The sequence below is a fragment of the Pseudomonas sp. NPDC090592 genome (assembly GCF_044769185.1).
Taxonomy (GTDB): domain Bacteria; phylum Pseudomonadota; class Gammaproteobacteria; order Pseudomonadales; family Pseudomonadaceae; genus Aquipseudomonas.
The window spans coordinates 113967-170969 of sequence record NZ_JBIVXJ010000013.1; the positions used below are offsets into that span (position 1 = coordinate 113967).

Genomic DNA, 57003 nt, shown 5'->3' on the forward strand with positions numbered 1-57003 from the left:
ACCAGGCGGTCCAGGCCGAAGGCCAGGCCACCGTGTGGCGGTGCACCGAACTTCAGGGCGTCGAGCAGGAAGCCGAACTTCTCTTCCTGTTCTTCTGCCTCGATACCCAGCAGGCGGAATACGGCTTGCTGCATCTCTTTACGGTGGATACGGATCGAACCGCCACCCAGCTCGGTACCGTTCAGGACCATGTCGTAGGCACGCGACAGCGCAGTGGCCGGGTTGGCCTCGAGCTCTTGCGGGGTGCACTTAGGCGCGGTGAACGGGTGGTGCAGCGCAGTGAAGCTGCCGTCTTCGTTCTCTTCGAACATCGGGAAGTCGACAACCCACATCGGCGCCCACTCGCAGGTGTGCAGGTTGAAGTCGTTGCCGACCTTGATGCGCAGTGCGCCCAGGGCCTCGCTGACGATCTTGAACTTGTCGGCACCGAAGAAGACGATGTCGCCATCAACCGCGCCAACGCGATCGAGGATCACGTTGAGGTTGGCCTCAGGGATGTTCTTGACGATCGGCGACTGCAGGCCTTCGACGCCCTTGGCGCGCTCATTGACCTTGATGTACGCCAGGCCCTTGGCACCGTAGATGCCAACGAACTTGGTGTACTCGTCGATCTTGCTGCGCGGCATGCTGGCAGCGCCTGGCACGCGCAGGGCAGTAACGCGGCACTTCGGATCGTTGGCCGGGCCTGCGAATACCTTGAAGTCGACATCCTTCAGCTGATCGGCAACGTCGACCAGTTCCAGCGGGTTACGCAGGTCCGGCTTGTCGGAACCGTAGCGGCGCATGGCTTCTTCGAAGGTCATGTGCGGGAATTCGCCGAATTCCAGGTCCAGCACTTCCTTGAACAGCTTGCGGATCATGCTTTCGGTCAAGCCCATGATCTCGCTTTCATCGAGGAAGCTGGTCTCGATGTCGATCTGGGTGAATTCCGGCTGGCGATCGGCACGCAGGTCTTCGTCACGGAAGCACTTGGCGATCTGGTAGTAGCGGTCGAAACCGGCAACCATCAGCAGCTGCTTGAACAGCTGTGGCGACTGCGGCAGGGCGAAGAAGCTGCCAGCGTGGGTACGGCTTGGCACCAGATAGTCACGCGCGCCTTCCGGAGTGGCACGGGTGAGGATCGGGGTTTCGACGTCGAGGAAGCCGTTGTCGTCCATGAAGCGACGAATGCTGCTGGTGATGCGCGAACGCAGGCGCAGCTTTTCGGCCATCTCTGGGCGACGCAGGTCGATGAAGCGGTAGCGCAGGCGGGTTTCCTCGCCAACGTCGGAGTACTCGTTCAGCGGGAACGGCGGGGTTTCTGCTTCATTGAGCACGGTCAGCTGGTAGCCGAGGATCTCGATGGCGCCGGAGGCCATGTTGGCATTCACCGCACCGTCCGGGCGCTTGCGCACCTTGCCGGTGACCTGCACGACGTATTCGCTACGCACGCGGTCGGCGGCGGCGAAGGTTTCGGCGCGATCCGGGTCGAACACGACCTGGGCCATGCCTTCGCGGTCACGGATGTCGAGGAAGATCACCCCGCCGTGGTCGCGGCGACGATGGACCCAGCCGCAAAGGGTGACTTCCTGGCCGTCCAGGCTCTCGTTCAGTTGGCCGCAATAATGGCTGCGCATCATGATGGTGGTTTCGCTTCTCGTGATTCGTGTATTCGGTGGAGGCCTTGGCCGCCCGGAGGGCTAATACTGCAAGACCCGGTCACAGCATTCAACTCAGTCGGCCTTGTCGCCGCCTGCCAGATTCTTTTTCGCCCCGGTCTTGAAGTCGGTTTCGTACCAGCCATTACCGCTCAGGCGAAAGCCCGGCACCGACAACAGCTTCTTGAGCGCGGGCGCCTGGCAGGCCGGGCAATCGGTCAGCGGCGCGGCGCTGATCTTCTGCAGCGCTTCCATGCGGTGCTCGCAGGACGCGCATTGATAGTCATAAAGGGGCATGGGTGTCTCTCGTCAACCATAACGCTGGCTGCCGGGGCAGCAAAAAGCGGGATTATATATGGTTAGCAAGCACTGCGCAGCCCGCCCGGCGATCAGCGCGCACTTGGCGGGTTTTGCAGCCAGGCCACGCAAATGACCCGGATCAGCCCACTGAAGTTGCGCACCCCACCCTGGCGCAGGTGCACCTCGCGGTCCACGTAGGACAATACTGCACTGACCGAACAGCGGTTGGCTGCGGCAATTCGCTCCAGGATACCCCAGTAGACGGCCTCCAGGCGCAGGCAGGTGGAAAACCCGTTGAGCCGCACTGAACGCGACACCGGCTGGATCTGCAGCATGTCGAAATCCGCCTTGAACGGATCAATACACTGTTTTCCTGGCCAACTGCCCTGGCCAGCCACACGCTTGCTCGCTTGCATGATGCGCCCTACTCCCTAGTCACAGGTACCTGGCGACCTATGAAGCGCTGACGGGCGAGCTAAAAGCAGCGGCAAAATCTTCCTGCACAAAAACCAATTCTGGAGGGTAGCGCGAACCCTGTGGGAGCGGGCATGCCCGCGAAGCCGGCGACGCGGTGCATGGCACCGGCCTTGCCGGTGTTCGCGGGCGCGCCCGCTCCCACAGGGTTATGTGACAGCTTTGAGTGCTTACTTGCCGTCGAGCAGCACCCGCAGCATCCACGCGGTTTTTTCGTGAACCTGCATGCGCTGGGTCAGCAGGTCGGCGGTCGGTTCGTCACTGACCTTGTCCACTACCGGGAAGATGCTGCGCGCGGTACGCACCACGGCCTCCTGGCCCTGCACCAGTTGGCGGATCATCTCCTCCGCCGGGGGCACGCCCTCCTCCTCCTTGATCGAGGAATGCCGCGCATAGAATGCATACGACCCCGGCGCCGGGAAGCCCAGGGCACGGATGCGCTCGGCAATCGAATCGACCGCCAGCGCCAACTCGTTGTACTGCTCTTCGAACATCAGGTGCAGGGTGCGGAACGACGGACCGGTGACGTTCCAGTGAAAGTTATGGGTTTTCAGATACAGCACGTAGGTATCCGATAACAGCCGGGACAACCCATCGACGATGGACTTGCGATCTTCTTCACTGATACCGATATCGATTGCCATGAAGTTCCCCTTTCCATAAGGCTTGAGACTCAAGCGGACGCCGACCACTGTAGCAACACTTGACCTACATCGCCTGTGACATGGCGCAACACATCGCCCGGCGGGCAGCCTGCAGTTTGAGAAGCCTGCGGCTTTACTGTTAAATAGGCACCGTGCCACCCGTGCGGACTGTCATTGCCGGGTGCATAGGCTGGCCTGCCACGTGTTCGCGCCCTACACCTCATGCGCACCGTGCTGCCAGCTCTTCCTGTGATCGGCCTTATCAACTGTGAGCCAACCCCATGTTCAAGATCGTCCATCTGGTGACGGGCGTGGCAGCCTTGCTGCTATCGCTCATACCCAGCCTGAAAACCGATGCGACACCCTTCCTGCAACAACCTGATGCGGTTTACCTGGCCCTGCTCGGCCTGCTCAACCTGGTCCTGGCCCCCGTTGTGCCGCTTTACTACCGCGGCGCACGGCAGCAATTGCAGCACCTTGCCTGTGCCTTGCTGGTAGTGGCAGTGGTACTGCAAACCCTGACGCTGCTGGCCCGCCCGGAAATGGGCAACCTTGCTGCGCTGGTTTGCGCAGCACTGGCCGTGGCCCTGCACCTGGCCGTGGGCTTTGCCCGCACCCCGCGCAAGGCACGCAACAGCCAGCACACGACGCAAGATGGCGTCAACCGTGATACCGGCACCGTCAAGTGGTTCAACACCTCGAAAGGCTTTGGTTTCATCTCCCGCGACTCGGGCGATGACATCTTCGTGCACTTTCGCGCCATCCGCGGCGAAGGCCATCGCATTCTGGTCGAAGGCCAGCGCGTAGAGTTTTCGGTGATGCACCGCGACAAGGGCCTGCAAGCTGAGGATGTAGTTGCGGTAGCCCGCCGCTGATTCCCGCACTATCCTGAGCCCTATTCACCGGCATGCCGGTGAACAGGGCTTTGCAACCATCAATAATGAGGCGGTGGCGCCTCTTCCCCTTCGCTGCCGTACTGGCCGACCATCTCTTCATAACGCTTGATCAGCTCGGCCATCTGCGATTGCAGCCGCTCGATCACCCGCGCCTGCTCGAAAACTACGTCATTCAACGCCTGAAGGGTGTCATCCTGGAACGCCTGGCGGGTTTCCAGTTCGACAATACGCAATTCCAACGACATGTCAGGCCTCCTGATAGCCAGCAAGTTGCAGCCCACGCAAGCGCTGGCGAATGGCGTGCAGCTGATCGTCGCTATAGGCCACGGCCGGACACTTGCCCCACACCGGTGCCGGCCAGGCAGCGTCGTCACGCTGACGTACGATCACATGCATGTGCAACTGGCTGACCACATTGCCCAAGGTGGCCACGTTCATCTTGTCGGCGCTATAGCTGGCTTTCAGCGCTTCAGCCAACAGGGTGGTTTCCTGCCACAACTGCTGCTGCTCTGGCGCATCCAGCTCGAACAGTTCGCTGATACCGGCGCGCTTGGGCACCAGGATGAACCATGGGTAGTTGGCATCCTTGCTCAGCAGCAACTGGCACAGCGCAAACTCCCCCAGCACCAGGGAATCCTGTTGCAAACGCGAATCGAGGACGAACACGGTATATCTCCTTCAGGCAAATCCAACCCGCTTCGAGCGGAAAACAGGCTTGCAAGGATACCTTGCACATTCCCGGTAACACAGCGCTACTTTTCGCACCAAAATGAGGCTACCTACTCACCCGCTCCACACCTATCACCCCACAAATGACTCTGGATGAACATGCTGCGGTAACACATTGACTTTGTTGGCAGCTTTTTAAATTTTAATGATTCTCGACTCCAACATGAACCAACGCGGCCCTCGCCCCGTGTTTACGGCGCTTTCCGACCCTCGGTAGGCGCTTTTGTGAAAATTTCATGAAGTGTTGCGAATTTTGAGCACGCTTGTTGCATTCCCTTCACGTCAAGTCGGCACGACATCTGCAATGGCAGGTGAACGCGACAAATAACAACAGCGGCATTGGTTACCAGGGAGTTTCCTTAACCGGAATCGGTAGTTACAGATTCGTTACGGTGAGAGGAACAGCGCTGGCGTTGTACGACCCATAAACCGGGGCGTGATTTGCGACATGGAAATACCCAAAAGCGACATGGAAAAAAAGTTCCGTAAAGAGTGCTTATAGCCATATCGCCAACAACAGTCAGCGTGCTATACATTTTCGCCGACATAACAAGAAAGAGCTGCACCCTATAACTAAAAGACTTGGACGCAGCGGTACTCTTCCTAAAAACCAAAGGAGCAAATCACGATGCGCGTGATGAAGTGGAGCATGATCGCCCTGGCCGTTACGGCGGGGACCTCGCAGTTGGCAATGGCCTCGGCACAAGACGAGTCCAAAGGTTTCCTCGAAGACAGCAAGCTGAACGTAAAAACCCGCATGCTGTACTTCAGCCGTGACTTCCGTAACAACGACAGCGGCAAGAGCCGCGTGGAAGAAACCGGCCTGGGCTTCCTGGGTACCTTCGAGTCGGGCTTCACTCAAGGCACCGTGGGCTTCGGCGTTGACGCCATCGGCATGCTGGGCCTGAAACTGGATAGCGGCAAAGGCCGCGCCGGCACCGGCCTGTTCCCGACCGCCTCCGACGGCCGCTCGCAAGATGATTACTCCGAAGGCGGTGGTGCAGTAAAACTGCGCATTTCCAACACCGTGCTGAAGTTCGGCGACCAGTTCACCGCCCTGCCAGTACTGGCCACCGACGACAGCCGCCTGCTGCCAGAAGTTGCTGAAGGTGGCCTGATCACCAGTAACGAAATCGATGGCCTGACCCTGCACGCCGGTCACTTCACCGCCCTGAACGCCCAGGCCCAGACTTACCACGACAGCCTGCGCCTGACCGAGGCCAACGTATTCGGTGGCACCTACGCCATCAACGAAAACCTCAGCACCAGTGTCTACTACTCGCGCATCGAAGATCACTTCCGCAAGTGGTACGGCAACATCAACTGGGCACTGCCGATCAGCGACAAGCAAGGCCTGGTGTTCGACTTCAACATCTATGACACCAAGTCCATCGGCGATAACCTGACCGGCGCATTCGTCAGCAAAGCCGACGGCAGCAACGAACTGGACAACATCGCAGCCAGCCTCTCGGCCGCCTACAACATTGGCGCCCACACCTTCACCCTGGCTTACCAGAAAGTCAGCGGCGACGGCGACTACGCCTACGGCGTCGACGGTGGCGGCACCATCTTCCTGGCCAACTCCGTGGCCCGTTCCGACTTCAACGCCGAAGACGAGAAGTCCTGGCAGGCTCGCTACGACCTGAACTTCGCCGAATACGGCGTACCTGGCCTGACCTTCATGACCCGCTACGTCCGCGGTTCGGGTGCCACCACCCAGTCCACCGACAGCGGCAAGGAATGGGAACGCGACGTAGACGTCAAATACGTGCTGCAGAGCGGCCCGGCCAAAGACCTGAGCCTGCGCGTACGCCAGGCCACCTACCGTTCCAGCGACGGCGTTTACTACGGTTCGAGCTCGATCGACGAACTGCGCCTGATCGTGGAGTACCCGCTGAGCATCCTGTAAGCCTGGCTTGCAGTGCCCCGCACCTGAAAAAGCCCGGCGATCACGCCGGGCTTTTTCTTGGCTGACAAGCGTCACGCCCTGGGGCATCCTGTACGCCTTCGTTTCACCCCCGTACAATGCGGGGCTATTTCAACGTCTTAGGCAATCGACACGGCTAACCATGCGCACCAGTCAATATTTGCTCGCCACCCAGAAAGAAACCCCTGCCGACGCAGTGGTCATCAGCCATCAGCTCATGCTGCGTGCCGGCATGATCCGCAAACTGGCCTCTGGCCTGTACACCTGGCTGCCGATGGGCTTGCGGGTAATGCGCAAGGTCGAGGCCGTGGTGCGTGAGGAAATGAACGCCGCCGGCGCCCTGGAAGTGCTGATGCCAAGCATCCAGCCTGCCGAGCTGTGGCAGGAGTCCGGCCGCTGGGAGCAGTACGGCCCTGAGCTGCTGCGCCTGAAAGACCGCCACCAGCGCGATTTCTGTGTCGGCCCGACCCACGAAGAAGTCATCACCGACCTGGCCCGTAACGAGCTGTCCAGCTATAAACAGCTGCCACTCAACATGTACCAGATCCAGACCAAGTTCCGTGACGAGATCCGCCCGCGCTTCGGCTTGATGCGTGGCCGCGAGTTCATCATGAAAGACGCCTACTCGTTCCATGCCGACCAGGCTTCCCTGCAGGAAACCTACGACCGCATGCACCAGGCGTACAGCAACGTGTTCACCCGCCTGGGCCTGGACTTCCGCCCTGTGCAGGCCGACACCGGCTCCATCGGTGGCAGCTACTCGCATGAATTCCACGTACTGGCCGAGTCCGGCGAAGACGACGTGATCTTCAGCGACAGCTCCGACTACGCCGCCAACATCGAGAAGGCCGAGGCCATCCCGCGCGAAACCGTGCGCCCAGCCCCTACCGAGGAGCTGCGCCTGGTTGACACGCCAAACGCCAAGACCATCGCCCAGCTGGTGGAAAACTTCGGCCTGGCGATCGAGAAAACCGTCAAGACCCTGATCGTACGCGGCGCAGAAGAGGGCAAACTGATTGCCCTGATCGTCCGTGGCGACCACGAGCTGAACGAAATCAAGGCCACCAAGCTGGAACAGGTTGCCGACCCGCTGGTCATGGCCACCGAAGCCGAACTGCGCGACGCCATCGGCGCTGGCGCCGGCTCGCTCGGCCCGCTGAACCTGCCGCTGGAAATCATCATCGACCGTTCGGTTGCCCTGATGAGTGACTTCGGCATCGGCGCCAACATCGACGACAAGCACTACTTCGGCGTCAACTGGGAGCGCGACCTGCCGGTTCCACAGGTTGCCGACCTGCGCAACGTGGTCGAAGGCGACCCAAGCCCGGACGGCCAGGGCACGCTGGTGATCAAGCGCGGCATCGAAGTGGGCCATATCTTCCAGCTGGGCACCAAGTACAGCGAGGCACTGAAGTGCCAGGTACTGGGCGAGAACGGCAAGCCGGTAACCCTGGCCATGGGCTGCTACGGCATCGGCGTGTCCCGCGTGGTCGCTGCCGCCATCGAGCAGAGCTATGACGACAAGGGCATCATCTGGAACGACGCCCTGGCCCCGTTCCAGATCGCCCTGGTGCCGCTGCGCTACGAAACCGACGTGGTCCGCGAGGCAACCGACAAGCTGTACGCCGAACTGACCGCTGCCGGCTTCGAAGTGCTGCTGGACGACCGCGACAAGAAAACCAGCCCAGGCATCAAGTTTGCCGATATGGAGTTGATCGGCATCCCGCACCGCATCGTCGTCAGCGATCGCGGCCTGGCCGACGGCAACCTGGAATACAAGCACCGCACCGAGCAGGACGCTCAGCCATTGCCCGTCAATGAAGTGCTGACCTTCCTGCAGGCCCGCGTTCGCCGCTGATAACCAATGCACGAGTGATCATGTACAAGCGAAGTACCTTTACCCTGGGGGGCGCCGCACTGTGCGGCGCCCTGCTCGTCAGCGGCTGCGCCAACCAGATGTCCCAGCGCAGCGACCATGAGGAGCGCGTCGAGCGCAAACTGCTCGAGCACACCCTGCAGATCGATGTCGGCGAGCCGAAGGTGATGGAGCTTCCGCAGCGACGTGTGCGTGTGCATGAGCAGAAGCGCTTCGAAGTCACCGAGTTCGAAGTCACCCGGCGCTATGACCGCTACACGCCCTACCAGCCCTGGCGGGAGATCTACGAGATCCCGCTGGGCGCAGTGGCCGTGGTGGCGGGTGTTGGTGCCAACGTGGTCAACGTCTTCGCCTTGGGCAACCTGCCGCAAAGCATTACCCATGATTGGCTCAGCTATGGCGTGGACGGGCTCAACCCGTTCATGAACGTGCCGTCCAACGGCCGCGCCCAGCAGAACCTGGCGGGTATCAGCGAAGTACAGAAAGGCAAGCGCGAAGAATCCAACAGCGTGCCCTGGAGCGAACGCCTGGTCGAGGTCAAGGCTGGCAAGATGACCCACGAACTGACTACCGACAGGAATGGCGTGCTGCGCCTTAACCTGCTCGACAGCCCGTTCTCCGAGCAGAACCTCAACCACGTCGGCACCCTGCACTTGCAGGTACTCGACGAGGACAATGCGGTACGCGGCGATGCCAGCCTGCTGGTCAGCGCCACCTTGCGCAACAAGCTGCTTGAAGCCCACGAACTGATCTTCGATGACCTCGAAGATGACGATGTCGGCCAGTGGGTACACCGGGTCAAGCGCCTGTCGGAGCTGGGCCTGGAAGAAGAAGCCAGTGAAATGGAACAAAGCCTGATCGAGCTGACCCGCAACGATCCGGAACTGCAGCAGGAGTTTCTACAGTCGCTGACCAAGGCCACTGGCCGGTTGGTGGCTGATCCCGGCGTGCAGTGACACATTGGGGCTGCTTTGCAGCCCAATCGCCGGCAAGCCAGCTCCCACAGGTATTGCGTCAGGCTCAAGGGCAGTGCAACCCCTGTGGGAGCTGGCTTGCCGGCGATTGGGCCGCAAAGCGGCCCCTGTTCATTTAGGCGGGAACAGCTCCAACTGCTCATGCGCCCCGCGCAAATCGCGCAACCTCACCCCTACCCCCAGCAAGCGCACCGGCTTGCTACCACGGGCGAATGCCTGCCCCAGCAGCTGTTTATAACTCTCCAGATCCCTGCCGGCCCCGGCTTGCTCCATGGTGGTCTGGCTAAAGTCGTGGAACTTCACCTTTACAAAGGGCTTGTCGGGCCGGTAACTGCTGTCCATGCGGGCGATGCGTTCGTTAAGGCTCTCCAGCAGCTCAGGCAACCGCGCCAGGCAACTGGCCAGATCAGGCAGGTCGGTGTCGTAGGTGTTTTCCACGCTGACTGACTGGCGGCGGCTGTCATTGTGTACTGCACGCTCATCTATCCCGCGCGACAGCCCCCATAACCGCTCGCCAAAGCTGCCGAACTCGCGCACCAGCGCCAGCCGCGACCAATCGCGCAGTTCCAGGCAGGTTTCGATGCCCAGCCGCGCCAGCTTGTCTGCCGTTACCTTGCCCACCCCATGCAACCTGGCCACCGGCAAGGCGGCGACGAATGCCTCTACCTCGCCCGGGGTAATCACGAACAGCCCGTTGGGCTTGCGCCAGTCACTGGCGATCTTTGCCAGAAACTTGTTCGGCGCCACGCCCGCCGACACGGTGATATGCAAGGTGCGGGAAACCCGTCGGCGGATATCCTCGGCGATGCGCGTGGCACTGCCTGAATACCACTGGCTATCGCTTACATCCAGGTAGGCTTCATCCAGCGACAAAGGCTCGATCAGTTCGGTGTAGTCACGGAAGATGGCATGTATTTCTCGCGAGGCCTCCCGGTAAGCCTCGAAGCGCGGCTTGACGATCAACAAGTCGGGGCACAGCTTAAGCGCATGCCGGGAAGACATGGCAGAACGAACGCCATAGGCGCGAGCTTCATAGTTGCAGGTGGCGATCACCCCACGCTGGTCTGGCGAGCCCCCAACCGCCATGGGTCGGCCAGCCAGGCGCGGGTCGTCACGCATCTCGATTGCGGCATAGAAGCAATCGCAGTCAACGTGGATGATCTTGCGCAAGGACATGGATGACCGTCAGCACTGTAAATTCATACAGATAGTATCGCATGCACCCTGTTGTGAAACAGCTCACCCGTGTTGCCATACGATAATCGGCCGCAAAGCCCCGCCGCACCTGAGCTGCGACCTGTTGTCAGGCGCTAAGGGTTTGAACAAAAAAGGTTTTTCCAAAACAAGTGCTTGACAATGGTCGGCAAATCCGTAGAATTCGGTCTCACAGGCGCGGGATGGAGCAGCCTGGTAGCTCGTCGGGCTCATAACCCGAAGGTCGTCGGTTCAAATCCGGCTCCCGCAACCAGATTCGAGAAAAGGCCACTGTTATCACAGTGGCCTTTTTCTTTGCCTGCGATAAAGCAGTTTCGAAAAAACCTCGAAAAATCAAAGCCTAGCGCTTGACATACACATTACAAGCTGTAGAATCCGCCCCACTGACGCGGGATGGAGCAGCCTGGTAGCTCGTCGGGCTCATAACCCGAAGGTCGTCGGTTCAAATCCGGCTCCCGCAACCAGATTCAAAAAAAGGCCACTGTTAACACAGTGGCCTTTTTCTTTGCCCGCTGAAAAGCATTGCTGAAAAAGCCTTGATAAATCAAAGCCTGGCGCTTGACATACACTCGGCACGCTGTAGAATGCGCACCTCTGACGCGGGATGGAGCAGCCTGGTAGCTCGTCGGGCTCATAACCCGAAGGTCGTCGGTTCAAATCCGGCTCCCGCAACCATATTCGTCAGAACAAACCCCGCCTGTGTAACAGCAGCGCGGGGTTTGTTGTTTCTACCCTCCCTGCTTTTCGTCGCCCCAATTTTCCCTCGCCCGCAAGCCAACCCGCAGGCTTGAGACGTTGTGCCCTGCATGAACTATCTTTAACCCTGCCGGGTCGCTGAAAGCGCCTGAGGCCGGAGTAACATTGGATACGTTTTCCTAAGGGACTTTCACTTGGCCGCACCTTCCCTCCACCTCGCGCAGCATGCCCGGGGCAATTCATGACCTCACACAATCCCGAACCTCCGGTGCCGCTCGCCTCGGCGCTGCCCGGTGCCGTGCAGCGCCTGCCCTTGCTTGAACGCCTGAGCCGCTACCGCCAGCCGATCGGCCTGGGGGTGACCCTGGTGCTGTTCACCATGGCCTTGATTGCCTGCCGCCACCTGCTGAGCGAGCTGGACATCTATGCCTTGCACGATGCCATGCTCAGCGTGCCGGCCCAATCCTTGTTGGGCGCCTTTGTGGCGACGGTCGTCGGCTTCGTGATCCTGCTGGGTTACGAATGGTCGGCCAGCCGCTATGCCGGTGTGAAACTGCCAGCACGCAGCCTGGTACTGGGCGGTTTCAGCGCCTTTGCCATTGGCAATGCCATCGGCCTGTCGATGCTCTCGGGCGGCTCTGTGCGCTACCGGCTGTATGCGCGCCAAGGGCTTGCCGCAGGTGATGTTGCACGGATGACGGTTTTCGCCAGTTTGTCACTGGGTTGCGCACTGCCGCCACTGGCCGCGTTGGCGACCCTGAGCGACCTGCCTGCGGCCTCGACCGCACTGGGCTTGGCGCCTGGCTTGCTGGGGGGTATCGCCACTGCCGTGCTGGTGGCGTGCGCCCTGCTGCTGTTCGGTTTGTACCGCCGGCGCCTGGCAGAACAACCGCTGGCCAATAACCTGCTGGTGCAACTTGGCCGCCGTACACTGCGCCTGCCAGGCGCGCGCCTGGCCGCCCTGCAACTGCTGATCACTGCGCTGGATGTGGCGGCAGCCGCCACCGTGCTGTACCTGCTGCTGCCCGAGGCGCCACCGTTCGGCGCGTTTGTGCTGGTATACCTGCTGGCCTTGGCCGCAGGCGTGCTCAGCCACGTTCCCGGCGGTGTCGGGGTGTTCGAAGCGATCCTGCTGGCGGCCTTTGCCGACCAGCTCGGCGCTGCGCCACTGGCGGCCGCCCTGCTGCTGTACCGGCTGATCTATGTGGTCATGCCATTGCTACTGGCCTGCGTGCTGTTGCTGGCCAACGAGGCCCGGCGCCTGCTGTTCGCCCAGCAGGCCATCAAGGCCGCTTCCGGGCTGGCCGCACCGATCCTGTCGATACTGGTGTTCCTTTCTGGCGTGGTGCTGCTGTTCTCGGGCGCCACACCCGAGATCGACACGCGGTTGGAGCACATGGGCTTCCTCGTACCGCACCGGCTGATCGACGCCTCGCACTTTGGCGCCAGCCTGATCGGCGTGCTGTGCCTGCTGCTGGCCCAAGGCCTGCGCCGGCGGCTGTCCGCCGCCTGGCTACTGACCACCGTGCTGTTGCTGGTCGGAGCCCTGCTGTCGCTGCTCAAAGGGTTCGACTGGGAAGAGGCTTGCCTGCTGACCTTCACCGCCACCCTGCTGGCCCTGTTCCGCCGCTCGTTCTATCGCCCCAGCCGCCTGCTGGAACTGCCATTCTCGCCGGTGTTCCTGGTCGCCAGTGCCTGCGCAGTCGGTGCCTCGGTATGGCTGCTGCTGTTCGCTTATCAGGACGTGCCCTACAGCCATCAGTTGTGGTGGCAATTTACCCTTGATGCCGATGCCCCGCGGGGCCTGCGTGCCGCCATGGGCAGTGCCCTGCTGTTGGCAGCCGTGGCACTGACCTGGCTGCTGCGCACCGCGCCGCCGGTGATCCACTTGCCCGATGATGAAGAGCTGCAGCGCGCCAACCGTATCCTGCTGGCCTCCGACCAGCCCGACGGCGGCCTGGCCCTGACCGGCGACAAGGCGTTGCTGTTCCACCCGCGTGACAATGCCTTCCTCATGTACGCCCGACGCGGGCGTAGCCTGGTGGCCCTGTACGACCCGATCGGCCCGGCCCAGGAGCGCGCCGAAATGATCTGGCAGTTCCGCGACCTGTGTGACCTGCACCACGCCCGCCCGGTGTTCTACCAGGTACGCGCCGAGAACCTGCCCTTCTATATGGACATCGGCCTGACAGCGCTGAAGCTGGGCGAAGAAGCCCGGGTCGACCTGCGCCGCTTCGACCTGGAAGCCAAGGGCAAGGAGATGAAAGACCTGCGCTACACCTGGAACCGCGGCGGCCGCGACGGCCTGAGCCTGGAAATTCACGAACCTGGCCACGCTCCCCTGGCAGAGCTGAAGGAAATTTCCGATGCCTGGCTAGGCGGCAAGAACGTGCGCGAGAAAGGCTTCTCGCTGGGACGCTTCAGCCCGGACTACCTGCAACACTTCCGCATTGCCCTGATTCGCTTCCAGGGCCGCCCGGTGGCCTTCGCCAACCTGCTGGAAACCCATGGCAACGAACTGGCCAGCCTCGACCTGATGCGCGCGCACCCCGAGGCCCCGAAGCTGACCATGGAGTTCATGATGATCGGCCTGATCCTGCATTACAAAAACCATGAATACGCCCGCTTCAGCCTGGGCATGGTGCCGCTGTCCGGCCTGCAGCCACGGCGCGGCGCGCCCTTGACGCAACGCCTGGGCTCGATGGTGTTTCGCCGGGGCGAGCAGCTGTACAACTTCCAGGGGCTTCGCCGCTTCAAGGACAAATTCCAACCGGATTGGGAACCCCGCTACATGGCCGTGCCGGCCGGGCTCGACCCGCTAGTGGCACTGGCCGACACCGCCGCCCTGATTGCAGGCGGCCTGACTGGATTGGTGAAACGTTGATGACCCGACGCTATTGGCTGTACCTGCTGGTTCCCCTGCTGCTGGCCGCCCTGGGGGGTGCGCTGGCCTTCTGGCTATGGACGCGCCCGGCCCCCGAGGCGCGCCTGGAGCAACTGAGCGTCAATGACACCAGCATCACCCGGGTTACCCCTGGCGTACACCCCAAGGCCCGGGTAGCCATTGGGGTGCCACAAGACCAGGCACTGACTGACAAGCAACTGATCGACCTGAGCCAGGCCGGCGAAGCCCAGTTGGTGCAGGTGATCCTGCCGCCGAACGACTGCAGCAAGCAGCAGCAGGCGATGGACCAGGCCCTGGCCGAGCTGCCGGAAAAGCCGACGCTGGTCGCCGGTATCGGCCCTGGTGCCGCCCAAGCCTGGCGTTGGCTGGCTGGCCAGAACGATGACAAGGCGCGGGCGATTTCCGTGGACTTCAGCCTGGAGCAACCCGGCTGCCAGGCCCCACTGCCGAAGGCAGCTGCCCATGGCCACTGGAACGTCGCCTGGAACGACAACCCGGATGACGCCAGCGCCGCCTTCGTACGTGACCAGGCCAACGCCGAAACCAGCATCAGCGACTACGACATCCACCTGCCACAAGTGCTGAAGGCGCAGCTGACCCAGGCTCTGGTTGGCCACGACGGCAACGCCCTGGCCATCCCGGTGGTCGAAGTACCCGCCGGGCAGACGACTGATACGGTCACCCTGTTCCTATCCGGCGATGGCGGCTGGCGCGACCTGGACCGTGATGTGGCCGGTGAAATGGCCAAACTGGGCTACCCGGTGGTCGGCATCGACACGCTGCGCTACTACTGGCAACACAAGACCCCGGAGCAAAGCGCCGCCGACCTGTCCGAGCTGATGCAGCACTACCGGCAGAAGTGGGGTACCAAGCGCTTCGTGCTGACGGGCTATTCGTTCGGTGCCGATGTGCTGCCGGCCATCTACAACCGCTTGCCGGCAGAAGACCAACAGCGCATCGATGCCGTGATGTTGCTGGCCTTTGCCCGCAGTGGCAGCTTCGAGATCGAGGTCGAGGGCTGGTTGGGCAAGGAAGGCCAGGAAGCGCCTACCGGGCCAGAGATGGCCAGGCTGCCGGCGTCCAAGGTGGTGTGCGTGTATGGCGTGGAAGAGACCGATGAAAGCGGTTGCACCGAAAAGACTGCGGTGGGTGAACGGCTGAAGCTGCCTGGGGGGCACCACTTCGACGAGAACTACCCGGCGCTGGCCAAGCGCTTGATTGGTGAGATCGAGACACGCCAAGGCAAATCCAGCGTAGCCGAACAGAACTGATAAGACCCTACGGCCCATTCGCGGGTAAACCCGCTCCCACAGGTACAGCGCAAGCCTTGAAAGCCATGCGGATCATGTGGGAGCGGGCGTGCCCGCGAACACCGGCGAAGCCGGTGCCCTACACCGAGTTGCCTGCTTCGCGGGCACGCCCGCTCCCACATAGGGCGAGTCTTGCCTTGAAATCTAGGGTGCCAATCAGATCTCGACCTGGGTCCCCAGCTCGATCACCCGGTTCAGCGGCAGGTTGAAAAAGCGCAGGTTACCGTTGGCATTCTTCAGCAGGAACGCGAACAGGTTGCCCCGCCAGCGCGACATCCCCTCCAACCGTGAAGCAATCACCGTCTCGCGGCTGAGGAAGTAGGTAGTGCGCATCGGGGTGAAGTCCAGCTCATCCAGATGGCACAGTTTCAACGCAGCCGGCACATCCGGTTCGTCCATGAAGCCAAAGTGCAGCAACACGCGGAAGAACCCGTCACCGTAGGCCTCCACTTCGAAACGCTCCTGCTCCGGCACTCGCGGCCGGTCTTCGCTGACCACCGTCAGCAACACCACCTGGCTGTGCAGCACCTGGTTATGCAGCATGTTATGCAGCAGCGCATGGGGTACGGCGTCGGCCCGCGCGGTGAGGAACACCGCCGTACCTTCGACCCGGTGGGGCGGCTGGATGCGGATACTGCTGATGAACAGCTGCAGCGGCAGCGCGCCTTCGTCGATACGCTCGACCAGAATCTGCTTGCCACGCTTCCAGGTACTCATCAGCAGGAACAGCACACCACCGGCCAGCACCGGGAAAGCGCCGCCCTGGACGATTTTCGGCACGTTGGCAGCAAAGAACAGCCCATCCACGAACAAGAAGCCCACCAGGATCGGTACCGCCAGCACAGGCGGCCACTTCCACAGCAGCAACATCACCGCCGACACCAGAATGGTGGTCATCAGCATGGTGCCCGTCACCGCCACACCGTAGGCCGCAGCCAGTGCACCGGACGACTCGAAACCGATCACCAGCAGCACTACGCCCACCATCAGCGTCCAGTTCACCGCGCCAATGTAGATCTGCCCCTGCTCGTCGCTGGAGGTGTGCTGGATCTGCATGCGCGGAATGTAGCCCAGCTGGATAGCCTGGCGGGTCAGGGAGAACGCTCCCGAAATCACCGCCTGCGAGGCAATCACCGTGGCCATGGTCGCCAGCCCGACCAACGGCAGCAGCGCCCAGCCCGGCGCCAGCAGGTAGAACGGGTTACGTGCCGCGTCCGGGTTTTGCAGCAGCAGCGCACCCTGGCCAAAATAGTTGAGCACCAACGCGGGCAACACCAGGATGAACCAGGCGCGGGCAATCGGCTTGCGGCCAAAGTGGCCCATGTCGGCGTACAGCGCCTCGGCACCGGTCAGCGCCAGCACCACCGCGCCTAGAATGGCCACGCCCATGCCGGGGTGCACCACGAAGAAGTTGACCGCCCAGCCCGGGTTGAAGGCCTTGAGTACTTCCGGGCTCTGCGAGATACCATGCACGCCCAGCGCACCCAGCACCACGAACCAGGTAACCATGATCGGGCCGAACAGCTTGCCGATCTTCTCGGTGCCGTGCTTCTGCACCAGGAACAGCGCCACCAGCACCACCAGCGAGATCGGCACCACCCAGTGGTCGATACCGTCAAACGCCAGGCCCATGCCCTCCACCGCCGACAGCACCGACACCGCCGGGGTGATCATGCTGTCGCCATAGAACAACGAAGCGCCGATCAGGCCGCAGATCACCATCAGCGTCCGCAACCGCGGGTAGGCCGCTGTGGCCCGCCGCGCCAGTGCGGTCAGGGCCATGGTGCCGCCCTCGCCCTGGTTGTCGGCACGCAGGATGAACATCACATATTTGAACGACACCACCCACAACAGCGACCACAGGATCAGTGACAGGATCCCCAGCACGCCATCGTGGTTGACCGGCACTCCGTAGCCGCCGGAAAAGACTTCCTTGAGGGTGTACAACGGGCTGGTGCCGATATCGCCATAAACCACCCCGACCGCCGCCACGAGCAGGCCCAGCGACCGCGCCGCGCCCTGCTTACCCTCGTGCCCGCCCTCGGCGTGACTGCTTGCCTGAACCATCGACCACTCCCGCAGACGGCCATCACGGCCTTTAGTATTCACTCGCGCACAAGGCCCGTTGGGGCACCCTCGCGCAACGGCGCGAAGCATAGCGCAGCGTTCGTCGTATTTCTGCTGGTCAAGCGACGTTACGCTCGCTAGAATTGCGCACTTTTTGATCAGAGGCGCCAAAAAGCGCCCGTCAAGATCGCCCGCGATTCCGGCCGGGCGACCTGCATTCAATACCGAGGTTAGTCATGTCCACCACGCCCGCCACCCCCAAGGTAGGTTTCGTAAGCCTGGGTTGCCCAAAAGCCCTGGTCGATTCCGAGCGCATCCTTACCCAGCTGCGCATGGAAGGCTATGAAGTCGTGCCCACCTACGAGGACGCCGACGTGGTGGTGGTCAACACCTGCGGCTTCATCGACAGCGCCAAGGCCGAGTCGCTGGAAGTGATCGGCGAAGCCATCAAGGAAAACGGCAAGGTCATCGTTACCGGCTGCATGGGTGTCGAAGAAGGCAGCATCCGCGACGTGCACCCGAGCGTGCTGTCGGTCACCGGCCCGCAGCAGTACGAGCAGGTGGTCAACGCCGTGCACGAGGTGGTACCGCCACGCCAGGACCACAACCCGCTGATCGACCTGGTGCCGCCACAGGGCGTCAAGCTGACCCCGCGTCACTATGCGTACCTGAAAATTTCCGAAGGCTGCAACCACAGCTGCAGTTTCTGCATCATCCCGTCGATGCGCGGCAAGCTGGTCAGCCGCCCGGTGGGTGAAGTGCTGAGCGAAGCCGAGCGCCTGGTCAAGGCCGGGGTGAAGGAGATCCTGGTGATTTCCCAGGACACCAGCGCCTACGGCGTCGACGTCAAGTACAAGACCGACTTCTGGAACGGCCGCCCGGTCAAGACCCGCATGCTGGAGCTGTGCGAGGCGCTGAGCAGCCTGGGCGCCTGGGTACGCCTGCACTACGTGTACCCTTACCCGAACGTCGACGACGTGATCCCGCTGATGGCCGCTGGCAAGATCCTGCCGTACCTGGACATCCCGTTCCAGCACGCCAGCCCGAAAGTGCTCAAGTCGATGAAGCGCCCGGCCTTCGAAGACCGCACCCTGGCGCGTATCAAGAACTGGCGCGAGCAGTGCCCTGAGCTGGTGATCCGCTCCACCTTCATCGTCGGCTTCCCGGGCGAGACCGAGGAAGACTTCCAGTACCTGCTGGACTGGCTGACCGAAGCCCAGCTCGACCGCGTGGGCTGCTTCCAGTACTCGCCGGTAGAAGGCGCGCCGGCCAACGACCTGGGCCTGGAAGAAGTACCGGACGACATCAAGCAGGCGCGCTGGGACCGCTTCATGGCCCACCAGCAGGCCATCAGCACCGCCCGCCTGCAACTGCGCATCGGCAAGGAAATCGAAGTGCTGATCGATGAAGTCGAGGAGCAAGGCTCGGTTGGCCGCAGCTTCTTCGATGCCCCGGAAATCGACGGCAGCGTGTTCATCGATGGCGACCATGGCTTCAAGCCAGGCGACAAAGTACGTTGCCGTGTCGTGGATGCCGACGAATACGACATGTGGGCAGAGCCCATCTGAAGCGGCTTAACCACTGAAAAGCCCCTGCCTCGCCATTGCGCAGCAGGGGCTTTTTTGTCAGAACGTGTGAAACAGCATCAGGCCGCCCTCGGCATCCGGGCTGGCATCCGAGAAGCCTTTGACCGCGTAGAGTTGAACCTTCCATTGCTGGTTGAGCTTGTGGGTCAGGAACAGGGTAAGTTCCTGGATCTGCGACCCCGTGGAGACCACTTTCTGCCGCCAGTCGTAGGAAGCGCCCGCCGAAGTGCCCGTAGCCACGGGTATTGCGAAACCGAGGCTGACAAATACCGGGTCGTCAAAATCGCTGTCGGGCGGGTCGCCAAACTTCTTCCAGCCCAGTGTCGCAAAACCGGTGACCAGGCCAAAGCCTTTGGTGATATCGACCTGGGCGGTGTAGTCATACTCACCGGTACCCAGGCACTGGTCTTCATCGGCGGTGGGGAATTTGACCTTGCCGATAAGGTCGAGCATCAGGCCACCGTCACTGCCATCGAGCAGCGCGTACCCGGCGCTGGCAACCGTGTCACCCAGGCCGCTCTCCACACTCCGGCAGCCACCGGGCAAGGGGTCGCCATTGGGGCCTACTTCAGGATTGGTGATGCGTAACCAGGGCACGGTGACCTTGTAGGTCATCGGTCCTGTTTCGTACTTGCCGACCACGGGAACGTACCAGATTTCCGAAGTGGTGCCCGTGCCATAGTCGCCGCTTGAATAGTCCATGCCGATGGCGGCGCTGAAGGTATCGGCCACGGCTGACGCGCCTGTACATGACAGCAGACAGGCCAGAAGCGGGAGGGTGGGTCTCATCGGCACCTCTGTATCCTGTCGGGAAGTGTGGTCGGACTAACCCAGCCTAGTTGCCTAACGCCCCGATCGCTCCGGATGCTCTACTTTTTCGACGCTCTCTACCTTTTCCGGCTTCTCTACTTTTTCTACTTTCTCGACCTTCTCTACTTTCTCAACCTTTTCGGCTTTTTCTACCTTTTCGACTTCAACCCTTTCTACCCGATCAGACCTGCCGCTGTTGCTGCTTTCGCGCTGCTCCACAGCTTCGACATGCTCTGACTTGCCAGACCTGTCCACGCTTGCAGAATCGCCACGCCCACTGGCGTCTTCGACAGCGCTGCGCCCACTGTGATCTTCACTGCCTTCGTTACGAACACGGTTCGATTCGCCAGTGCCATCACCACTGCTGGCGGAACCACCGGAGCCGCTGCTGTCGTGCTCGCTGCCATGCCCCGAATGGCCTTTGTCCGGGTTATCGACGTGGTCATGCTGGAATTCCACGCGGGTTGCCCGCAGCTCGTGCGTACCACTGAGCACTCCACTTACCCGAACACGCTGATCCAGCAACGGCTTGCCAACGATCACCGTGCCCTGCCCCAGCGTCACATTGATGCCTGCCACCACCAGTTGCCGAGCCTGCGCGCGCTGCACCAGCCCTTCGACCACGGTCTGCTGCACACGGCCAGCAAACGGCAGGCTCGGGTCTGGACGGGTTTGCGCCACTTCCAGCTGGCGCCCGGTCCACCGGCCACGCACCAGCACTTCCCGTGCGGGGGCTACACGGGTGCCCAGTTGCAGCCCTTGCAGGCTACCTGGACGATCAATTGCACCAATTGCACTGGCCTCGCGCAGGCCCGGTGCCCGCTCGATGCGGGTCGCCACCACCTCGCCCCTGGCATCGCGCAGGCCGCTGACCCTGACCGGCTCGCCTGGGCGCAGGCCTTCAGCTACCCGCGCGCCAGCAGCAAGCCGCACGGGTTGGCCCATGACCCGCAGCGGGGCCGAGGCGTTGGGGAGTGCCGTCAGTGGCCCTTCGAAGACGTTGAGGATCGAGATACGCCCTGCCTGCAGGCCACGCTGGGTGGCAACGGCCTCCACCGCCACAACCTGCCCGATTGCCAGGTGAGCACTGTTGGCGGGGGCGCCGTTTTCACTCACCGGTACGTCCTTGCCATAGTGCACTTCCATGCCATTGACGCAGATCGAGGCGAACCCGGTGATGGTGCCGACGATGCCGGTACCACCGGTACCGCCCGGGCGCAGGATCGGTGCACCGGTACCGCCTACCCCGCCGCTGCCGTGCTCGAAGTAGGTACCGTCCACACCATCGGCCACCGCGCCAGTACCGCCTGTGCCGCCGGGGCGTTGCGGGAGCGGTGCGCCAGTGCCGCCGACGCCACCGTTGTCACTGCGCGCACCGGTACCACCCGTACCGCCCGGAAACTGCAGGCCGGCGGCGCCGGCCATACCCGCTTCCTCACGGCTGACACAAACCGGCGCTGCGGCTACCTCGGCAGGCATCACCAGGTTCAACCCGAAAACCAGGGCGAACGTGACGACACTGAGGCAGCGCGCAAGCGGAGTCATGGGCCGGGCGTCTTCGACAAATCGGGATCGGTAGCTTCAGTGTAGAAATAAAGCCCGACAGTGATGCGTTGACGTTGCTCGATGCCGGGCTCATCAACACTTTCCAGATCTGCAGCGAGCCGGCTGAAGGCCAGCAGCGCCTGCATGCCGTCCTTGGCAACCACGTCACGCAATTGCTCGACGCTGGCCGGGCTCAGGGCATCGTAGTGCGTGCTGCGTTCAAAGAACGGCAGGCCTTCGCCGCTGAGGTTGTGCACCGCTGCGCAAGCATGATCATGCAGGTTGTGGCCGAAGTACGCGGCTTTTTCATCAAAGCCTTTCTGCGGCACGAATGCCTGGGCCTCCAGGTGCACGCAATCCTGTTCATCGAGCCGGACGATGCCAAGGCGCAACCACTCATCCAGCACCACCCGGCCGCGGATATCGGTGCTGACCGTGGCCACCAGGGCATCGAATGAACAGTCGCCACCCACACTCGCCAGACGCGGCAAAGCCAGCGCCTGGCCAGGTGCCGAGCAGAACGGTGGGCTAAAGGTCCATGCATTGACCAACTGTGCGCCCAGGGTGATATTCGCCGGCAGGGCCTCGGGTGCCATACCCGCTTCGCTGCGCAGTCGCCGGACATCCTTGCGATGCACGCCTGTGAGCAGGCTGATGCGGCTGTCGCTGGGTGGGGTGTGGTCCAGGCGGAACTCGCGGTCGGCCACCTCGACGAAGACTTCCTTGAGCAGGTCGGCGAACAGGGTGTAGGTCACCCCTTTGCGCAACATCAAGCGCACCAGCGGGCGCATGACACGCCGCAGTGCGCTTAACATCGAAGGGGGTAGAGTCGGGCTGATCAACGCCTGTCAGCTCCTGCTGTTGTCATCACCCGGTTCGCCACCCACATGGTTGCCGCGATCGTCACCAGGTTCACCACCCACGTGATTGCCGTGATCATCGCCAGGCTCGCCGCCGACATGGTTGCCATGATCATCACCCGCTTCAGCATGGTTGCCGCTGCGTCCAGCGTTTGAACTACCGTCGTGGCCGCTGCCACTGTTGCCGGCATGGCCGCCACCGTCGCCGCCACTGCCGTGGCCACCGCCACTTCCGCCGCCACCGCCATGGCCACCACCGCCGCCGCTTCCTCCACCGCCGCCATGACCACCACCACCGCCTCCACCACCGCCATCCTTGGCATAGGCGCTGGAGCCTTGGGAAATCGAGTCAGGGATCAAAACAATGGACGCTGACAGCACGCCAGCCACGGCAGCCGCCAGCAAGGCCTTCTTGAACAGCAGGTGGATTTGCATAGTCCGTCTCCAGGTCGTCGCCACGAGAACGCAAAATCAGTCATGAATCTTGTTGTCAGTTTTTATCTTTTCGATGCGTGGGATTTTTTCCCACGCTTGATTAATAGACCTCTGCGCCCCGCCCTTCAAGTGCAGCACGCACAAGCCGACCGGTGGCTGGGCTGCTATGTTTTCCCCATCGCCATGGAGGACCACCGGCATGCCCGCGCTACTGACGTTGCAAACTCCGCGTTTTAGCGACTACAACGAGCTGGTACAGGTGTGGGAGGACTCGGTACGCGCCACCCATCTGTTCCTGCCGGAGGGCTACATCCTGCTGCTGCGCGAACACGTGCTGCGCCGCTACCTCGACGCGGTGATGCTGGTCTGCTGCAAGCACAGGCAACGCATCTGTGGCTTTGCCGGGGTCGCCAACGGGCGCGTGGACATGCTGTTCGTGGCGCCAGACTACCGTGGCCAAGGGGTTGGCAAGCGCCTGCTGCACTATGCGATCGACGAACTGAACGCCGAACGCCTGGACGTCAACGAACAGAACCCGCAAGCCTTGGGCTTCTACCTGCATGAAGGTTTCGAGGTGGTTGGCCGCTCGGAAACCGACGGCCTGGGCCAGCCCTACCCGCTGCTGCACATGCACCTGCGCAAAACGGCGTAAATGACACAGATTCCCAGCCCCTCTACCGCTCAGGCAGGTACAATGCTGGCCTTTCCCTGCCTTTGCGAATTGCCGTCATGTCCGAACCCGTCCGCCTGTCCAAACGCCTTATCGAGCAGTTGGGTTGCTCCCGCCGCGAGGCCGAGTTGTATATCGAAGGCGGCTGGGTAACCGTCGATGGCGTGGTCGTCGAGCAGCCGCAGTTCAAGGTCGACCAGCAGCGCGTCGAACTGCTGCCGGGTGCCCGCGCCGAAACGCTGGAGCCAGTGACCCTGCTGATCAACCAGCCAGCCGGTATCGACAGTGAAACCGCACGCGCCAGCATCAACATGGGCAGCCTCAGCGAGGCTCACCGCGAAGGCGTGCGCGCCCTGCACGGGCATTTTGCCCGGCAGGACTGCGTGGCGCCGCTGGAGCGCGGCGCCAGCGGCCTGCAGGTATTCACCCAGGACTGGCGGGTAACGCGCAAGATCAACGCCGACCTACGCCGCCTGGAGCAGGAGTTCATCGTCGAAGTGCGCGGCGAAACCACGCCCCAGGCGCTGGAACGCCTGGCGCGCGGGGCTACGCGCAATGATCGCGAGCTGCCCAAGACCAAAGCCAGCTGGCAGAACGAGACCCACCTGCGCATGGTGCTGAAAAACCCGCAACCTGGGCAAATTTTCGAGCTGTGCGCCTACCTGCGCCTGGAACTGCTCAGCATGCGCCGCATTCGCCTGGGTGGCGTATCGATGGGCAAGCTGCCGCTGGGCCAATGGCGCTACCTGGCTACAACCGAACGTTTCTAAGCAATACGCCACGCACACGCGTGGCACCTGAACAGGATTCTGCAGCAATGAACCACAACGATGTCCTGCGCAGCCTGCGCTACATGCTCAAGGTGAACGACGCCAAGATGGCCGAGATCATCGGGCTTTCCGGCCTCGAAGTGCATCCCCTGGTGCTGGCCACCTACCTGAAGAAGGAAGAAGAGGAAGGCTTCGTGCGCTGCCCTGAACGGGTAATGGCGCACTTCCTGGACGGGCTGGTGATCTACCGCCGCGGCAAGGACGACACCCGCCCACCGCAACCGGTCGAGCTGCCAGTGACCAACAACCTTGTCCTCAAGAAACTGCGGGTAGCCTTCGAACTCAAGGAAGACGACCTGCATGCAATCCTCAAGTCGGTCAACTTCCCGGTCAGCAAGCCGGAACTCAGTGCGCTGTTCCGCAAGGCCGGCCATGACAACTACCGCCCGTGCGGCGACCAGCTGCTGCGCAACTTCCTCAAGGGCCTGACCCAGCGCGTGCGTGGCTGAGTGGCCATGCAGCATACGGTTGCCCCGGTCGGCATTGTCCGCTCCTGCTTCAAGGAAAAATTCGCCATCCCGCGCCAGCCCCAGCTGGCGCCCGCGGCGCGCGGCGTGCTCGAACTGCTGCCGCCGTTCGACCAGGGTGATGCGGTTGCAGGCCTTGAGCAGGTCAGCCATGTCTGGCTGCTGTTCCTGTTCCACCAGGCCCTGGAGGACAAACCGCGCCTGAAGGTACGGCCACCGCGCCTGGGTGGTAACAAGAGCATGGGGGTGTTCGCCACCCGCGCCACCCATAGGCCCAACGGCATCGGCCAGTCGGTGGTGCGCCTGGAGGGCGTGGAGCCTGGGCGCCTGCTGCTGTCCGGGATCGACCTGCTCGACGGTACACCGGTACTCGATATCAAGCCCTATGTGCCCTACGCCGACAGCATTGCCGGCGCCAGCAACCAGATGGCCAGCGAAGCGCCTGCGGCGATTGCCGTGCAGTGGGGTGACAACGCCCTGCCCCAGGCCCGCGAGCATGCGCTGCGCCTGGGTGAGCCGCTGGTTGAGTTGATCGAGCAATGCCTGGCACAGGACCCTCGGCCCGCTTATCAGGTACCACCGGCGGAGCGGGTGTATGGGGTGAGGTTCTGGGATGTGCAGGTACGCTGGCATTATCCGCACCCTGAGCAAATCCGGGTGTTGGAGGTGGTGAAAGATTAAGGATCGCAGGCCCGGCCCTATCGCCGGCAAGCCAGCTCCCACAGGATCACCACAGGTCTGAGCATTGTGGGATCCCTGTGGGAGCTGGCTTGCCGGCGATAGAGCCGGGCCTGAAAACACATCCACAAAAAAGGCGACCCTCAGGTCGCCTTTTTCGTTTTACAGCAGTGCGATCAACGAGCAGGGCCTTCGGCCACGCCCAGGTCATCGACAGGACGGGTATCGACCAGCGGTGCACCACCGGAGGCCAGTTCCGACGCCAGCTTGTCGTTGTCCATTTCCTTGACCCACTTGGCCACGACCACGGTGGCAACTGCGTTACCTACCAGGTTGGTCAGCGCACGGGCTTCGGACATGAAGCGGTCGATGCCGAGGATCAGCGCCAGGCCGGCAACCGGCAGGTGGCCAACGGCCGACAGGGTAGCGGCCAGTACGATGAAGCCCGAACCGGTCACGCCGGCAGCACCTTTGGACGCCACCAGCAGCACCAGCAGCAGGGTGATCTGGTGAGTGATGTCCATGGTGGTGTCGGTGGCCTGGGCGATGAACACCGCAGCCATGGTCAGGTAGATCGAGGTGCCGTCCAGGTTGAACGAGTAGCCAGTCGGGATGACCAGGCCAACCACCGACTTCTTGGCACCCAGGCGCTCCATCTTGGCCAGCATGCGTGGCAGCGCCGATTCCGACGAAGAGGTACCCAGCACGATCAGCAGTTCTTCACGGATGTAGCGGATCAGCTTGATGACGCTGAAACCGTGGGCGCGGCAGATACCGCCCAGCACCACCAGCACGAACAGCAGGCAGGTGATGTAGAAGCAGGCCATCAGGTAGCCCAACTGCACCAGGGAACCCACGCCGTACTGGCCGATGGTGAAGGCCATTGCACCGAACGCACCGATCGGGGCCAGCTTCATGATCATGTTGATGATGTTGAACATCACATGGGCAAAGCGGTCGATCAGGTCCAGCACCGGCTTGCCGTAGCTGCCCAGGCGGTGCAGGGCGAAGCCGAACAGTACCGAGAACATCAGCACTTGCAGGATGTCACCGTTGGCGAAGGCGCCAACCACTGTGTTGGGGATGACGTTGAGCAGGAAGCCGACAGTGGTCTGCTGCGCGCCGGCGGCAGCGTAGGCAGCCACGCTGCTGGCGTTCAGGGTGCTGACGTCGATGTGCATGCCAGCGCCTGGCTTGACCACGTTGACGACGACAAGGCCGATGATCAGGGCGATGGTGGAGACGATTTCAAAGTACAGCAGCGCGTAGCCGCCGGTCTTGCCGACCGACTTCATGCTCTGCATGCCGGCGATGCCGCTGACCACGGTACAGAAGATGATCGGGGCGATGACCATCTTGATCAGTTTGACGAAGCCGTCACCCAAGGGTTTGAGGGCGACGCCCGTTTCCGGGTAGAAGTGGCCGAGCAGAATGCCGATGGTGATGGCAACGATCACCTGGACATACAGGGATTTGTACAGCGGCTGACGTGTCGTCATGGCTCATTTTCCTCAAGTGTGCCGGTTCACCCTTCCCAGGGTGAAGGGGCACCTGAATCGCTAACCCTCCTGCACCTGGAGGGATTTGTCGTTGTGTTCGAGCTGCCTGGGCAGGCCTCTGACAGGATCAATAGCAAGGGTGGTGCCAAAATGCCCATGAAGGGTGCAAAGGCCGTGTTTGCGAGGGATAAATGCCCAACGAAGGGGCGATTTGCCTAAGGAAGGCTGGCGGATTTCCGCCCGCTGGCGGGATTTGTACAGGGGGAGTTGGCGGGAATCCGCCCATTGTGGTTTGCCTGTGCCGGCCCTTTCGCGGGCTTGCCCGCTCCCACAGGTATTGCGCAGGGCCTGAATGCAGCGCGGTCCCTGTGGGAGCGGGCAAGCCCGCGAAGAGGCCGGTAAGACCAGCCAATCACTCCAGGTGGAAGGTGATCCTGAACGCCGCCCCACCCAAAGGCGAATCCCCCAGGCTCAACTCGGCGTCATAGCTGTCGACGATATCCTTGACCACCGCCAGCCCGATCCCCTGCCCCGGATGCTGGCTGTCCAGCCGCTCGCCACGCTCCAGAATGCGCTCACGCTGGTCGGCCGGCACCCCCGGCCCGTCGTCCTCGATGCACAAGGTCAACCGCCCCGGCGACTGCTCCAGGCTCACCCGTACCTCTCCCAGGCTCAAGCGGTAGGCGTTTTCCAGCAAGTTGCCCAGCATCTCCAGCAATGCGCCCTGCTCCATCGGCACCTGCGCCGCATCGGGCAGCTCCAGCGCCACGTTCACCCGTTTGTCCCGGTAAACCTTGGCCAAGGTGCTGCACAGGCTGTCGAGCAACGGCCGCAACCTCACGCTGTGGCGCACCAGGCCACTCTTGCGCAGGCTGGCGCGTTGCAACTGGTAGTCGATCTGCTGGCTCATGCGCTCGATCTGGCTTTGCAGCACCCGTGCCTGCTCGCGCTCGCCGCTGCGCTGCTGCAGGCTCTCGCCCACGCCTTGCAACACGGCCAACGGCGTTTTCAGGCTGTGCGCCAGGTCATCCAGCGAATCACGGTAGCGTGTGCGCTGCTCACGTTCACTGCGCAACAGGCGGTTGAGCGAGCGGGTAAGGCGCAACAGCTCGCGAGGGTGCTCGCCACTCAAGCCATCGCGCGCCCCCGACTCCACCTCATCCAGTTCGTGGCTGAGCCGGCGCAACGAGCGCAGCCCCCAGGTCAGGCCTGCCCAAAGCAGCGCCATCAACGCCAGCAAGGCCGCACCGAAGCCAAGGTAGAGTTTTTCCCGCAGGCCATTGAGGGTGGCCTTGTATTCGCTCACCGGCTGCAGGGCGACAATGCTGTAGGCGGCGCTCTGGCCACCCAGCAACTTGATCTCGACGTCGTAGACAAAGAACTCTTCGCCATCGGCCTGATGGATACGGGCAAACTCGTTGCCGCGCCCGTCGTAGCGTGGGCGGTAGTTGATGTGCCGGTCAGCGGTGGCCCGCGACTGCCAGACCAGGTTGCCGTCGCGATCGAAGATGTAGCCGAGCAGGCCGGTATACGGCAGGTTGTAACGCTCGTCCGGCAGCAGCGTCGGCATCTGCAACTGGCCATGCTCGATGCGTGCAGCGGAAATCAGCGTGGTCACATCCGAAGCCAGGCGCTGCTCGATCGACTCCTGCAAGGCCAGGCTGAAGGCCTTTTGCAAGGCTGGCAGCAGCGCCAGCATGAATAACAGCGCCAGCACCGCGGCGGCCAGCATCAGGCGCACCCGCAGCGAGCGGATCATCGGCAGCGCTCGGTGAACAGGTAACCCAGGCCGCGCACGGTGTCGATGGGTTTGAAGCCGTTTTCGCCCTCAAGCTTGCGGCGCAGGCGGCCTACCAGCACTTCGATGACATTGGGGTCGCGCTCCTCGTCGCCGGGATACAACTGCTCCATCAGGCGGTCCTTGGCTACCACCTGCTGATGATGGCGCATGAGGTATTCGAGAATGCGGTATTCGTAGGCGGTCAGCGCCAGGGGTTGTTCGTCGAGGGTGGCCTGCTTGCGGTTGAGGTCGAGCACCAAGGGGCCAGCGGCGATGGTCGACTGGGTGAAGCCGCTGGAGCGGCGTAACAAGGCATTCAGGCGCGCTTCCAGCTCTTCGAACTGGAACGGCTTTACCAGGTAATCGTCGGCTCCGGCGGCCAGGCCTTCGACTTTGTCCTGCCAGTTGCCACGGGCAGTGAGTATGAGGATGGGGAAGGTCTTGTCCTGGCTGCGCAGGCGCGTGATCAGCTCCAAGCCACTGATGCCGGGCAGCCCCAGGTCGATGATGGCCAGATCGAAGTGGTATTGCCCGGCCTGGTACAGGGCCTCTTCGGCGTCGGCAACGGCCTCGACCACATGGCCGCTTTCGCCCAGGCGGGTGTAGAGGTGATGGCGAAGCAGGGCTTCGTCCTCGACCACCAGCAGTTTCATGTGCAGCTCCTTATGTGTATTGCCTGTACCGGCCCTTTCGCGGGCACGCCCGCTCCCACAGTAATCGCACAGTTTCTGGGACTGGTGCGGTACCTGTGGGAGCGGGCGTGCCCGCGAAGAGGCCGGTACAGGATAGCGCGGCTCGCCCGTCAGAACTTGTAGCTAGCTGCCAGGTAAGTCTGCGCGCTGCTGGTCAGGCGCAAGGTGCCGTCCTTCGGCCCACCTCGCTCACCCACCTCGGTCGCCGCATTGGTACGCAGGTAACGGTAGCCCAGTTCGACCGAGGCCTTGTCGGTGATGTCCTGGATCACGCCGGCCTGCAGGCCGTAGGCGTAACCGTAGTCGGTATCACGGCTGGCACCTGGCGAGTCCTGGGTGAGCTTGGTCACGCCCAGGCTGCCACCGCCAAACAGCTTGGTGGTGTCACCCACCGGCAGGAACAGGTCATAGCTGCCCAGCAGGTTTTCCTGGCGCAACTTGAGGCCGCTGTGGTCGCCCGAGACGTTGTCGTAGGTCATGTAGTAGCGGCCCTGGTCATTGATCTTGCCCAGACGCACGCCCCAGGTGTCGTCCTTGCCGATGATGCCATCGGCGTTGAGGTTGTCGGTATTGCGCTGCAGCAGGCCCGACTTGCGAACCTTGTCGCTGGTCTGGCCGTAGGTCAGGCTGGCAAAGTTGTCATCAGCGGCCTGGGCGGTGGTGATGCCAGCGGCACAGACGGCCATGGCGGCAAGCAGGGTGTTGAAGGTTTTCATGGCTGGGTACTCCAGTTGGGTGCGCTGTTTCGGTCTGGAAGCTAGAGTAAGCAGGGCACCCTGAACCGCGACTGAACCCTGGCTGAACCTCGGCTGAACGAACCGTCTGCAAGACAAGGAGTAGTAAACATGCGTGCCCTGCTGGCCCTGACCCTGATGTGCAGCGCCGCCCTCGCCCAAGCGGCGGTACAAACCCGTGAAATCCCCTACCAGGACGCCGACGGCAATCGCCTGGTCGGCTATTACGCCTACGACGACGCCGTCGAGGGCAAGCGCCCCGGCATTGTCGTGGTGCATGAATGGTGGGGGCTGAACGACTACGCCAAGCGCCGTGCCCGCGACCTGGCGGCACTGGGCTACAACGCGCTGGCCATCGACATGTATGGCGACGGCAAGCACACCGAACACCCGCAGGACGCCCAGGCGTTCATGGCCGCGGCAATGAAGGACCCGGCAAAGGCGGCAGCACGCTTCGACGCCGGCCTTGAGCTGCTGAAGCTGCAACCGAATACCAACAAGCATCAACTGGGCGCGGTAGGCTACTGCTTCGGCGGCAAGGTGGTGCTCGATGCCGCACGCCGGGGCGAGAAACTGGACGGTGTGGTGAGTTTTCATGGCGCCCTGGCGACCCAGACACCGGCAAAACCTGGCGTGGTGCGGGCCGATATCCTGGTCGAGCATGGGGCTGCGGACAGCATGGTCACCCAACAGCAGGTGGAGGCGTTCAAGGCGGAAATGGACGCGGCCAAGGTCAACTACGAGTTCGTCAGTATCGAGGGCGCCAAGCATGGGTTTACCAACCCGGATGCTGACCGGCTGAGCCATGGCGAACATGGTGGGCCGGACATTGGCTATAACAAGGCCGCGGACGACAGTTCCTGGGCGGATATGCAGGCGTTTTTCAAGAAGGTGTTCAAATAAAGATCGTCGGGGCCGCTTTGCGGCCCATCGCAGGCAAGCCAGCTCCCACAGGATCACCACAGGTCTGAGCATTGTGGGATCCCTGTGGGAGCTGGCTTGCCGGCGATGGGCTGCAAAGCAGCCCCGGCTATTGCATCTCCCACACCGCCCCCGCGACTGGCACAATAGCCGCCATGAACACACTCCCCGCCTGCTGTTCCCCGCTCCAGCACCACTGGCCCCTGCCCCGCCCACTGCCCGGCGCAGTATTGGTCAGTTGTGCCTTCGACCCCGCCCACCTGGCCCCCGATGACTTCCAGCGCGCCGGCATCGCGCCCAGCGCCAGCCTCCAACGCTCGGTAGCCAAGCGCCAAACCGAGTACCTGGCCGGCCGTGTGTGCGCGCGCGCCGCGTTGCAGCGCCTGGACGGTCGCGACTATGTGCCAGGTACTCATGAAGACCGCTCGCCCATATGGCCAGCGGGCATCCGCGGCTCGATCACCCATGGCAAAGGCTGGGCCGCCGCCGTAGTTGCCGCCGAGAGTAGCTGCCAAGGCCTGGGGCTGGACCAGGAATCGCTGCTGGATGACGAGCGCGCCGAACGGCTGATGGGCGAAATCCTTACCCCGCCCGAGCTCGAACGCCTGGACCGTAGCCAGCTCGGCCTGACGGTCACCTTGACCTTCTCGCTGAAGGAGAGCCTGTTCAAGACCCTCTACCCGCTAACCCGCCAGCGTTTTTACTTCGAGCACGCCGAAGTGCTGGAATGGTCCGCAGATGGCTTGGCGCGCCTGCGCCTGCTCACCGACCTGTCGCCACAATGGCAGCACGGCGCAGAACTGCAGGGCCAGTTCAGCCTGCAAGACGGCCACCTGCTCAGCCTGGTCAGCGTCTGACCCTTACAGCGGTGCCTGCTGGCGTGGCCAGCTCAAGCTGAAGCAGGCACCGCCCAGCGCCTCACTGCGCCCCACCGTGGCCCGCCCGGCGTGCCAGTAGATGATCCGCCGCACAATCGACAGGCCCAGGCCATGCCCACCCGAGGCCCGGGTACGGCTGTCGTCAAGGCGGGTGAACGGGGTGAAAATGCGGTCCCAGAAACCCTCGGGGATGCCTGGGCCGTCATCTTCCACATCAATACGGCAGCGTTGCTGCCCCAACTGGTAGGTCAGGCGCACTTCGGACTCGGCGTGGCGCATGGCATTGCCTACAAGGTTCTGCAAGGCCCGATGCAGGTAACGTGGCTCGGCCTCGACCCACGCGCCTTCGGCATCCGCACCCTGGCAGTCGCCGCGCACCACCTGCACCTCGGCACGCAACGGTGCCAGCTCTTCGATCACGCGGGCCAGCAAGGCATCCAGATCGACCCGCTGAAACTTCAAGGCCGGCGCGCCCTGCTCCAGGCGGGCGTAGGTCAGCATTTCGTCGACCAGCTTGTCGAGGTCCTGGATATCGCCATCCATGCCCGCCAGGTGCTTGGCCCGCGCCTGTTCGGTGGTGGCGGTTTCGATCATCTCCAGGCCAAAGCGCAGGCGCGCAACCGGGGTGCGCAGCTCGTGGGACACCGCCCGCACCAGCTCGCGCTGCATGGTCAGCGAGCGCTGCAGGTGCTCGGCCATACCATTGAAGGCGGCAGCCAGGCGCCCTACCGAGTCAGCATCGTCGGCGGGCACACGGGTGTCCAGGCTGCCCTGGGCGATGCGTGTGGCGGCAACCTCCAGGCCCGACACGCGGCGCTCCAACTGGCGCACCAGCAGGTACACCACCAGGCCGATCAGGCACAGCCCCAGGAAGGCAATCAGGATCAGCAACTGCGGCGGATAGGGGTTGAGCTGGTACAACGGGCCGATCTCCAGCACCCAGGGCGAACCTGATAGCCCGGCAAATACACGTATCGAGTCGCCATCCCTGCCCAGCGCCATCACGGTGTCGCCCTCCTCCACGCGACGCCGCTGGTCATCGTCCAGGCTTGCCCGCTCGATGCGCTGCAGGGCGACACCAAAGCCGAAGCCTTTCTCCTGCTTGATTTGTGCAAGCCGCTGCTGCTGTTCGGTTACCGGGTAGCGCACCAGCTCATCGGCCAACAGATACAGGGTAGCCCGCGCCAGTTGCTCGCTGATCTGTTTGATCTGCGCCACCAGCATTAGGTCTTCCTGGCCAACCTTGCGTAGCACTTGGGCCGCATGCGGGCCGGTCTTTTCCACCACCACCAGGCCACGGTACAGCCGCGCCCGCTGGCCGCCATCGAGGCTGCGCGCGGTCATGGGTTGCAGCGCCAGCGGCACGCCCAGCAGGCGCTCCCAGATCAGCAGTGAGCGCTTGCGTTCGGTGTCGTTCTGCTGCGCGAGGTTGTCGGCCATCAGGCTGAAGGTGCCCTGAGCCAGGCCTTCGCGGTGTTGGGCGGCGCGTACTTCGTTCACCAGGTGCAGGCTGAGTACGCCGAGCAGCGCCACCAGCACCAGCACCGCCAGCATGCCACCGTATATACGCAGGAAGATCGAGTTGTTCATGGCGCCTCGCCAACGAACAGGTAGCCCTTGCTGCGCAGGGTCTTGATCAGGCGCGGTTGAAGTGGGTCATCGCCGATCTTGGGGCGGATTTTCGAGATACGGATGTCGATGGAGCGGTCCTGCCCGTCGTAGCCCACGCCGCGCAGCGCGGTGAAGATCTGCTCGCGGGTAAGCACCCGCCCAGCGTTGCTGGCCAACAGCCAGAGCAGGTCGAATTCGGCACCGGTCAGCTCGATCAACTGTTCGCCCAGGCGCGCCTCGCGCAAGCGGTTGTCGATACGCAGGGCGCCAAAGGCCAGGTCCTGGCGCTTGTTGTCCACGGCCTCGCTGCGGCGCAGCAGGGCCTGGATTCGCGCCAGCAGCAGCCGTGGGCGTACCGGTTTGCACACGTAGTCGTCGGCCCCCAGGTCCAGGCCCTGGATCTGGTCGAGTTCGTCACTGCGGGCGGTGAGCATGAGGATCGGGCCGGGGTACTGGCTGCGCACCCGGCGGCAGATGCTCAGGCCGTCTTCGCCGGGCAACATGAGGTCGAGGATGACCAGGTCAGGCTGGCTGTCGACGATGCGCCGTGCGGCGCGGGCACCGTCGCCCTCGACGCTGACCTCGTAGCCGTTGGCCTGCAGGTACTCAGCGGTGAGTTCGGCCAGGCGCTGGTCGTCTTCGACGATGAGGATGCGGGGGGTGGGGTGGTCCATGGCCTCTGCCTTTAATTGTTGTTTTTCTGTTGCCTGTGCCGGCCCCTTCGCGGGCGCGCCCGCTCCCACAGGGGAGTTGCGCAGCACCTGTGGGAGCGGGCATGCCCGCGAAAGGGCCGGCACTGGCAACATAACCCTTTAACCAAAAGGCAACATCCCCCTCGGATACTACGTCCCACCACAAGCACTGCCAACCCGCCCACAAGCCCCTCGACTGAACCGTTTTTTGTGGTAGGGTGCGCCCCCGAAAAAAACTGCCCTGGGGCAGCAAGGCGCAGAAAAATACTGCAAACCACTTGGCACAAGGCCTACAGCGAATACTCACCATTCACTCACAAAGTACGCACACGTTATCCACAGGCGCTCGCCTTGCAAAGCCCCCAATACCGCATTATCTTGTATCCCGATCGCAGCGAACCACTAGATGTTGGGGTTCGTGCAAAATCACACACAAAAGTCAACCCGCAAGATCAAGCTATTTTCCGGGCTGAACTTCAGGTGATTTCAGCAGCCAAACCGCTCCTGCGGAGGCGACCGAGGCAAGCCCTTCCAGGGCGTTGTTCGGGTATGAGTGTTGTAGGCAACGCCTGGCACTCATCAGCACCGGTTTTTGGGGTTTCATGCCCAGAACCTTTGACTTCGGCCAGGGAGCGGCAAGCTATTGCCCCTTATTCCTGAGTCTGTCCCGAAGTCGGTACGCCCACGCGGGCGGATGCGCATGCATTGCGCATCCCCGCCGGGCAATCGAGCAAGTGGACGGAACGGTGGGCGCCCAAAAGGCGCCTGAACAATATAGAAACTGTGGAGACACCCACCCATGCAAACCGACACAACTCGCGAGAACCCGCAAGCCAAGGTGCCGCAGGCCGCCGATTCCAACCAGGATCTGGCCGCCACCGCCCCTGGCCAACTGCGTGTGATCAAGCGCAACGGCACTGTCGTCCCTTACACCGACGACAAAATCACCGTGGCCATCACCAAGGCGTTCCTTGCAGTTGAAGGCGGCACCGCTGCCGCTTCGTCGCGCATCCACGACACCGTCGCGCGCCTGACCGAACAGGTTACCGCCACGTTCAAGCGTCGCATGCCATCGGGTGGCACCATCCACATCGAAGAAATCCAGGACCAGGTCGAACTCGCCCTGATGCGTGCCGGTGAGCAGAAAGTCGCCCGCGACTATGTGATCTACCGCGACCAGCGTGCGAAAGAGCGCGCCACCCGTGCCAACACCGACTCGGTGGTCGAGCCACACCCGAGCATCCGCATCACCCTGGCCGACGGCAGCCTGGCGCCTCTCGACATGGCCCGCCTGAACACCATCATCAGCGAAGCCTGCGAAGGCCTGGCCGAAGTCGATGGCGACCTGATCCAGCGCGAAACCCTGAAGAACCTGTACGACGGCGTGGCCATCAAGGACGTCAACACCGCCCTGGTGATGACCGCCCGTACCCTGGTAGAGCGCGAGCCGAACTACTCGTTCGTCACCGCCCGCCTGCTGATGGACACCCTGCGCGCCGAAGGCCTGGGCTTCCTGAACGTAGCCGACAGCGCCACCCACCACGAAATGGCCGACCTGTACGCCAAGGCCCTGCCGGCCTACGTCGCCAAAGGCATCGAGTTCGAGCTGCTGAACCCGGCCCTGGCTGATTTCGACCTGGAAAAACTGGGCAAGGCGATCAACCACGAACGCGACCAGCAGTTCACCTACCTGGGCCTGCAGACCCTGTACGACCGCTACTTCATCCACAAGGATGGCGTGCGCTTCGAACTGCCGCAGGTGTTCTTCATGCGTGTGGCCATGGGCCTGGCGCTGGAAGAGAAAGACAAGGAAGCCCGCGCGATCGAGTTCTACAACCTGTTGTCGTCCTTCGACTACATGGCCTCGACCCCGACCCTGTTCAACGCCGGCACCCTGCGCCCGCAGCTGTCCAGCTGCTACCTGACCACCGTGCCGGACGACCTGTCGGGCATCTACCACGCGATCCACGACAACGCCATGCTGTCGAAATTCGCCGGTGGCCTGGGCAACGACTGGACCCCGGTCCGTGCACTGGGCTCGTACATCAAGGGCACCAACGGCAAGTCCCAGGGCGTTGTACCGTTCCTGAAAGTGGTCAACGACACCGCCGTTGCCGTGAACCAGGGTGGCAAGCGCAAAGGCGCCGTGTGTGCCTACCTGGAAACCTGGCACCTGGACATCGAAGAATTCATCGAGCTGCGCAAGAACACCGGTGATGACCGCCGTCGTACCCACGACATGAACACCGCCAACTGGATCCCTGACCTGTTCATGAAGCGCGTCTTCGATGACGGCAAGTGGACCCTGTTCTCGCCTTCGGAAGTGCCAGACCTGCACGACCTGACCGGCAAGGCCTTCGAAGAGCGCTACGAGTACTACGAAGCCCTGACCGAGTACAACAAGATCAAGGTGTTCAAGACCATCCAGGCCAAAGACCTGTGGCGCAAGATGCTGTCGATGCTGTTCGAGACCGGCCACCCGTGGCTGACCTTCAAGGACCCGTGCAACCTGCGTTCGCCGCAGCAGCACGTGGGCGTGGTCCACAGCTCGAACCTGTGCACCGAGATCACCCTGAACACCAACAAGGACGAGATCGCGGTCTGCAACCTGGGCTCGATCAACCTGCCGAACCACATCGTCGATGGCAAGCTGGACACCGCCAAGCTGCAACGCACCGTGAACACCGCCGTGCGCATGCTCGACAACGTGATCGACATCAACTACTACTCGGTGCCGCAAGCGCGTAACTCGAACCTCAAGCACCGCCCTGTCGGCCTGGGCATCATGGGCTTCCAGGATGCGCTGTACCTGCAGCACATTGCCTACGGTTCCGATGCGGCCGTCGAGTTCGCCGACAAGTCGATGGAAGCGGTCAGCTACTTCGCCATCCAGGCCTCCTGCGACCTGGCCGATGAGCGCGGTGCGTACGAGACCTTCCAGGGCTCGCTGTGGTCCAAGGGCATCCTGCCGCTGGACTCACAACAGATCCTGATCGAAGCCCGTGGCCAGAAGTACATCGACGTCGACCTGAACGAAACCCTGGACTGGGCGCCGGTACGTGCCCGCGTACAAAAAGGTATTCGTAACTCGAACATCATGGCCATCGCGCCAACCGCGACCATCGCCAACATCACCGGTGTGTCGCAGTCGATCGAGCCGACCTACCAGAACCTGTACGTGAAATCGAACCTGTCGGGCGAGTTCACCGTGATCAACCCGTACCTGGTTCGCGACCTGAAGGCCCGCGGCCTGTGGGACTCGGTCATGATCAACGACCTGAAGTACTACGACGGTTCGGTGCAGCAGATCGAGCGTATCCCGCAAGAGCTGAAAGACCTGTACGCCACTGCGTTCGAAGTGGAAACCAAGTGGATCGTCGATGCTGCCTCGCGTCGCCAGAAGTGGATCGACCAGGCTCAGTCGCTGAACCTTTACATCGCTGGTGCCTCGGGCAAGAAGCTGGACGTGACCTACCGCATGGCCTGGTACCGTGGTCTGAAAACCACCTACTACCTCCGTGCCCTGGCCGCGACCAGCACCGAGAAGTCGACCATCAACACCGGCAAGCTCAACGCCGTTTCCAGCGGTGGCGACAGTGCCCCGGTCCAGGCAGCGGGCCCAGCGCCAGTGCCGAAGGCCTGCGCGATCGACGAGCCTGACTGCGAAGCCTGCCAGTAAGGGCTAGATGCCGCGCGGGGTGCCCAAGGGTGCCCCGCGCGGCATTTTTGTATCTGCGCCCCGGAGAAACCTTGCCCTTTGCCCAGCGTTTGCGCTGCTCGGTAAAAGAACAGGACTTCTCACAAAAGGATGTAAGCCCATGGCGCGGAAAAAAGTGGCAACTCGCAAGATTGGCCGTAACGCAGAAACCGGCCGCTTTACCTCGGTGGAGCAGGCACGCAAGCACCCCAAGACACACATTGTCGAAACGCTGCACAACCCTCGCAGCTAGTGCCCGCCTGAACTGGCCTCATCGCCGGCAAGCCGGCTCCCACAGGTACTGCATCGCCCTTGCGCCATGCGCAGTACCTGTGGGAGCTGGCTTGCCGGCGATAAGGCCGGTACAAACAACACAACCCTCCAGGAAACACCATATGATGTGCCTGAAAATTTAAACTGGCACAACATATAGGTTGGCGCTACACTCTCCCCCCGTGGCAAACCACAGAAACCCGGTGAACGGACGCACGCAATTCCGGTCGAAAAAGTTACCCTCGCCCGCAAGAGACGCGCCCCGATCCAAGGCGAAATCCGATATACTTCGCCCCCTCTGAAAAGAGCACCATTCAATTGTCCTGGCCCCTCCCCGAGGCCTGGCCAGGTACAAGCCAGAACACATTCAGATGTAAACGAGAGTCAGCCTCTCGAGCTGTCCATTCGCCGTTACGGCCTTGCGTCAGGCATCACATTCTTTAAATCCAAGCGGTTGCCCCAGGGCAACCCTCAAGCAGGAGCCAAACCATGCTGAGCTGGGACGAATTCGACAAAGAAGACGGCGAAGTAGCCGCCAAAGGCAACAACCCTGCGCAGGCCGCTGCCGCCGCCACCCTCGACAAGCTCGACAGCGCCGGTGGTGCCGCCGCTCTGGAAGCCCGTGCGGCCACCGCTGCTGACTCCGACGCGGTCAAACGTGCCAAGGCAGCCCTCGACGCCCTCGACGTTGCCGAAGGCCTGGCCGAGCTGGAAGGTTCCTCTGCCCGCGTTGCGGTAGACGAAAAGCGCATGATCAACTGCCGTGCCGACCTGAACCAGCTGGTACCGTTCAAGTACGACTGGGCCTGGCAGAAGTACCTGGACGGCTGCGCCAACCACTGGATGCCGCAAGAGGTCAACATGACCGCCGACATCGCCCTGTGGAAGAGCCAGGACGGCCTGACCGAAGACGAGCGCCGCATCGTCATGCGCAACCTGGGCTTCTTCTCCACCGCCGACTCGCTGGTTGCCAACAACCTGGCCCTGGCCGTGTACCGCCTGATCACCAACCCGGAGTGCCGCCAGTACATCCTGCGCCAGGCCTTCGAAGAGGCGATCCACACCCACGCCTACCAGTACTGCATCGAATCGCTGGGCATGGATGAAGGCGAGATCTTCAACATGTACCACGAGATCCCGTCGGTCGCGAAGAAAGCCGCCTGGGGCCTGAAGTACACCCGCGCCATCTCCGACCCGGAATTCAACACCGGTACCGTCGAGACCGACAAAGAGCTGCTGCGCAACCTGATCGCCTACTACTGCGTACTGGAAGGCATCTTCTTCTACTGCGGCTTCACCCAGATCCTGTCGATGGGCCGCCGCAACAAGATGACCGGCGTCGCCGAGCAGTTCCAGTACATCCTGCGTGACGAGTCGATGCACCTGAACTTCGGTATCGACGTGATCAACCAGATCAAGATCGAGAACCCGCACCTGTGGGACGCGGCGATGAAGGAAGAAGCGACCCAGATGATCCTGCAAGGGACCCAGCTGGAGATCGAATACGCCCGTGACACCATGCCACGCGGCGTGCTGGGCATGAACGCAGCGATGATGGAGGACTACCTCAAGTTCATTGCCAACCGTCGTTTGACCCAGATTGGTCTGAAGGAAGAGTACCCGGGGACTACCAACCCGTTCCCATGGATGAGCGAGATCATGGACTTGAAGAAAGAGAAGAACTTCTTTGAGACGCGTGTGATTGAGTATCAGACTGGTGGTGCGTTGAGCTGGGACTGATTGTCCGGGCTGAGCATCGAGAAGGCTGCCGAATGGCAGCCTTTTTATTAGCTGTTCAGTTAGAGCATCTCGGCTGCCGGGTGCCTGTCGCAAGACTGTTAATCGTCTTTGAGATCGACCGACGTAACTGGGGCTGCTTTGCAGCCCTTCGCGGGCTTGCCCGCTCCCACAGGGACCGCGCAAATCATAGGCTCAGCGATATATCTGTGGGAGCGGGCGAGCCCGCGAAGGGGCGCAAAGCGGCCCAATTTGCCTGACTGACTGACATTAGGGTTCACCGGCGAACACCGGCGTATCCGGTGCCATCCACCGAGTCAGATTCTATAGGTCATCCAGTTGGACCGTCACACGCAGCGGAGAAGACAGCCGCTCATTTACCGTCGCGATGAAATCTTCATCTTCTTCGGCCACTTTGGCTGGCTCGAAGGGCAGCTTGCCCTGCTCTGCTACATATTGCAGAACCTGGTGCATCAATTCGGAGGGGGTTACACCTAGGCGTTCGAGCTCTTCGTAGGCGCGGGCTTTGAGTTCGTCGTCGATGCGGATGTTGATGGACGCCATGGTTCGACTTTCGAGTAAAAAAGAGGCCCCGCCCACGCCGACAAGAGGGGTACGGCACAACGAGGTGCCGGGACTGGACATGCCAGTCTACGTGGTCGAGGGCGAGGCCAGATCTGAAGATAGCGCAGCGTAGCGGCAGGGTCCACAGGCGATTGGATTGGATTTGTAAATTATGTCTCCGGTTTGCCTGGGACTACCTTGGTCGTAGTATGTCTCTAGGGTGCTCGCAGTAGAGCTTCTACAGCCCGGTCGTTGCCATCTCACCCCTAAATTGCTCAGCCATCAGGCGTTGACAGCCCCCCACTCGCTTGCTAATAATCGTCCACAGTTGTACGACAACACATAACAAGAACAACAATCAGTGGACGAACCCATGTCGATACCCATCCCGCTACACCCACGTCTGTTGCATACCCCTCTTCCCACGGCCTGCTGGCGTACCCCCTCGAGTACCTAGCGCCGGGTTACCGCGTTTTTACCCCTGGCCCTGACCGGCCCGTTACCTACCCGCCCCTGCCGCAGGCCGCTTGTGCGTGCCCGGTGGACGGGCTGCCATACCCTTCGGGAGCACAACAATAATGAAAATCTGCCACACCCTGCCCTTCGCCCTGCTTGGCGCCGGGGTTATCGCCGGCTTGCCAGGCACCAGCCTGGCTGCGGGTTTTGTCGAGGACAGCAAGGCCACGCTCGGGCTACGCAACTTCTACATCAACCGTAACTTTACCAACCCGAGCAACCCGCAAAGCAAGGCTGAAGAGTGGACGCAAAGCTTCATTCTCGACGCCCGTTCGGGGTTCACCGAGGGCCCAATCGGCTTTGGTGTGGATGTGCTGGGGCTGTGGTCGGTCAAGCTTGATGGCGGTGGCGGTACCTACGGCACGGCGTTGCTACCGCGCCATGACGATGGCAAGCCGGCAGATGACTATGGGCGACTGGCGGTGGCGGGCAAGGCGCGTATCTCGAAGACCGAGTTGAAGATCGGTGAGTGGATGCCGGTGCTGCCGATACTGCGTTCGGACGACGGGCGCTCGTTGCCGCAGACGTTCCGTGGCGGGCAAATCACCTCCAACGAGATTGCCGGGCTGACCTTGTACGGCGGCCAGTTCCGCGGCAACAGCCCGCGCAACGACGCCAGCATGGAAGACATGAGCTACGGCGGTGGGGTGTCGGACCGTTTCAACTTTGTCGGTGGCGAGTACAAGTTCAACCAGGACCGCACGTTGGTCGGGCTGTGGAATGCGGTGCTGAAGGATGTGTACCAGCAGCAGTACCTGCAACTGAGCCACAGCCAGCCGCTGGGTGACTGGAACCTGGGCGCCAACCTGGGCTACTTCCACGGCGATGACGACGGCTCCAAACGCGCCGGCGAACTGGACAACAAGACCTACTCGGGGATGTTCTCGGCCAAGTATGGCGGCAGCACCTTCTGGGTCGGGCTGCAGAAGGTCGACGGCGATACCTGGATGCGGGTCAATGGCACCAGTGGCGGGACGCTGGCCAACGACAGCTACAACTCCAGCTTCGACAACGCCAACGAACGCTCGTGGCAGGTGCGCCATGACTTCAACTTCGTGACGGTCGGGATACCGGGGTTGACCCTGATGAACCGCTACATCAGCGGGCGCGATGTGCACAGTGGCGTGGTGACCGATGGCAAGGAGTGGGTGCGCGAGACGGAGCTGGCGTATGTGATCCAGAGCGGGGCGTTCAAGGATTTGAGTGTGAAGTGGCGTAACTCGTCGATTCGACGGGATTACAGCAATAACGAGTTTGATGAGAACCGGTTGATTTTCAACTACCCGTTGTCGCTGCTGTAACCAAGGGCGAACGCGATCCCTGTGGGAGCGGCCTTGTGTCGCGAAAGGGCTGCGTAGCAGCCCCAGCATGGTGCAGGCTTTAGAGTTTTGGGGGCGCTGCGCGCCCCTTTCGCGACACAAGGCCGCTCCCACAACAGACCGCGTAACCCGCAGAGGGCTGTGCATGCCTCATTGACAACCACCAGACCCACCGCCAATAATCACCAAAGTCATACGACAACCTACAACAATTAACAACAAGAGCCGGCCATGACCACTACCCCCCTCAATCGCCTGCTGCTCACCGGAGCCGCAGGCGGCCTGGGCAAGGTCCTTCGCGAACGCCTGCAAGGCTACGCCGAGGTCCTGCGCCTTTCCGACATCAGCCCCATGGCACCTGCCGCTGGCCCGCATGAAGAGGTCGTCATCTGCGACCTTGCCGACAAGGCTGCCGTGCATACCCTGGTCGAAGGCGTCGACGCCATCATCCACTTCGGCGGCGTGTCCACCGAGCACTCCTTCGAAGACATCCTCGGCCCCAACATCTGCGGCGTGTTCCACGTCTACGAGGCGGCGCGCAAGCACGGGGTAAAGCGCATCATCTTCGCCAGCTCCAACCACACCATCGGTTTCTACCGCCAGGATGAACGCATCGACGCCCACTCCCCGCGTCGCCCCGACAGCTACTACGGGTTGTCCAAGTGCTATGGCGAGGATGTCGCCAGCTTCTACTTCGACCGCTACGGCATCGAAACCGTCAGCATCCGCATCGGCTCATCGTTCCCGCAACCGCAAAACCCCCGCATGCTCTGCACCTGGCTGAGCTACGACGACCTGGTGCAACTGATCGAGCGTGGGCTGTTCACCCCCGACGTTGGCCACACCATCGTCTACGGCGCCTCTAACAACCGCACCGTGTGGTGGGACAACCGCCATGCCGAGCACTTGGGCTATGCACCCAAGGACAGTTCGGAACCCTTCCGCGCCGCCGTGGAAGCCCAGCCGGCGCCCGCCGCCGATGACCCGAGCATGGTCTATCAGGGCGGTGCCTTCGCCGTGGCCGGCCCGTTCAACTGACCCCACCCACGCCAGGAGGCACGGCCATGAACTGCGAACTGATTGTCGACGCCCGCAACGGCACCGGCGAAAGCCCCGTGTGGCACCCCAGCGAACAGGCCCTGTACTGGGTCGACATTCCCGCGCGCCAGCTGCACCGCTGGCAGGCGGCCGATGGCACGCACCGTGTCTGGCAAGGCGACCAGATGCTTGCCTGTATCGCCCGTAGCGGCGACGGCTGGGTGGCCGGCATGGAAAGCGGCATTTTCCAGCTCCGGGCAAACGCCGATGGCAGCCTGCACAGCCACCTGCTCAGTGGCGTGCAGCATGCCCAGCCAGGCATGCGCTTCAACGATGGCCGCTGCGACCGCCAGGGCCGCTTCTGGGCCGGCACCATGCTGCTCGACATGCAGCAAGGTGCCCACGTCGGTGCGCTTTACCGGCATGACGGCGAAGTCCGGCTGCACCTGCAACAGGACGGCATGATCGTACCCAACGGCCTGGCCTTCAGCCCCGATGGCAAGCGCATGTACCTGTCCGACTCGCACCCCAACGTGCAGAAGGTCTGGGCCTTCGACTACGACACCGACAGCGGCACGCCGCACAACAAGCGGCTGTTCGTCGACATGCGCGGCTACCCCGGCCGCCCCGATGGCGCCGCCATCGACCAGGACGGCTGCTACTGGATCTGCGGCAACGATGCCGGGCAGATCCACCGCTTCACCCCCGACGGCCGCCTCGACCGCTCGCTCAGCGTGCCGGTGAAAAAGCCGGCGATGTGCGCCTTCGGTGGCGCCAACCTCGACACCCTGTATGTCACCTCGATCCGCCCCGCGGGCATCGAGCTCGGCGACCAGCCACTGGCTGGCGGGGTATTTGCCCTCAACCCTGGCACCCGGGGCCTGGAGGAACCTGCCTACCGGGGCTGAATCCCACTGCCAACACCACAACACTCTTTGCACGCCCGAAACCGGATAATAAAAACCACGGAGTTTCATCATGACGTTCAAACGCAAGCTGCTTCTTGCCGTACTCCCGTTCGCCTTCAGCGTGGCCATGCCCGCCTCGGCGCTGGACATCAAGTTCGCCGAAATCCACCCCGCCGGCTACCCGACCGTGGTCGCCGAGCAGAACATGGGCAAAAAGCTGGAAGAAGCCAGCAATGGCGACATCACCTTCAAGATGTTCGCCGGCGGTGTGCTGGGCTCGGAGAAGGAAGTGATCGAGCAGGCGCAGATCGGCGCCGTGCAGATGACCCGCGTCAGCCTGGGGATCGTCGGCCCGGTGGTACCGGATGTGAACGTGTTCAACATGCCGTTCGTGTTCCGCGACCATGACCACATGCGCAAGATCATCGATGGCGAGATCGGCCAGGAGATCCTCGACAAGATCACCAACTCCGACTTCAACCTGGTGGCCCTGGCCTGGATGGACGGCGGCTCGCGCAGCATCTACACCAAGAAGCCGGTGCGCAGCCTGGAAGACCTCAAGGGCATGAAGATTCGCGTGCAAGGCAACCCACTGTTCATCGACATGATGAACGCCATGGGCGGCAACGGCATTGCCATGGACACCGGGGAAATATTCAGCGCCTTGCAGACCGGGGTAATCGACGGTGCCGAGAACAACCCGCCGACCCTGCTCGAGCACAACCACTTCCAGAGCGCCAAGTACTACACCCTGACCGGCCACCTGATCCTGCCAGAGCCGGTGGTGATGTCCAAGACCACCTGGGACAAGCTCACCCCCGAGCAGCAGGTGCTGGTGAAAAAGGTGGCACGTGAGGCACAGATGGAAGAGCGTGCGCTGTGGGACGCCAAGTCTGCCGCCAGCGAAGAGAAGCTCAAGGCCGCCGGTGTCGAGTTCATCACCGTCGACAAGAAGCCGTTCTACGACGCCACCGCATCGGTACGGGAAAAATACGGCGCGCAATACGCCGACCTGATGAAACGTATCGACGCGGTGCAGTAAGCCCAACCTCTCCTACCGACCTCGGCAGTGCGGCGCCAGCCGCCCTGCCGCTTTGGTGATGCCCATGAAAAACCTGTTTCTGCGTGCCAACGACACGCTGTACCGCGCTTGTATCTGGGTCGCCGGCCTGTCGATCCTGACCATGTCGCTGATCATCCCGTGGGGCATCTTCGCCCGCTACGTACTTGGCACCGGCTCCAGCTGGCCGGAGCCGGTGGCCATCCTGCTGATGGTGGTGTTCAGCTTCGTCGGCGCCGCCGCCAGTTACCGCGCCGGGGCGCACATGGCGGTGGCGATGATTACCGACCGCCTGCCGCCACTGCAGCGCCGGCTGGTGGCGCTGCTGGTGCAGGTGCTGATGATTCTGGTGTGTGTGTTCATGACTTACTACGGCACCAAGCTGTGCATCACCACCTGGAACCAGTTTCTGGCATCGCTGCCGGGTGTGCGGGTAGGCATGACCTATGCGCCGATCCCGGTGGGTGGCGTGCTGACCCTGGTGTTCGTGCTGGAGAAACTGCTGCTGGGCGACCAGAGCCACCGCAAGGTGGTGCGCTTCGACCAGCTGGAAGAAAGCGAAGGAGCGGCATAAATGGATGCGTTCATTCTGTTGGGCAGCTTCATCGTGCTCATTCTGCTGGGTATGCCGGTGGCCTATGCCCTGGGCCTGTCGGCGCTGGTCGGCGCCTGGTGGATCGACATCCCGCTGCAGGCGATGATGATCCAGGTGGCCAGTGGCGTTAACAAGTTCTCGCTGCTGGCCATTCCGTTCTTCGTGCTGGCCGGCGCGATCATGGCCGAAGGCGGCATGTCGCGAAGGCTGGTGGCGTTTGCCGGGGTGCTGGTGGGCTTCGTGCGTGGTGGGCTGTCGCTGGTCAACATCATGGCCTCGACGTTCTTTGGCGCGATTTCCGGCTCGTCGGTGGCCGATACTGCATCGGTGGGCTCAGTGCTGATCCCGGAAATGGAGCGCAAGGGCTACCCGCGCGAGTTCTCCACCGCGGTGACCGTCAGCGGTTCGGTACAGGCGCTGCTGACCCCGCCCAGCCACAACTCGGTGCTGTACTCGCTGGCAGCGGGCGGCACGGTGTCGATTGCCTCGCTGTTCATGGCCGGGGTGATGCCCGGCTTGCTGCTGAGCGCGGTGATGATGGGCCTGTGCCTGATCTTCGCCAAGAAGCGCAATTACCCCAAGGGCGAAGTGATCCCGCTGCGCCAGGCGCTGAAAATTGCCGGTGAAGCGCTGTGGGGCCTGATGGCCATGGTGATCATCCTGGGCGGCATTCTGTCGGGCGTGTTCACCGCGACCGAGTCGGCAGCCGTGGCGGTAGTGTGGTCATTCTTCGTGACCATGTTCATCTACCGCGACTACAAGTGGCGCGACCTGCCCAAGCTGATGCACCGCACGGTGCGTACCATCTCGATCGTGATGATCCTGATCGGCTTTGCCGCCAGCTTCGGCTACGTGATGACGCTGATGCAGATCCCGTCGAAGATCACCACGGCGTTCCTGACCCTGTCGGACAACCGCTATGTGATCCTGATGTGCATCAACTTCATGTTGCTGTTGTTGGGCACGGTGATGGACATGGCGCCGCTGATCCTGATCCTGACCCCGATCCTGTTGCCGGTGATTACCGGTATCGGTGTGGACCCGGTGCACTTTGGCATGATCATGCTGGTGAACCTGGGGATCGGGCTGATCACCCCGCCGGTGGGGGCGGTATTGTTCGTCGGCTCGGCGATTGGCAAGGTGAGTATCGAATCGACGGTGAAAGCACTGCTGCCGTTCTACCTGGCGCTGTTCCTGGTGCTGATGGCGGTGACCTACATTCCGGCCATTTCGCTGTGGCTGCCTAGCGTGGTGTTGTAAATAAAAGCGGGGCCGCTTTGCGGCCCATCGCCGGCAAGCCAGCTCCCACAGGGACCGCATCGCTTTCAAGGCTTGCGCGATAACTGTGGGAGCGGGCTTGCCGGCGATGGGCTGCAAAGCAGCCCCCTTGGCCCTACCTGCAAACGGATCCTGCACATGGCTGTCCCCTCCTCTGCTATCGCTCTGTTCCCACGCAAGCTGGCCATCGCCCTATTGGCTCTGCTTGCCTGTTCATTCGCCGGCAACCACATCGCCGCACGTATCGCCTTCGATGACGGCACCGGCGTGCTGCTGGCCATCCTCTGCCGCTCGGGCATCACCTTCCTGGTGCTGGCCGGCCTGCTGCTGTGGCAACGCCAGGCCCTGGCCCTACCCTCCGGCACCCGCCGCTGGCAGTTGTTGCTCGGCCTGCTGATCGCCACCCAGAGCCTGTGCCTGTACTCGGCGGTTGCGCGCATTCCAGTGGCGTTGGCACTGCTGGTGGGCAATACCTTCCCGATGCTGCTGGCGCTACTCACCTGGGCACTGGGCGGGGCACGGCCCACTGGTCGCACGGTGCTGTTCATGGGCCTGATCCTGTGCGGCCTGGTCCTGGCGCTGGATGTGCCGGCACGCCTGACAGAAAGCGGCGCGGCCAATCCGCACTGGGCGCTGGGCGTCAGCCTGGCCTTCGCCGCTGCCTGCGCCTTTGCCTGTGCCTTGTGGATCACCGACCACAAGCTGGCCGCCGTGCGCGGCCCCGTGCGCAGCCTGCTGACACTGCTGATCGTGTTCTCCAGCATGCTGGTTGCCGGTTTCAGCGGCGTGATGCCGTCCGGTTTGTCGCTGCCGGGCAGCAGCAGCGGCTGGTTTGCCCTGGCCAGCCTCGTGGTGCTGTACGGCCTGGCGTTCACCTTGCTGTTTGTCTGTGTGCCAAGGCTGAACATGGCACAGAACGCGCCGGTGATGAACGTCGAACCGATCGCGACCTTGCTGCTGGGTTGGGCCTTGCTCGACCAGCAACTGGGTACCCTGCAATTACTCGGCGGTGCCGTGGTGGTGTGCGGCATCGTGCTGCTCACTTACCGGCGCCCCGGCTGACACTTTTACAAAGGAGCCCTGAATGGCTGTGACCGAACTGCACCTGCAGGACCGCCTGACCCGTCTGAGCCTGGCCCCGGAGCTGGGCGCCAGCCTGGTCAACTGGCAGGTCAAGGCGACCGGGCAGGCGCTGCTGCGCCACACCGATGCCGACGCCTTGGCCAGCGGCACACCGCGGCGCCTGGCTTGCTACCCGCTGGCGCCATGGTCCAATCGCATTGCCGAGGGTGGCTTTGCCCGGCCCGAGAGCTGGCAGGCACTGGCGCCCAATACCGAACACGACCCCTACCCGATTCATGGCAGCGCCTGGCAGCAGGCCTGGCAGGTGGAGCACCACAGCGAGCGACGCGCACGCCTGACGCTGCACAGTGAAGTGCCGTTTGCCTACCTGGCGACGCTCGATGTGCACTTGCATGAGGGGTGCCTGAACCTGGACCTGCACGTGAAGCACCTGGAGCAGCGAGCTAACTGGTATGGGTTGGGATTGCATCCTTACTTTCCGCGGTACCCCGACACCAGGCTGTATGCCGCAGCCCGCAAGGTTTGGCTGGCCGAGGACGGGCAACTGCCGTCGTATCAGGCCGAGGTACCGGAGCAATGGCGGTTTGAAACGCTGGGCAGCCTGCCGGAGACGGTGGTTGATCACGCGTTCAGTGGCTGGCCGGGGGAATGTGTGATTGAACAGCCGGGTGCCGGGTATCGGTTGGCGTGCAGCGCCAGCGAGGCTGAGCACTTCTTGCTGTTCTGTCCGCAGGGGCAAGGGTTTTTCTGCTTTGAACCGGTTACTCACCCGGTCAATGCACATCACCTGCCGGGGCGGCCGGGGTTGAGGCTGTTGCAGCAGGGGGAAGAGATGAGCCTGGGGTTCAGGATGCAGTATCGGGCGTTGTAGTTGTGTTGCCTGGATTGGGGCTGCTTTGCAGCCCCAAACTCTCAACCCTTACGCCAATGCCTCGGTAGCCCCCACCACTGGCTTGGCAGAAACATCCCGCCGCACCTCGCGTGCCACCTTCCACACCAACACCGCCGCGACGATATCAAACGCCGCCAGCACCACAAACAGCGGGCTATAGCCGATCTGCGTCACCAGCACCCCAAACACCAGGGTAAACACCGCCGCCCCCAGGTACCCGCACATGCCCCCCATGCCGGTCGCGGTGGCCACCTGGTCCTTGCTGAACGAGTCGGAGGTAATCGAATACAGCGCCCCCGACAACGTCTGGTGGGCAAACCCGCCAATGCACAGCAACAGAATCGCCGTGTACGGGCTTTCCACCAGGCCGATGCAGGCCGGGCCGATCATGCAGCTGGCACCGAACACCAGCACCATCTTGCGTGAGGTGAACAACGACACCTTGCAGTAGCGGTGGAACAGCGGGCTGAGATACCCGCCCAGCACACAGCCAATGTCGGCAGCCAGGAACGGCAGCCAGGCAAACATCGCGACTTCCTTGATGTTCATGTGCCGCTCGGTCATCAGGTACAACGGAATCCAGGCGTTGAAGGTTTGCCAGGCCGGCTCGGAGAGGATCCGCGCCGACGCGATGGCGTAGAAGTTGCGGGCCTTGAAGATACGCTTCCACGCGCCCTTCTCGCGGGTGTCCTGTTTGAAGTGCGCTTCCTGCCCGGCCAGGATGTAGTCGCGCTCCTCGTCACTCAGGCGCTTCTGGTCGCGTGGGTGCTTGTACAGCAGCATCCACAACAGGGTCCAGGCAACACCGGAAACGCCGACGATCACGAACGCCAGCTGCCAGCCACTGTGCAGGATCGCCCACACCACCAGCGGCGGCGCCAGCAAGGCGCCAAGCGACGAGCCGATGTTGAACCAGCCAATCGCCACCGAACGCTCCTTGGCCGGGAACCACTCGGTCGTAGCCTTGACTCCGGCTGGCAAGCCAGCGGCTTCGGTCATGCCCAGCAACCCGCGCATGAACGCCATGCTCTGCCAGCCGCTCGCCAAGGCTGCACCGGCACAGGCCAGCGACCAGGCCATGGCGAACACGGCAAAGCCCAACTTGGTGCCGATGAAGTCGATGAACCAGCCGGCAATCGGCTGCATGAGGGCGTAGCACACCTGCCAGGTGGCGACGATCCTGGCGTACTGCTCGGTACTGATGGAGAGGTCGGTCATCAAGGTGGGCGCGGCCACCGAGAGAGTGTTGCGGGCGAGGTAGTTGACGACGAGCCCAGCCGTCACAAGGCTGACCATCCACCAACGGATGCCTTTGATCTTCATGGTTCACCTGAATTTCTTGTTTTTAGAGTGGCGAGCGATTGGCGCAAATGCCGGCAGGGCTATTTGCGACAAATTGTTTCAGGCGAAAGAGTGCCATGTCATAGGTCGTCGTACAACAATTATTATTTCCGACTATTTCTGCCGATGTTGTACGACCTCAATCCAGCTGCTGGGCCCGCAGTGTCTGCGCCAGCATGTCGATAAAGGCCCTGACCTTGGCCGAGCCGTACTTGCTCTCCCGGTGCAGCACGTGGATCGGCCAAGGCGCCTCTTCGTACTCGCCCAGGATCACCTGCAACTGCCCGCTGGCCAGCTCATCTGCAACCTGGTACGACAACAGGCGGGCAATCCCCAGCCCACCACAGGCAGCAGCAATGGCCCCGTCATTGCTGGTCACCGTCAGCCGCGGCTTCATGCGCACCATTGTCGGCTCTTCGGTTACCCCGAAACGCCAGCCTGCCCTGGGCGACAGGTTGCTGGTGCCGATCACGGCATGGCCAGCCAGGTCCGAGGGATGCCTGGGCACGCCATGGCGGGCCAGGTAGTCGGGGGAGGCACACAACATCCGCCGCACCCTGCCGACCCGCAACGCCTTCAGGCCGGAGTCGGGTAATGGACCGATGCGCACGGCCACGTCCATGCCCTCCTCGACCATGTTCACCACTCGGTCGAGGAAGTAGGCAGACACATCAACTTCGGGGTACTGCTGCAAGTAGCGGACGATGCACGGCATGACGAATTTCTTGCCGAACAGGATCGGCGCGGTAACCGCCAGGTCACCTTTGGGGGAGGCGTTGACGCCCGCAGCGGCTTCGTTGGCCTCGTGGATGCTGGCGAGGATATGCCGGGTGTCTTCCAGATAGCGGCCTCCGGCTTCGGTCAGGCGTACGCTGCGGGTGGTGCGCAGCAGCAGCTTGACCCCGAGCTGCTCTTCCAGGGCGCTGACGGCACGGGTGACGGCGGCCGGGGAGATGTCCAGGCGGCGGGCGGCCGCGGCGAAGCTTTCCAGCTCACCGACGGCGACGAACACCTTCATCAGGTGGATCTGGTCCATGCGGGCTCCTGGGGGCTATGAGGTGGCGAGATTATCTTTTATCTGGGCGTTTTGTGTTGCCTGTAATGGCCTCTTCGCGGGCAAGCCAAGGCATGCGCATTCCTGTGGGAGATTGCCCAGCCCATTGGGCTGCGCTGTCGCGCAGAGAACTGGTCCCGGGCGTACCGCGTACCCTGTGGGAGCGGGCTTGCCCGCGAAGAGGCCCGCCCAGGTAACTCAGGCATCCAGCACCAACGCCTGCCCTCCCTCCTCCACCTTCGCCGGAACGGCGCAGCAGATCAGCACCGAACCCGGCTCCGGCATCTCTGCCGGTGGATTGGGGTAATGCACCTGCCCACTGACCAGCCGGGTCTTGCAGGTACCACACGAGCCACCCCGGCAACTGAACTCCGGCGCCAGCCCGCGCGCCTCGGCCAGTTCCAGCAGCGTGCCGCTACCCGGTGCCCAGCGCGCCTCCTTGGCCGAGGCGGCAAAGTACACCGGCACCGGCTCACTGGCCGCAGGTGGCTGTTGCAAGGTTGGCAGGTCCGCGTCCGTGTACCGCCGCAGCGTCGAGGGGCCAAAGGCTTCGGAATGAATCCGCGCATCGGGCACATGTACCTCGCGCAGCCCTTCATACAGGTCCTGGGTGAAGCCGCCCGGGCCGCACAGGTAGAAATCGTAGTCGTCCAGCGCCAGCGTCGCCTTGACCTGCTCGATGCCCAGCCGGCCGATGAACTCGTAATCTTGCCCAAGCAACGCATGATCTTCAGGCTGGCTCAGGGCACGATGCACGTGCAACCGTTCACCGGCCTGTTGTCGCAAGCTAGCCAGCTCCTGCTGGAACGGCAGGTCGCCCAGGCTGCGAGCGCCATGGAACAGGTGAATGAGCCGAGGCTGGCCTTGGCTCAACTGCTCACGCAGCATGGCCAGCAGCGGCGTAATACCCACGCCCGCACCTATCAGCACAAGCGGTCGCGTACTCTGCAAGTCCAGTGTGAAGCTGCCCATGGGTGGGCGTACGTCAAGCACATCACCTGGCGCGATGCGCTCATGCAAGTGCCGGGAAACCGGACCTTGGGCTTTGACGCTGATACGCAAGTAGCCGTCGGAGGGTGCGCTGGACAGGCTGTATGTACGGATCAGCGCCGCTTCACCCTCGCGCCGCACTTGCACCGGAACATGTTGCCCGGCTGCAAAAACCACTGCGCTGTCGGCCGGCGGCTGGAGGTAGAACGAGCGGATATCGCGGCTTTCCTGTTCCACCCGCAACACGCGCCAGGCCTGCCATTGGCGCTGTTGCTGGCGTTGTTGCAAACGCACGTCGGCTTCGGCCCAGGTGCCGGTCATCAGGCTGGTCGGTGCGTACTCCTTGAAGGCCCAGCGCAAGGACACCGCGGCCGGCCGCCACACGGCCTGCTCGACCGTCAGCGTCCACAGCCGCTCTGCACCTTCGAAAGCCTGGATGGCCGGGCTTTCCAGCAGCACCTCGGCACGCCCGCACAGTTGCAGCACGTTGCCGGTGTTGAAGTCGATGAACAGCAAGCCTGCCCGCGGGTTCAGCAACAGGTTACCCAAGGTGTTGAAATGCAGGTTCCCGGCGTAGTCGGGAATGGTCAGCGTATTGCCTTCGACCTTGACGAACCCCGGCCGGCCGCCACGGTGGGAAACATCCACCGAGCGCTGGCCGTTGTCATGTTCGACATAGCTGGCGACGAAGAACGTGTCGGCGGCCTGGATCATGCTGACCGCCCTGGCATCCAGGGTTGCCGCATCGACACGCCCCTGGGCGGGTTCGGTGACGCGGGTGTAGTCACGCAACTGGATGTACTGCGGGCAGTTGCCGAACGACTGCTCCACCGCCACCTGCAATTGCCCACCTGCAGCCTGGCGAATCTGCCCATTGATGCGGTTGCGCCGACGGGTGTGTAGCTCGATGCCCAGCAGGCCAACCGCCTGGCCGGCCACCAGCCCCGGGGTAGCGGGGTCATCTGCCGGCAAGGTGGTGTCGATCATCAGCTGGCGAGGGTCAGGCGAGCTGACGAAACCTTCTGGCCCCTCCAGCAGTGTCGCCCAGGGCCGGCCCTGGGCGTCCACGCTGGCCGCCACCATGAAGGGTAACTGGTGATAGAAGATGCGGTGCTGGTCGGGCATATGGTCACGTATGACCTTTTGCCCGAACGCCTCCATGCGCTCTGCTACACCGACCTTTTCCTGCAGGGTTTTCTCGCCGGCATGCCAGGGCGAGGGGCGGTGGTGCTGGAGCTGTTGCATGGTGGCGTTCCTCCCGAGGGCGGGGTGTCAGGCGCTGGTTTGCAGCCCGATCACGGTACGTGGCATAGGCACGAAGCCCGGCAGCGACTCGATCCGGGCCAGCCAGCTGCGCACGTTGGCGTAGGGCTCCAGCGACACGTTGCCCTCCGGTGCGTGGGCGATGTAGGAGTAGTTGGCGATGTCGGCGATGGTGGGTGTGTTACCGGCCAGGAACGGCGCCTTGGCCAACTCGGCGTCGATTACCTTGAGCAGGGTATGGGCGCGGGTTATCACTTCGTCGGTGTTGAACGCGGCACCGAACACGGTCACCAGGCGGGCGGCAGCCGGGCCGAAAGCCAGTGGGCCTGCGGCGACTGACAGCCAGCGTTGCACGCGGGCGGCGGCCGCTGGCTCTTCGGGCAGCCAGGTGCCGTTGTCATATTTTTTCGCGAGGTAAACCAGGATGGCGTTGGAATCGGCGATCACCGTGCCGTTGTCATCGATGACCGGTACCTGGCCGAACGGGTTGAGGGCCAGAAAGTCCGGCTGCTTGTGCGCGCCCTTGGCAAGGTCGACGAACACCAGTTCGGTCGGCAGGTCCAGCAGCGACAGCATCAGCTCGATGCGGTGGGCGTGGCCAGACTTGGGGAAGTTGTAAAGCTTGATCGGGTTCGACATGGGCTTGGCTCCTGGTCAGCACCGAAGTGGGCTGGTGGAACACATGCTGCACCGGTTCGGCTGGCAGCAGAATCCGTGCGGTGGGGAAACCATAATTTCGCGGGGCGAAACAATAGCCCTGTGCATCAGCCACACACTGCTGTTGCCGCTGAAAAGCCAATTTGCATAGAATGCAAGTCGTTCTCAATAACGAATACATCTGTTGCCCATGTCCCCCGACCGCGCGCCCATCCAGCAGCTCTACCGCAGCCATCACACCTGGCTGCAAGGCTGGCTGTACCGCCGCGTCAACGATCGCTGCGATGCCGCGGACCTGAGCCAGGACACGTTCGTCAAACTGCTCACCCATGCACCGCCCACCGAGCTGCGTGAGCCACGCGCCTACCTGGCCACCATCGCCCGACGCCTGCTGCTCAACCTCTACCGCCGCCGCTCCCTGGAGCGGGCCTACCTGGAAGCACTGGCGAACCTGCCGCAAGACCAGGCGCCCAGCGCCGAATGCCAGGCGGCGTTGCTGGAAGCCTTGAATACCGTGGACCGGGTGCTGGCGCGTTTGCCGGGCAAGGCACGGCGGGCGTTTCTCATGGCGCAGGTGGAAGGGTTCAGCCAGGAGCAGATCGCCGAGGAAATGGGCGTGTCCGTGCGCTCGGTGCAACGTTGGCTGGTGCGCGCGTTCGAGGAGTGCATCGTACTGGGATCGGAGGGCTGGGCATGATGTCGCCTCCCGTATCACGCCCTGTAGCCCAGCAGGCCGCGCGCTGGTTCCTGTGCTTGCAAGGTGGGGCCAGTGAAGGAGAACAGCAGGCGTGCGCAGCCTGGCGGGCGGCCAGTGCCGAACACGAGCGGGCCTGGCAGCTGGCGACACGCTTCAGTGCCCAGGTGCAGTCGATCCCGCCCAGCGTGGCCCGCTCGACCTTGCAGCGGCCTGCGGCATTGGGCCGGCGCGCAGCAGTGAAGGCGCTGACCTCGCTGGTGATACTGGGCTCGCTGGGGGTGAGCCTGTCACGCACAGGGACGATGGACGCGTTGCTGGCGGATATCAGCACTGCCGTCGGCGAACGCCGCCAGCTGACCCTCGACGACGGCACCGAGCTGCACTTGAATACCGATACCGCCGTGGACATCCGCTACAGCGCCGGCGAACGCTTGCTGGTGCTGCGCCGGGGGGAGTTGTATGTCAGCACCGGCAAGGACCCACGGCCGATGCTGGTGCGCTCGGCATGGGGCGTGTTCCAGCCGCTGGGCACGCGCTTTGCCGTGCGCCAGTACGATCAGCACGACGAACTGAAGGTGCTGGAAGGCACGGTGGCGGTTACACCGAGGGCAGGCGGAACCCTGCGCATTGAGGCAGGAGAACAAGCGCTGGTCAGTGCCAACCGGGTAAGGCGCGTGGACAGTGTGCAGCCGAGAGTGGACTGGCTGGATGGCGTGCTGCGAGTCGAGCGTATGCCGCTGGCGAGCTTCCTGGCCGAGCTGGGGCGCTACCGGCATGGCTGGGTGCGCTGTGCACCGGAGGTGGCCCGGCTGGAGATTTCCGGGGTGTATCAACTGGCAGATAGCGATGCAGCGCTGCGGGCGCTGGCGATGGCGTTTCCGTTGCGGGTGAATTACCTGTCGCGGTATTGGGTGACCGTGGTATCGGCCGAGGGTTGAGGTGATGCCTCAGGCCCCTTCGCGGGTGAACCCGCTCCCACAGGATTACTTCAGGTTCGAGTCCTGTGTAATCCCCTGTGGGAGCGGGCGTGCCCGCGAAGAGGTCTGCAAAACAGAACATGAAAATGACCGTGTCGTGTTTTATCAGCCTCAGGTGTCCTCTTCCTGAAACCACCCTTCAGCCCTTCAGGAAGCCCCCATGCACTTGCGCCTCACCCTGCTCGCCAGCTTCATCGCCTCGCCCTTCGCCTGGGCCGAAGACGATCGTCATTACGTCATCCCTGCCGGCCCGTTGGCCCAGGCCCTGGCCGAGTTTGCTGCCCAGGCCGGGGTGACCCTGCCGCTGGACCCGGCCATGCTTGGCGACTTGCAAAGCCCCGGGCTGCAAGGCGACGTGGGTACTGCCCAAGGTTTCGACCGACTGCTGCAGGGCACCCAGCTGGAGGCCGTACCACAAAGTGGTAACACCTACATCCTGCGCGCCAGGCCGACCTCCTCCGCCCTGCAACTGGACTCGACCAACATCAATGGCCTGCACGACCTGCGGCATTCGGCCATCGGCCCGTTACAAGGCTACAAGGCCTCACGCAGCAGTGTCGGCACCAAGACCGATGCCCCCCTGCGCGATATCCCGCAATCCATTCAGGTGGTGCCGCGCCAGGTGCTGGAAGACCAGCAGGCCAACAGCATGGCCGACGCCCTGAGCAACGTCAGCAGCATCCAGCGCGGCAACACCCATGGCGGCAGTGTCGAGAGCTTCATCGT

50 protein-coding genes and 3 tRNA genes (2 of these 53 running past the window's edge) are annotated in these 57003 nt (G+C 62.7%); 30 read left to right on the forward strand and 23 right to left on the reverse strand.

Going from position 1 to position 57003, the window contains the following annotated elements:
* The 4 genes from aspS to ACIQUI_RS14105 all read right to left on the reverse strand — a co-directional run.
* Positions 1–1619, reverse strand: the 5' portion of a protein-coding gene (aspS, locus tag ACIQUI_RS14090; RefSeq protein ID WP_403199444.1) for an aspartate--tRNA ligase. Its footprint begins 157 nt before the window's first position; only the first 1619 of its 1776 coding nucleotides appear in the window; its start codon is at positions 1617–1619; the stop codon falls past the left edge of the window.
* A 93-nt stretch (positions 1620–1712) separates the two neighbouring features.
* On the reverse strand, positions 1713–1934 hold the full coding sequence (locus tag ACIQUI_RS14095) for an FmdB family zinc ribbon protein (RefSeq protein ID WP_016498320.1): 222 nt from the start codon (positions 1932–1934) through the stop codon (positions 1713–1715).
* 92 nt (positions 1935–2026) lie between these two features.
* Entirely contained in the window at positions 2027–2356 is a 330-nt protein-coding gene (locus ACIQUI_RS14100) for a ribbon-helix-helix domain-containing protein (protein WP_403199557.1), read from the reverse strand.
* 225 nt (positions 2357–2581) lie between these two features.
* Positions 2582–3055, reverse strand: a complete 474-nt coding sequence (locus tag ACIQUI_RS14105; protein WP_403199446.1) for a Dps family protein — start codon at positions 3053–3055, stop codon at positions 2582–2584.
* A 281-nt stretch (positions 3056–3336) separates the two neighbouring features.
* On the opposite strand from ACIQUI_RS14105, the gene ACIQUI_RS14110 reads away from it, so the two are divergent.
* On the forward strand, positions 3337–3930 hold the full coding sequence (locus tag ACIQUI_RS14110; RefSeq protein ID WP_391127071.1) for a cold shock domain-containing protein membrane protein: 594 nt from the start codon (positions 3337–3339) through the stop codon (positions 3928–3930).
* A 59-nt stretch (positions 3931–3989) separates the two neighbouring features.
* On the opposite strand, the gene ACIQUI_RS14115 is transcribed toward ACIQUI_RS14110, so the two are convergent.
* Complete coding sequence (locus ACIQUI_RS14115; protein WP_391127074.1) at positions 3990–4196, reverse strand: SlyX family protein; 207 nt, start codon at positions 4194–4196, stop codon at positions 3990–3992.
* Position 4197: 1 nt separating this feature from the next.
* Positions 4198–4617 carry an HIT family protein gene (locus ACIQUI_RS14120; RefSeq protein WP_403199450.1) on the reverse strand — a complete coding sequence of 140 codons (420 nt, stop codon included), beginning with the start codon at positions 4615–4617 and terminating at the stop codon, positions 4198–4200.
* 691 nt (positions 4618–5308) lie between these two features.
* Here ACIQUI_RS14120 and ACIQUI_RS14125 point away from each other — a divergent pair.
* The 3 genes from ACIQUI_RS14125 to ACIQUI_RS14135 all read left to right on the forward strand — a co-directional run bounded on the left by ACIQUI_RS14125 (position 5309) and on the right by ACIQUI_RS14135 (position 9439).
* Complete coding sequence (locus ACIQUI_RS14125) at positions 5309–6589, forward strand: OprD family porin (RefSeq protein WP_403199453.1); 1281 nt, start codon at positions 5309–5311, stop codon at positions 6587–6589.
* Positions 6590–6749: 160 nt separating this feature from the next.
* Entirely contained in the window at positions 6750–8465 is a 1716-nt protein-coding gene (locus tag ACIQUI_RS14130; RefSeq protein WP_403199455.1) for a proline--tRNA ligase, read from the forward strand.
* Between the two features lie 20 nt (positions 8466–8485).
* Positions 8486–9439 (forward strand): hypothetical protein, encoded by a 954-nt coding sequence (locus tag ACIQUI_RS14135; RefSeq protein WP_403199458.1) that lies wholly within the window; start codon positions 8486–8488, stop codon positions 9437–9439.
* A 129-nt stretch (positions 9440–9568) separates the two neighbouring features.
* Here ACIQUI_RS14135 and dinB read toward each other — a convergent pair whose 3' ends face one another.
* Complete coding sequence (dinB, locus tag ACIQUI_RS14140; protein ID WP_403199559.1) at positions 9569–10627, reverse strand: DNA polymerase IV; 1059 nt, start codon at positions 10625–10627, stop codon at positions 9569–9571.
* 221 nt (positions 10628–10848) lie between these two features.
* Here dinB and ACIQUI_RS14145 point away from each other — a divergent pair.
* The 5 genes from ACIQUI_RS14145 (at position 10849) to ACIQUI_RS14165 (ending at position 15544) form a co-directional block, all read left to right on the forward strand.
* Positions 10849–10925, forward strand: a tRNA-Met gene (locus ACIQUI_RS14145).
* 134 nt (positions 10926–11059) lie between these two features.
* Positions 11060–11136 (forward strand) — tRNA-Met (locus ACIQUI_RS14150).
* A 134-nt stretch (positions 11137–11270) separates the two neighbouring features.
* A tRNA-Met gene (locus ACIQUI_RS14155) sits at positions 11271–11347 on the forward strand.
* Positions 11348–11609: 262 nt separating this feature from the next.
* The gene (gene mprF, locus ACIQUI_RS14160) at positions 11610–14252 is read left to right on the forward strand and encodes a bifunctional lysylphosphatidylglycerol flippase/synthetase MprF (protein ID WP_403199461.1); all 2643 of its coding nucleotides are present in this window, start codon (positions 11610–11612) and stop codon (positions 14250–14252) included.
* Entirely contained in the window at positions 14252–15544 is a 1293-nt protein-coding gene (locus ACIQUI_RS14165) for a virulence factor family protein (protein ID WP_403199464.1), read from the forward strand. Before mprF ends, ACIQUI_RS14165 begins: the two co-directional genes overlap by 1 nt.
* A gap of 195 nt (positions 15545–15739) precedes the next feature.
* Here ACIQUI_RS14165 and ACIQUI_RS14170 read toward each other — a convergent pair whose 3' ends face one another.
* Complete coding sequence (locus ACIQUI_RS14170) at positions 15740–17650, reverse strand: potassium transporter Kup (RefSeq protein ID WP_403199465.1); 1911 nt, start codon at positions 17648–17650, stop codon at positions 15740–15742.
* Positions 17651–17886: 236 nt separating this feature from the next.
* Between ACIQUI_RS14170 and rimO the strand changes: the two genes are divergently transcribed.
* Entirely contained in the window at positions 17887–19218 is a 1332-nt protein-coding gene (rimO, locus tag ACIQUI_RS14175; RefSeq protein WP_264360473.1) for a 30S ribosomal protein S12 methylthiotransferase RimO, read from the forward strand.
* A 57-nt stretch (positions 19219–19275) separates the two neighbouring features.
* On the opposite strand, the gene ACIQUI_RS14180 is transcribed toward rimO, so the two are convergent.
* Genes ACIQUI_RS14180 through ACIQUI_RS14195 form a run of 4 tightly spaced genes read right to left on the reverse strand, consistent with a single transcriptional unit; the run spans position 19276 to position 22874 of the window.
* Positions 19276–20025 (reverse strand): hypothetical protein, encoded by a 750-nt coding sequence (locus ACIQUI_RS14180; protein ID WP_403199469.1) that lies wholly within the window; start codon positions 20023–20025, stop codon positions 19276–19278.
* 54 nt (positions 20026–20079) lie between these two features.
* A complete protein-coding gene (locus tag ACIQUI_RS14185) occupies positions 20080–21591 on the reverse strand; it encodes a DUF5666 domain-containing protein (protein WP_403199471.1) in 1512 nt (503 codons plus the stop codon).
* Positions 21588–22382, reverse strand: a complete 795-nt coding sequence (locus ACIQUI_RS14190; RefSeq protein WP_403199474.1) for a DUF6502 family protein — start codon at positions 22380–22382, stop codon at positions 21588–21590. The genes ACIQUI_RS14185 and ACIQUI_RS14190 overlap by 4 nt, the downstream gene beginning before the upstream one ends.
* A gap of 57 nt (positions 22383–22439) precedes the next feature.
* Positions 22440–22874, reverse strand: coding sequence for a hypothetical protein (locus tag ACIQUI_RS14195; RefSeq protein ID WP_403199561.1), 435 nt, complete (start codon positions 22872–22874; stop codon positions 22440–22442).
* 211 nt (positions 22875–23085) lie between these two features.
* Here ACIQUI_RS14195 and ACIQUI_RS14200 point away from each other — a divergent pair, with 211 nt between their 5' ends.
* The 4 genes from ACIQUI_RS14200 (at position 23086) to tsaA (ending at position 25534) form a co-directional block, all read left to right on the forward strand.
* Positions 23086–23538: a GNAT family N-acetyltransferase gene (locus tag ACIQUI_RS14200; protein WP_403199475.1), complete on the forward strand. Its 453-nt coding sequence runs from the start codon at positions 23086–23088 to the stop codon at positions 23536–23538.
* Positions 23539–23615: 77 nt separating this feature from the next.
* A complete protein-coding gene (locus ACIQUI_RS14205) occupies positions 23616–24326 on the forward strand; it encodes an rRNA pseudouridine synthase (RefSeq protein WP_403199478.1) in 711 nt (236 codons plus the stop codon).
* 47 nt (positions 24327–24373) lie between these two features.
* A complete protein-coding gene (locus tag ACIQUI_RS14210; RefSeq protein WP_403199481.1) occupies positions 24374–24835 on the forward strand; it encodes a DUF1456 family protein in 462 nt (153 codons plus the stop codon).
* 6 nt (positions 24836–24841) lie between these two features.
* Positions 24842–25534: a tRNA (N6-threonylcarbamoyladenosine(37)-N6)-methyltransferase TrmO gene (gene tsaA / locus ACIQUI_RS14215; protein WP_403199483.1), complete on the forward strand. Its 693-nt coding sequence runs from the start codon at positions 24842–24844 to the stop codon at positions 25532–25534.
* 173 nt (positions 25535–25707) lie between these two features.
* Here tsaA and ACIQUI_RS14220 read toward each other — a convergent pair whose 3' ends face one another.
* From ACIQUI_RS14220 to ACIQUI_RS14235, 4 genes are all read right to left on the reverse strand, one after another.
* The gene (locus ACIQUI_RS14220; protein WP_403199486.1) at positions 25708–27030 is read right to left on the reverse strand and encodes a dicarboxylate/amino acid:cation symporter; all 1323 of its coding nucleotides are present in this window, start codon (positions 27028–27030) and stop codon (positions 25708–25710) included.
* A 412-nt stretch (positions 27031–27442) separates the two neighbouring features.
* Positions 27443–28789, reverse strand: a complete 1347-nt coding sequence (locus ACIQUI_RS14225) for an ATP-binding protein (RefSeq protein WP_403199488.1) — start codon at positions 28787–28789, stop codon at positions 27443–27445.
* Positions 28786–29463, reverse strand: coding sequence for a response regulator (locus tag ACIQUI_RS14230; protein WP_403199489.1), 678 nt, complete (start codon positions 29461–29463; stop codon positions 28786–28788). The genes ACIQUI_RS14225 and ACIQUI_RS14230 overlap by 4 nt, the downstream gene beginning before the upstream one ends.
* A gap of 149 nt (positions 29464–29612) precedes the next feature.
* Positions 29613–30218 (reverse strand): outer membrane beta-barrel protein, encoded by a 606-nt coding sequence (locus ACIQUI_RS14235; RefSeq protein WP_391127129.1) that lies wholly within the window; start codon positions 30216–30218, stop codon positions 29613–29615.
* A gap of 129 nt (positions 30219–30347) precedes the next feature.
* Here ACIQUI_RS14235 and ACIQUI_RS14240 point away from each other — a divergent pair, with 129 nt between their 5' ends.
* Together ACIQUI_RS14240 and ACIQUI_RS14245 are read left to right on the forward strand one after the other, a co-directional pair.
* Positions 30348–31139, forward strand: a complete 792-nt coding sequence (locus ACIQUI_RS14240; RefSeq protein ID WP_403199493.1) for a dienelactone hydrolase family protein — start codon at positions 30348–30350, stop codon at positions 31137–31139.
* Positions 31140–31312: 173 nt separating this feature from the next.
* Entirely contained in the window at positions 31313–32014 is a 702-nt protein-coding gene (locus ACIQUI_RS14245; protein ID WP_403199495.1) for a 4'-phosphopantetheinyl transferase, read from the forward strand.
* A 3-nt stretch (positions 32015–32017) separates the two neighbouring features.
* Here the strand turns inward: ACIQUI_RS14245 and ACIQUI_RS14250 are convergent, their stop codons facing one another.
* A complete protein-coding gene (locus ACIQUI_RS14250) occupies positions 32018–33625 on the reverse strand; it encodes an ATP-binding protein (RefSeq protein WP_403199498.1) in 1608 nt (535 codons plus the stop codon).
* Positions 33622–34320 carry a response regulator gene (locus tag ACIQUI_RS14255; protein WP_403199501.1) on the reverse strand — a complete coding sequence of 233 codons (699 nt, stop codon included), beginning with the start codon at positions 34318–34320 and terminating at the stop codon, positions 33622–33624. Before ACIQUI_RS14255 ends, ACIQUI_RS14250 begins: the two co-directional genes overlap by 4 nt.
* 817 nt (positions 34321–35137) lie before the next feature.
* On the opposite strand from ACIQUI_RS14255, the gene ACIQUI_RS14260 reads away from it, so the two are divergent.
* The 3 genes from ACIQUI_RS14260 to ACIQUI_RS14270 all read left to right on the forward strand — a co-directional run bounded on the left by ACIQUI_RS14260 (position 35138) and on the right by ACIQUI_RS14270 (position 40048).
* The gene (locus ACIQUI_RS14260) at positions 35138–38017 is read left to right on the forward strand and encodes a ribonucleoside-diphosphate reductase subunit alpha (protein ID WP_403199503.1); all 2880 of its coding nucleotides are present in this window, start codon (positions 35138–35140) and stop codon (positions 38015–38017) included.
* A gap of 139 nt (positions 38018–38156) precedes the next feature.
* Positions 38157–38288 (forward strand): hypothetical protein, encoded by a 132-nt coding sequence (locus ACIQUI_RS14265; RefSeq protein ID WP_256665967.1) that lies wholly within the window; start codon positions 38157–38159, stop codon positions 38286–38288.
* A gap of 509 nt (positions 38289–38797) precedes the next feature.
* Positions 38798–40048 carry a ribonucleotide-diphosphate reductase subunit beta gene (locus ACIQUI_RS14270; RefSeq protein ID WP_029885549.1) on the forward strand — a complete coding sequence of 417 codons (1251 nt, stop codon included), beginning with the start codon at positions 38798–38800 and terminating at the stop codon, positions 40046–40048.
* Between the two features lie 321 nt (positions 40049–40369).
* Here the strand turns inward: ACIQUI_RS14270 and ACIQUI_RS14275 are convergent, their stop codons facing one another.
* The gene (locus ACIQUI_RS14275; protein ID WP_403199507.1) at positions 40370–40609 is read right to left on the reverse strand and encodes a type II toxin-antitoxin system RelB/DinJ family antitoxin; all 240 of its coding nucleotides are present in this window, start codon (positions 40607–40609) and stop codon (positions 40370–40372) included.
* 578 nt (positions 40610–41187) lie between these two features.
* Between ACIQUI_RS14275 and ACIQUI_RS14280 the strand changes: the two genes are divergently transcribed.
* The 8 genes from ACIQUI_RS14280 (at position 41188) to ACIQUI_RS14315 (ending at position 49277) form a co-directional block, all read left to right on the forward strand.
* Positions 41188–42426 (forward strand): OprD family porin, encoded by a 1239-nt coding sequence (locus ACIQUI_RS14280; protein WP_403199510.1) that lies wholly within the window; start codon positions 41188–41190, stop codon positions 42424–42426.
* A 249-nt stretch (positions 42427–42675) separates the two neighbouring features.
* Positions 42676–43482, forward strand: coding sequence for an NAD-dependent epimerase/dehydratase family protein (locus ACIQUI_RS14285; RefSeq protein WP_403199511.1), 807 nt, complete (start codon positions 42676–42678; stop codon positions 43480–43482).
* Positions 43483–43508: 26 nt separating this feature from the next.
* Positions 43509–44390, forward strand: a complete 882-nt coding sequence (locus ACIQUI_RS14290; protein ID WP_403199512.1) for an SMP-30/gluconolactonase/LRE family protein — start codon at positions 43509–43511, stop codon at positions 44388–44390.
* A gap of 70 nt (positions 44391–44460) precedes the next feature.
* Complete coding sequence (locus ACIQUI_RS14295) at positions 44461–45432, forward strand: TRAP transporter substrate-binding protein (RefSeq protein WP_403199515.1); 972 nt, start codon at positions 44461–44463, stop codon at positions 45430–45432.
* Positions 45433–45496: 64 nt separating this feature from the next.
* Positions 45497–46024: a TRAP transporter small permease gene (locus tag ACIQUI_RS14300; protein WP_201207190.1), complete on the forward strand. Its 528-nt coding sequence runs from the start codon at positions 45497–45499 to the stop codon at positions 46022–46024.
* A complete protein-coding gene (locus ACIQUI_RS14305) occupies positions 46025–47305 on the forward strand; it encodes a TRAP transporter large permease (RefSeq protein ID WP_201207191.1) in 1281 nt (426 codons plus the stop codon).
* A gap of 156 nt (positions 47306–47461) precedes the next feature.
* Positions 47462–48385 carry an EamA family transporter gene (locus ACIQUI_RS14310; RefSeq protein ID WP_403199519.1) on the forward strand — a complete coding sequence of 308 codons (924 nt, stop codon included), beginning with the start codon at positions 47462–47464 and terminating at the stop codon, positions 48383–48385.
* Between the two features lie 22 nt (positions 48386–48407).
* A complete protein-coding gene (locus tag ACIQUI_RS14315) occupies positions 48408–49277 on the forward strand; it encodes an aldose 1-epimerase (RefSeq protein ID WP_403199522.1) in 870 nt (289 codons plus the stop codon).
* A 48-nt stretch (positions 49278–49325) separates the two neighbouring features.
* On the opposite strand, the gene ACIQUI_RS14320 is transcribed toward ACIQUI_RS14315, so the two are convergent.
* From ACIQUI_RS14320 to ACIQUI_RS14335, 4 genes are all read right to left on the reverse strand, one after another.
* A complete protein-coding gene (locus tag ACIQUI_RS14320) occupies positions 49326–50621 on the reverse strand; it encodes an MFS transporter (RefSeq protein ID WP_403199525.1) in 1296 nt (431 codons plus the stop codon).
* Positions 50622–50778: 157 nt separating this feature from the next.
* Complete coding sequence (locus ACIQUI_RS14325) at positions 50779–51675, reverse strand: LysR family transcriptional regulator (RefSeq protein ID WP_403199528.1); 897 nt, start codon at positions 51673–51675, stop codon at positions 50779–50781.
* Positions 51676–51891: 216 nt separating this feature from the next.
* The gene (locus ACIQUI_RS14330) at positions 51892–53928 is read right to left on the reverse strand and encodes a pyridoxamine 5'-phosphate oxidase family protein (protein ID WP_403199531.1); all 2037 of its coding nucleotides are present in this window, start codon (positions 53926–53928) and stop codon (positions 51892–51894) included.
* 27 nt (positions 53929–53955) lie between these two features.
* Positions 53956–54585, reverse strand: coding sequence for a glutathione S-transferase family protein (locus ACIQUI_RS14335; protein WP_403199532.1), 630 nt, complete (start codon positions 54583–54585; stop codon positions 53956–53958).
* A 208-nt stretch (positions 54586–54793) separates the two neighbouring features.
* Here ACIQUI_RS14335 and ACIQUI_RS14340 point away from each other — a divergent pair, with 208 nt between their 5' ends.
* The 3 genes from ACIQUI_RS14340 to ACIQUI_RS14350 form a co-directional block, all read left to right on the forward strand.
* Complete coding sequence (locus tag ACIQUI_RS14340; protein WP_403199535.1) at positions 54794–55300, forward strand: sigma-70 family RNA polymerase sigma factor; 507 nt, start codon at positions 54794–54796, stop codon at positions 55298–55300.
* Positions 55297–56238 (forward strand): FecR domain-containing protein, encoded by a 942-nt coding sequence (locus ACIQUI_RS14345; protein WP_403199538.1) that lies wholly within the window; start codon positions 55297–55299, stop codon positions 56236–56238. The genes ACIQUI_RS14340 and ACIQUI_RS14345 overlap by 4 nt, the downstream gene beginning before the upstream one ends.
* 199 nt (positions 56239–56437) lie before the next feature.
* A protein-coding gene (locus ACIQUI_RS14350; RefSeq protein ID WP_403199540.1) for a TonB-dependent siderophore receptor crosses the window boundary here: on the forward strand, positions 56438–57003 show its beginning. The gene runs 1768 nt beyond the window's last position; 566 of the gene's 2334 nt are visible here — the first part of the coding sequence; the start codon lies at positions 56438–56440; the stop codon falls past the right edge of the window.

Coding starts and splice junctions, on each gene's coding strand:
- ACIQUI_RS14180 (WP_403199469.1), bottom strand. CDS start 20,025: ATGAGACCCACCCTCCCGCTTCTGGCCTGTCTGCTGTCATGTACAGGC.
- ACIQUI_RS14130 (WP_403199455.1), top strand. CDS start 6,750: ATGCGCACCAGTCAATATTTGCTCGCCACCCAGAAAGAAACCCCTGCC.
- rimO (WP_264360473.1), top strand. CDS start 17,887: ATGTCCACCACGCCCGCCACCCCCAAGGTAGGTTTCGTAAGCCTGGGT.
- ACIQUI_RS14345 (WP_403199538.1), top strand. CDS start 55,297: ATGATGTCGCCTCCCGTATCACGCCCTGTAGCCCAGCAGGCCGCGCGC.
- ACIQUI_RS14185 (WP_403199471.1), bottom strand. CDS start 21,591: ATGACTCCGCTTGCGCGCTGCCTCAGTGTCGTCACGTTCGCCCTGGTT.
- ACIQUI_RS14315 (WP_403199522.1), top strand. CDS start 48,408: ATGGCTGTGACCGAACTGCACCTGCAGGACCGCCTGACCCGTCTGAGC.
- ACIQUI_RS14205 (WP_403199478.1), top strand. CDS start 23,616: ATGTCCGAACCCGTCCGCCTGTCCAAACGCCTTATCGAGCAGTTGGGT.
- ACIQUI_RS14300 (WP_201207190.1), top strand. CDS start 45,497: ATGAAAAACCTGTTTCTGCGTGCCAACGACACGCTGTACCGCGCTTGT.
- ACIQUI_RS14290 (WP_403199512.1), top strand. CDS start 43,509: ATGAACTGCGAACTGATTGTCGACGCCCGCAACGGCACCGGCGAAAGC.
- ACIQUI_RS14270 (WP_029885549.1), top strand. CDS start 38,798: ATGCTGAGCTGGGACGAATTCGACAAAGAAGACGGCGAAGTAGCCGCC.
- ACIQUI_RS14230 (WP_403199489.1), bottom strand. CDS start 29,463: ATGAAACTGCTGGTGGTCGAGGACGAAGCCCTGCTTCGCCATCACCTC.
- ACIQUI_RS14325 (WP_403199528.1), bottom strand. CDS start 51,675: ATGGACCAGATCCACCTGATGAAGGTGTTCGTCGCCGTCGGTGAGCTG.
- ACIQUI_RS14220 (WP_403199486.1), bottom strand. CDS start 27,030: ATGACGACACGTCAGCCGCTGTACAAATCCCTGTATGTCCAGGTGATC.
- ACIQUI_RS14115 (WP_391127074.1), bottom strand. CDS start 4,196: ATGTCGTTGGAATTGCGTATTGTCGAACTGGAAACCCGCCAGGCGTTC.
- ACIQUI_RS14305 (WP_201207191.1), top strand. CDS start 46,025: ATGGATGCGTTCATTCTGTTGGGCAGCTTCATCGTGCTCATTCTGCTG.
- ACIQUI_RS14095 (WP_016498320.1), bottom strand. CDS start 1,934: ATGCCCCTTTATGACTATCAATGCGCGTCCTGCGAGCACCGCATGGAA.
- ACIQUI_RS14225 (WP_403199488.1), bottom strand. CDS start 28,789: ATGATCCGCTCGCTGCGGGTGCGCCTGATGCTGGCCGCCGCGGTGCTG.
- tsaA (WP_403199483.1), top strand. CDS start 24,842: ATGCAGCATACGGTTGCCCCGGTCGGCATTGTCCGCTCCTGCTTCAAG.
- ACIQUI_RS14280 (WP_403199510.1), top strand. CDS start 41,188: ATGAAAATCTGCCACACCCTGCCCTTCGCCCTGCTTGGCGCCGGGGTT.
- ACIQUI_RS14200 (WP_403199475.1), top strand. CDS start 23,086: ATGCCCGCGCTACTGACGTTGCAAACTCCGCGTTTTAGCGACTACAAC.
- ACIQUI_RS14210 (WP_403199481.1), top strand. CDS start 24,374: ATGAACCACAACGATGTCCTGCGCAGCCTGCGCTACATGCTCAAGGTG.
- ACIQUI_RS14105 (WP_403199446.1), bottom strand. CDS start 3,055: ATGGCAATCGATATCGGTATCAGTGAAGAAGATCGCAAGTCCATCGTC.
- ACIQUI_RS14235 (WP_391127129.1), bottom strand. CDS start 30,218: ATGAAAACCTTCAACACCCTGCTTGCCGCCATGGCCGTCTGTGCCGCT.
- ACIQUI_RS14285 (WP_403199511.1), top strand. CDS start 42,676: ATGACCACTACCCCCCTCAATCGCCTGCTGCTCACCGGAGCCGCAGGC.
- ACIQUI_RS14245 (WP_403199495.1), top strand. CDS start 31,313: ATGAACACACTCCCCGCCTGCTGTTCCCCGCTCCAGCACCACTGGCCC.
- ACIQUI_RS14335 (WP_403199532.1), bottom strand. CDS start 54,585: ATGTCGAACCCGATCAAGCTTTACAACTTCCCCAAGTCTGGCCACGCC.
- ACIQUI_RS14110 (WP_391127071.1), top strand. CDS start 3,337: ATGTTCAAGATCGTCCATCTGGTGACGGGCGTGGCAGCCTTGCTGCTA.
- ACIQUI_RS14165 (WP_403199464.1), top strand. CDS start 14,252: ATGACCCGACGCTATTGGCTGTACCTGCTGGTTCCCCTGCTGCTGGCC.
- ACIQUI_RS14330 (WP_403199531.1), bottom strand. CDS start 53,928: ATGCAACAGCTCCAGCACCACCGCCCCTCGCCCTGGCATGCCGGCGAG.
- mprF (WP_403199461.1), top strand. CDS start 11,610: ATGACCTCACACAATCCCGAACCTCCGGTGCCGCTCGCCTCGGCGCTG.
- ACIQUI_RS14135 (WP_403199458.1), top strand. CDS start 8,486: ATGTACAAGCGAAGTACCTTTACCCTGGGGGGCGCCGCACTGTGCGGC.
- ACIQUI_RS14320 (WP_403199525.1), bottom strand. CDS start 50,621: ATGAAGATCAAAGGCATCCGTTGGTGGATGGTCAGCCTTGTGACGGCT.
- ACIQUI_RS14260 (WP_403199503.1), top strand. CDS start 35,138: ATGCAAACCGACACAACTCGCGAGAACCCGCAAGCCAAGGTGCCGCAG.
- ACIQUI_RS14250 (WP_403199498.1), bottom strand. CDS start 33,625: ATGAACAACTCGATCTTCCTGCGTATATACGGTGGCATGCTGGCGGTG.
- ACIQUI_RS14170 (WP_403199465.1), bottom strand. CDS start 17,650: ATGGTTCAGGCAAGCAGTCACGCCGAGGGCGGGCACGAGGGTAAGCAG.
- ACIQUI_RS14310 (WP_403199519.1), top strand. CDS start 47,462: ATGGCTGTCCCCTCCTCTGCTATCGCTCTGTTCCCACGCAAGCTGGCC.
- ACIQUI_RS14295 (WP_403199515.1), top strand. CDS start 44,461: ATGACGTTCAAACGCAAGCTGCTTCTTGCCGTACTCCCGTTCGCCTTC.
- ACIQUI_RS14125 (WP_403199453.1), top strand. CDS start 5,309: ATGCGCGTGATGAAGTGGAGCATGATCGCCCTGGCCGTTACGGCGGGG.
- ACIQUI_RS14190 (WP_403199474.1), bottom strand. CDS start 22,382: ATGCGCCCGCTGGTGCGCTTGATGTTGCGCAAAGGGGTGACCTACACC.
- ACIQUI_RS14240 (WP_403199493.1), top strand. CDS start 30,348: ATGCGTGCCCTGCTGGCCCTGACCCTGATGTGCAGCGCCGCCCTCGCC.
- ACIQUI_RS14275 (WP_403199507.1), bottom strand. CDS start 40,609: ATGGCGTCCATCAACATCCGCATCGACGACGAACTCAAAGCCCGCGCC.
- ACIQUI_RS14340 (WP_403199535.1), top strand. CDS start 54,794: ATGTCCCCCGACCGCGCGCCCATCCAGCAGCTCTACCGCAGCCATCAC.
- ACIQUI_RS14265 (WP_256665967.1), top strand. CDS start 38,157: ATGGCGCGGAAAAAAGTGGCAACTCGCAAGATTGGCCGTAACGCAGAA.
- ACIQUI_RS14255 (WP_403199501.1), bottom strand. CDS start 34,320: ATGGACCACCCCACCCCCCGCATCCTCATCGTCGAAGACGACCAGCGC.